The organism is Sphingomonas kyeonggiensis, from assembly GCF_014204495.1.
In the GTDB taxonomy this organism is placed as follows: domain Bacteria; phylum Pseudomonadota; class Alphaproteobacteria; order Sphingomonadales; family Sphingomonadaceae; genus Sphingomonas; species Sphingomonas kyeonggiensis_A.
The window spans coordinates 1,307,829-1,365,499 of the sequence record NZ_JACHLN010000002.1 but is presented as its reverse complement, the minus strand read 5'-3'; the positions used below and the strand labels follow the sequence as shown (position 1 = coordinate 1,365,499).

The following is a 57,671-nucleotide window of genomic DNA, read 5'->3' as shown; positions in this document are numbered from 1 at the left end:
CCCGCGGCGCAAGGTCCCGAGGCAAGCTGGGCGGGCCAGGTGGAAGTGATCGCCGCGCCGGACCTGATCGCGCTGCTCAACCACTTCAAGGGGCACCAGCTGCTGCCCGCGGCCGAGGCGGGTACCGTCGATCCGCCGGTGGTCGGGCCTGATCTTGCCCAGGTGAAGGGGCAGGAGACGGCGCGGCGCGCGCTCGAGATCGCCGCGGCGGGTGGACATAATCTGCTGATGTGTGGGCCGCCGGGGGCGGGCAAGTCGCTGCTGGCATCGTGCCTGCCGGGCATATTGCCGCCGCTGGACGCGAGCGAGGCGCTGGAAGTGTCGATGGTCGCCTCGGTCGCGGGGACGCTGCAGGGCGGCCGGCTGACCCGGACGCGCCCCTTCCGCTCGCCCCATCACTCCGCCTCGATGGCGGCGCTCACCGGCGGCGGGCTGCGGGTGAAGCCGGGCGAGGTGAGCCTGGCGCATCTCGGCGTGCTGTTCCTCGACGAGCTCCCCGAATTCCAGCGCGCGGTGCTGGATTCGCTCCGGCAGCCGATCGAGGCGGGGGTGGTGAGCGTGGCGCGCGCCAATGCGCACGTCACCTTCCCGGCGCGCGTCCAGCTGGTCGCGGCGATGAACCCGTGCCGGTGCGGGCATCTGGGCGATCCGGCGCTGGCCTGCGCCCGTGCACCGCGCTGCGCGGCGGATTACCAGGCCAAGGTCTCGGGTCCGCTGCTCGACCGGATCGACCTGCATGTCGAGGTCCAGCCGGTGACCGCGGCGGACCTGGTGCTCGATCGGCAGGCGGAAAGCTCGGCGGACGTGTCGGTGCGGGTCGCCGAGGCGCGGGCGGTACAGGCGGCGCGCTACCGGGACGTGCCCGCGCGCACCAATGCCGAGGCGGAAGGCGACTTGCTCACTGGCCATGCCACGCCCGACGAACCAGGCCGCAAGCTGCTGGCGCAGGCGGCCGAGGCCATGCGGCTATCGGCGCGCGGCTATACGCGGGTGCTGCGCGTGGCGCGGACGATCGCCGATCTTGCCGGGGCGGAAGGCGTCGGCCGGATCCATGTCGCCGAGGCGCTGAGCTACCGACGCCAGGCGCCGCGCAGCTAGGGTTTGCGCAGGTCGACGATCCTCACGATCGGGCCGCCATGCCGTCCCGGGCTGGGCGCGAAGGTCGCGACGATGCGTCCGCGCGCGATCAGCCGCTGATAGGCCGCATATTCGTTCGGGAAGGTCGTGCGCTCGGCGCGGTACCGGTCATATTGGGTGAGGATCGCAAAGTCGGGGATGCAGAGAGCGGCTTTCTCGGGCGGGAGCGTGCCATAGTCGAGGTTGGAGCGGCTGCCGCGGGCCCGGTCGATCACGGAATAGGGGATCGTCCCGCGGACCAGTCCGCGCGGGTCCACGCAACCGGCGTCGGCCAGCGGGAACAGGAAATGCTGCGGCGCGCTCACCAGGTCGTAGGCGAAGTGCTCGATGAGGATGGTAGCGTCCGGCGGGATATGCTGGCGCGCCCAGGCGGAGGCCTGCTGGCGGGTGTCGTGCATGCGCTCGACGCCATCGGTCCAGGCGCGCAGCCCGAGTGGCAGCACGGCAGCGAGCGCCACGGCGATCGTTATCGCGGTCCGGGCCGCCGGCACCGGGAGCGTTCGGCGCAGGATCGCCTGAAGAACGACCCATCCTCCGCCGGCGATGATCGCACCGATCAGCAGCAGCGGCAGAGCCCAGCGCTCCCAGACCAGCTGCTGCGCGCAGAACAGCAGCAGAAAGGCGAGGGCCAGCGGGGCCAGCAGAAAGAGCGGCAGGCGGTGCCGCGGCAATCGCGCGACGCCGAGCAGGAACAGGGCAAGCCCGACGATGCCCAGGCCGGTCGCGACCGGGCCGGAGAGATACCACCAGAGATTGTGGAGGAAGTCGCCGCCGGTAGCGCCCAGATGGTGCGGCTGGCTCTCGCCCTGGAGATTGCGCACCACTATGGAGTAGTTGATCAGCAGATAGGGCGAGACGAGCAGCAGGAAGCCGATCGCTGCCGCTCCGCTGGTGGCGAGCCGGACGATCGCCGTGCGCGCGGGCAGGACGTTGGCGCGGACCGCGACAAGGCTGGCGCCGGCAATCGCGATGCCGGTCAGCGCGAAGGGCCATTTGGTCGCGATGGCGACGCCGAGCCAGAAGGCCGCGCGCACATAGCTGCGCCAGCGCCCGTTCTCGGCGATGTCGCAACAGGCCTGCAGGCATAGCAGCATGAAGAAGCAGGCCATGATGTCCGACCGGATCACCTGCGACCAGGCGATGTGCACGGGATCGAACGCGATCAGCAGCGCAGCCACAAGGCCGGCGGCAGGGCCGAAGAAACGCGAAGCGAGCCGCCAGCTCATCCAGATCGTGCCCAGCGCGAAGAGCATCATGGCGACGCGGCCGGGAAGGATCATCCAGCTGGGATCCGCGTAGATCAGCTCGACGAACTTGCCGGCCGAACTCGCCACGCCGGTCAGCAAGGCAAAGGCCAGCACGCCGATATTGACGAGCGCCAGCACATACATGGTGGTGGTGGCCGGGTGACCGAACCAGCCCGGATCGAGCGTCGGTCCGCGCAGCATGCGGATTGCGCCGAGCTCGAACATCATCTCGTCGGGATCGTTCAGCCCGGGAAGGCCGAAGGCGATGCTGGAGGCGCGCAGATAGAAGGCGACGAGGAGGATCGCCAGCAGCATCCAGCGATGGCGCAGGTCTGTGGTGGCCATCAGATCGTCTCGCAGGCGGGGCCCGTCATCGCGGACCTTCTTCGCCCGCCTGCTGCGGCCGGCTGGGGCGCAGCACGCCGGGCAGGACCGGCCAGTCGAAGCGGTAGCGCCAGCGATTCTGCCAGCCCTGGTTGCGGATGTCGGCGACCACCTCGCGGACGGTCTGGACCGACAGCAAGCCGGCGATGATCATGCTGAGGCCCGGGCGCAGCAGCGACATCACGCCGACGCCATATTGGGCGATCACCTCGACATTGGCGAGATAGGAGTAGCGGACCAGCGGCGGCAGCAGGCCCAGCGTGAAGTCGAACGGGATCGACAGGAAATAGGCGATGTACAGCGCCGTCGTCCGCTCGAAGCCGCGGCGCTTCTCCATGAAGACGAACACCAGCGTCAGCATCTCGGTATAGCCGCCCGCTTCCGAAGCGCTGAGCGCGAAGGCGATCGCCAGGAAGACGACGCGCCGGGGCGGTACCGCTTCCGGCCGGAGCCAGGCCGCCGCCGCCGCGATCAGGATCGATGCCTGGATGACGCGGGTGAAGATCGTCACGCCGATCACCAGGCCGTCGGCCATGGTCGAGCTCACGACCGTGTAGATCGGGAAGGTCCCGGTCATCAGCGTCTTGAGCGGCAGATAGGTGGCGGGGAACCAGAGATCGAGCGCGGCCTGCGCGCCGAAGCCGGTCGAATAGCTCGTGATGTTCCGGTAGATCTGCGAGGGGCTGCCTTCGCCGAGGATGTACCAGCTCGCCAGATAGATCAGCACCGTGAACAGCAGCATGCCTTCGAACGCCACCCAGCGGCGGCGCAGAAGCGGGGCGACGATCGCGCCGACCAGATAGACTTTGAAGTTCACCGCCAGGCCCGCGAAGAACCAGCGCAGCCAGGCGGATTTCAGCAAGGGGCCGAAGCCGAGCAGGATGCAGGCGTAGCAGAAGATCAGCAGGTTCCCGCGCTCGAAGGCGTAGATCATCGGGAAGCCGAAGGTCATCGCGAAGGCGCGGGGCAGCGCGGTGCGCCGATCGACCTTGCGATAGCTCAGGAAGGTAAGCACGACCGTGCCCAGCCACATCGCGGTGAGCGCCACGCCGCCAAGCCAGTCGCAGGCGCGCGCTTCCTCGGAATAGGTCAGCGCATAGCAATGCGGGAAGGAGAACAACCGCATGAGCACGAAGGAGAGCGGCGGATAGATCGTCCGCTCGACTTCATAGGCGCCGGCATGCTGCGACCACTGCGTCAGCGAATACCAGTCCATCCACGTGCCGCTGGGCTCGTAGAAGAAGGGCTGGGGGAGATAGTGGTTCCGGAAGAAGAACCAGGTCGTGTAGCCGATCGCGGCGATGATCGGCACGATCAGGGCATATTCGATCCAGACGGACTGGCGTGCCGGGCGCGGCGCATCCGTCACGCAGGCTTCCTCACGAAGATGAAGTGCTTGAGGATGAAATAGTTGATGATCGACACCAGCACGGCCGAGATCAGGCCCGCGAGGTAAGGCGACTTGATGAACAGCGCCACGCAGGCGAGGGTCGCCAGGCCGATCAGGTAATTGACCACATAGGACATGGTGAAGCGCAGCTTCGCCGGCCCGGCATCGCGGAAGACGTGCCGGCTATAGGTGATGTAGTTGAACGCGACGCCGGCGACATGCGCGACCAGCTGGGCGACGAACATGTTGAGGCCGAGCCAGACGAGCAGCGCATAGGCGCCCAGGCCGAAGGCGGTGTTGACCACGCCGGCCTGGTAATAGCGCCACAGCTCGATCAGGCGCTCGCGGGAGAGAGAGATCGCCATGCGCTCATTCCGGCGGGAAGTTGATGCGTTCGCGCTCGAGAACGAGCGGGGTGCCGCGCGTGCGCTCCGAGATGATCCGGACATTGTCGCCCAGCAATCCCAGGAACCCGAACAGCATGGCCAGCTGTGCCTGCACGACGGCGGCGATGAACCAGCCCGCGATCGGACGATCGAGGAAGAAGGCGAGGGTGCCGCCGAGCAGCATCACCAGCGTCATCAGCGCGCCGAACGCGCCGATATAGATCGGAATGCGCAGCAGTCGCTTCGACGAACCGGCAAGCGCCGACATCGCGAAATCGAGCAGGGCGAAGAAGTTGTTCTTCGAGCGGCCCCCGGCGCGCGGCGGGCGCGGATAGGCGATGGTCTCGAGCCGGTAGCCGGTCTCGACCAGCATGCCGCGGAAGAAGGGCTCCGGCTCCGCCAGCTGGCGGATCGAGCGGACCACGCGGGCGTCGTACAGGCCGAAGCCGGTGGCGCCGGGCAGGATCGGATAGTCGCCGAAATTGCGCGCAAGCCAATAGGACAGGCCACGGGTAGCGCGCAGCATCGGGCTGTTGCGCTCCTCGCCCGCCCGGATGCCGAGGATGATGTCGACACCGGCACGCCAGCGCTCCACGAAGCGCGGGAGCAGCTCGGGCGGGTCCTGGAAGTCCGCGCACATGCCGACGACGGCACGGCCGCGCGCCTGGTAGATGCCATAGGTCGGCGAACGCATCTGGCCGAAGTTGCGCGTGTTGACGATCAGGCGGACCCGCGGATCGCGCGCGCAGATCGACTTGATGATCTCGACCGTGCGATCGGTCGAGTCATTGTCGATGAAGATCACCTCGAAGAGGAGCTCCAGCGGCTCCAGCTGGGCGATCACCGCCGCGCAGATCGCCTCGGCATTCTCCTCCTCGTTGTAGCAGGGAATGACGACCGATAGATCGGGCTGCCTCGTGTCGATCATGCCTCTTTCTCGGCGAGCCTGGTCTCGGAAAGCGGCGGGCGCAGCGGATAGAATTCTAGCGCGAGCGCAAGCAGCAGGATCAGCACGCCCAGCGCCAGCGGCCCGAAGTTGAGTTGGCGCTCGCTGTCGATATAGGCCGGCTCGAGGATGCGGATCGTGACGCCCGAGGTCAGGTCTTCGACCGAAGTACCCTGCAGGAAGCGCTTGTAGTTCTCGTACAGGCTCTGGGCGATATCGAGCTCGCGGGAGAGCCGCTCGGCCTCCGTCGTCTGGCGGACGACCTGGCCGACCGAGCTGTCCTGCTGCGGCGAGGTGGACTTCGCCACGGCCAGCTGCTGGCGCAGCGCGTCGATCGCCGCGATCATCTGGCGGACGCGGATATTGTCGTCCGTGGCGAACTGCCGCATCGCGTTGAGATCGACTTCCTTCGCGCGGATATCGGCCTCGAGCGCCGGAATCCGGTCGCCTGCCGCATAGAAGGCGGCCTGCGGGCTGCTGTAGCGGGTCGAAAGGCGGAAGGTGTCATAGGCGGTGCGCGCCTTGGACAGGCGGTCGCCTGCTCGCTCGAACAGCTGCTGCAGGATCGCGCGCTTCTGCTCGGTCTGGCGGCGGGCGATCAGCGCGAGCTGACTGCGGACCGCTTCGCCATAAGCCGAGACGACCCGGCGGGCGAACTCGGCATCGCGCTGCTTGAGCTCGATCTGCATGATGCCGCCGCGCAGGACGGTGATGTCGACATGACGCTCGAGCCAGCGATGCACTTCGATCGGCGAGAGCTGGAGGCGCTGTTCGAGGTTGGTCTGCTTGGCGACGATCGAGCGGACATATTCGCTGTGGGCGACCTTCTGGCTCACTTCGATCGCGGCCTGGTTGCCGAAGACGCTGTTCACGGCGCCGAGCTGGCCCAGCGTGCCGCTGAGGCCGAGGGTGCCCGGATCGGTCGGCGTCAGGCTGACGGCGGCGCGATATTTTTGCGGGAACAGGGTGAGCGCCGCGCAGATGGCGAGCAGCACCACGAACAGGCCGCGCCGCAGCCACGGATTGCGGAGTACCGGAAGCCGGGTGAGCGTGCCGGTGAGGGAGCGATAGGGCGTCATCAGTTGATCGCCGCGATCGCGAGGGCCGCAATGCCGAACTGCGCGACGACCTGCGAGATATCGCGGATCTTGGCGAGCAGCGAGTAGTTCTCGGTGCGGATCGGCACGAAGATCGTGTCGCCCGGCAGCACCTGCGCACTCATCGCGCCGCGCTTGCGGGTCAGCACCGAGCCATTGGCGCGCACCACGAAGATGTTGCCGCGATCGGCGCCGCGGATGACGCCGCCGGCCTGCTCGACATAGTCGCGGACGCGGATGGCCTTGCCGTTGCCGACGATGAACGAGGCCGGGCGATACACCGCGCCGAACACGCCCACCGTCTCCACGCGCGGCGGGATCACGATGCGATCATTGTTCTCGACGAGGAGATTGTTCGGAAGCGCGGCATCGACCGGCGTCACGTCGAGCACCAGGCGGCCGTCCGGCTCCTTCTTGCGCAGCTGGTCGAGGAAGGCCTTGGCCGAAGCGACCTGGGCCTGGCGCTGCGTCTGGTCGCCCAGGCCGTTGCCGGTCAGCGGCGCGGCGGCGAGGGCCATCTCCATCTGGTCGACGGCATCCAGGAAACCACGGCGCTGCTGGGCGCGCACGGTCTCGCGCGAGAAGCGCGTGCCATAGACATAGGCGCGCGGGGTCAGGCCACCGGCCATCGCGACGACCTCGGCCAGCGGCGTATTCGGCGCCACATAATAGTTGCCCGGCTTGTTCACTTCGCCTTCGATCCGGACGATCGCCTGCTGGCGCTCGAGCGGACGGGCAAGGCTGCCCTGCGGCAGGATCTGGATGATGTCGCCGGCTTCGGTGGCGAAGTTCGATGCTGCGGCGCGCTCGATCTGCCGGCTGCCGACCGAATCCTGATCGGACAGGCGATAGAGGATCAGGCGCGAGTCATCGGCCAGGTTGGTCGGCCCGCCGGCGATGCGCAGGGTGTCGGCAAGGCTTTCGCCCTGTCGCACTTCGTAGATCGCCTCTTCGTTGACGCTGCCGATCACCGCGACCTGACGGCCGACGGCGGGAATGAAGATCACATCCTCGTTCTGCAGCAGCGGATCATGCGAGCGGTCGCCGTCGCGCAGGAGCTGGTAGAGGTCGAAATCGGCCACTTCCTGGCCGTTGCGATAGAGCTTGGCCGAACGGAAGCTGCCGCCCGCTGCGGGGCCGCCGGCCTGGAGGATGGCGTTCACCAGCGTCGACAGGCTGTTGACCGAATAGGCGCCCGGATGGGCGGCGAAACCGGTGACGTAGACGCGGACGCCACGCAGCTTGGTGAGCGAGACCGAGACGTCATAGCCGCGATACTTGCGCCCGATCGCCGAAGCGATGCGGTCGCGCAGGTCGCGGTAGCGCACGCCGACCAGGCTGACGCTGCCGACATTGGGCAGGAAGATCTTGCCGTCGCGATCGATCTCGGCATCGACGCTGCCTTCCATCGAGCCGGTCAGCGCGATCGAGACGGTGTCGCCCACGTTGAGCGCATAATCGGGCGGGATGGTCGAAGTCGCCGGCGTCGCGAAGTCGCGCGAGCCGGGAAGCAGCAGGTCGCTGCCGAAGCGCTTGAGGTTGCGGCCGGTGACGTCGCGCGCCCAGCTTTCGAACTCGCCGGGCTTCACGGGCTGGCGAAGGCGCATCGCCTCGGTGTCCAGCAGCCCGTCATTCGTGCGGACGCCGCTGTTCTGGGAGTTGCCGACGGTGTCGCGGCCGCTGCCCGAGCGATCCACGGAGATCGGCTCGTACACCGTCGAGGGCGTCGGCGTCGAAGTGGTGTTCTGGTTCTGGCTCTGGCTCGACGAGCTCTGCCCCTGGGTCGTGTTCGACCCCGGGCTCAGCGGGGAACCCGAGGGCGTGTTCTGATCGATCGTCTGCGCCCAGGCCGGTGCCGAATAGGCAAACAGCGCCAGCGCCGCCGAAGTCGCGGTCAGGGCGGTGCGGATCCGTCGGGAGGGTGCGAACTGGCGCTGCGTGCCGGTCGGGAAATGGGTCATACTGGGATCCGATTGCCTTTGGGTTCGGCGGAGGGCGAGAATTGCGCCGCCGTATAGTTGTTGAGGGTCGTCAAGTCACCGCCGAACATGCTGTCCGGCAGCCTGCAGATAGTCGGCGGTTTCAAGCACCTGCTGCCCGAGCGGGATCGGCATGATGCCGTGCCGGGCGAGCAGCGCGGCATAGGCTTCGCCGTCGCCCGCATACCGGTCCGCCGCCGGGTCGGTGACCGGCGCGCGGTGGACGCCCGGGCCGCGAAGCACTTCGGCGACGACCGCGGCGACGGCACCCAGCTCGAGCGCCTCGCCGCCGGTATCGAAGCGCGTCACGCCCGAAGGGGCATCGCCCAGCAGAGCGAAGATCAGCGAGACCAGCTCGCGGATCGCCACATAGCCCCGGATCACCTCGCGCGGCGCCCGGACCTCGATCGGGCGTGTCGCCAGCGCATCGAGGATGAAGCTGGCCATCGCATAGGCCTGGTGCTTGTTGATGAAGGGTCCGGTGATGTTGAAGATCCGGCCGATCACCGCGCGCTTGCCCCGGGCGGTGGCCCAGTCGGCGAAGCGATCCTCGTCCTCGCGCTTCATCGCGCCGTAGAGGCGCATCTCGGGCGAGGCGGCGGGGTCCTCGGCCTTGTAGGCCGCGCCCGACGACGCGACGAACACCGCGGCGGCGTCGATCGCATCGAGCCCGGCGAGCACCGTATCGCTGATCTGCTGGTTGGCGGCGCGATAGGCGGCATCGTCCATCGCCTCGGCGCGGTCCTTGGTCAGGAACGCGAAATGGAGCACCCACGCGCCAGGCCGCGCCACCGCGGCGAGGTCGGCAAGGGCATGCTGGCGCACCACGCGCCCATCGCCCAGGTCGAGATCGCGCGGGGCCGAGCCGAAGCACTGCACCCGGTCGGCAAAGGCCTCTCCCAGCGCGCGCTCCAGCAGGTCGAGCGTCGCCAGCCCCAGCCATCCGCTCGCCCCCGTGATGACGATGGGGCGATCGGTATCGGCCAGCGCACGCGCTATGGCCGGCTCAAGCATGCGCTGCCGCTCGCGCCAGAAGCGCGTCGATCAGGGGCGCGAACGTGTCGTGGGTCGCGCAATCCTGCGCTTCCCAGCCGGGTTCGGCATAGCCGTGGGTCAGGAAATGGAAAGGGATCGCCGCGTCCGCCGCGATCCGGTGATCGAGTTCGCTGTCGCCGACAAAGGCGCAGGCCGTCGCATCGCCGCCGATGCGGGCGAGCAGCGCATCGAGCAGGTCGGGCGCAGGCTTGGGGCGCATGCCCGGCTGCCCGCCCACGACGAACGCGAAATGCTCGGCCAGCCCGGTATCGGCGAGGACCTTCTCGCACAGGCCCTGCGGCTTGTTCGAGCAGATCGACAGCGTCAGCCCGGCCGCGCGCAGCCGCGCCAGCCCCTCGGCCACGCCGGGGAACAGCGTTTCCACCGACGTCTGGTGCGCATGATAGCGCGCGCGGAAGTCGGCGAGATCGGCCTCGCCGTCGACACAGGCATCGCCCAGCAGCCCGCGGACCATGTCCAGCCCGCCGCGGCTCATATAGCTGCGCGCGGCGACCGGATCGATCGCCGCGGCATCGCCGCGCTCGGCCAGCATGCCCGACAGGATCTCGACACAGGTCGCGCAGCTATCGACCAGGGTTCCGTCGAGATCGAAGATGACGTGGCGGATCACGCCGCCACTTCGCTCGCCGCCATCGCCTCCGCCAGCTCCTCGCGCGGGAGGAAGGGCGAGAGGTCTTCCAGCGTCGGCGAGACCATCGTGCCGTCCTCGAGCCGGCGCGAGCTCAGCTTGGGCGCGAACTCCTGGCGCTTGTCGATCATCACTTCGCACAGCTGCGGGCCGTCGCCGGCCAGCGTCGCGCGGATCGTCCCGGGCAGCCCGCCATGGCTGTCCACCCGCGCCGCCGGGAAGCCGAATCCCTGGGCCAGCCGCGCGAAATCGGGGAAGCTCAGGCCGCTGTCCGGACCGCATCCGACGATGTTGTCGGGGAAGTGGTTCTGCTGCGACTGGCGGATCGAGTGATAGCCGTCATTGTTGAGCACGAAGATCTTCACCGGCAGCTTCTGGCCGACGATGGTCTGCAGCTCCTGCAGGTTCATCATGATGCTGCCGTCGCCCGCCAGGCAGATGATGCGGCGACCGCCCCCGGCATAATAGGCGCCGATCGCGGCGGGCAGGTCATAGCCCATCGAGGCGCAGCCGGAATTGGTGAACAGCCGCTGGCCGGGCTTGAGGTTCGCGGCCTGGAAGATGGTGACGCAGGCAGTGCCGTCGCCCGAGACGATGATGTCGCCTTCCTCGAGCTCGTCGAACAGCGCTTCGGCGAAGACATAGGGATTGATCGGCGATTCGGTGTCGCGATACTCGGGCAGCACCACCGGATAGCGGGCGGCGAGCGCGCGGCTGCGGTCGAGGAACGCCCTGCGCGCGGCGACCGCGTCGTCGGCCGGCGCCGCGACCGTCTCCGCCGCGGCGAAGAAATCGGCCAGGTCGGCATGGACCGGGCGGTGCAGCGACAAAGTGGGCTTGGAGAGCTCCGCCTTGTCGATATCGACCATGGCGACGCGGGCATTCCGCGCGAAGCTCTTCCAGTTGTAGCTGATCTGGCGGATGTTCAGGCGCGATCCGAGCACCAGCACATAATCCGCGGTCTGCACCGCGAAATTGCCGCCGCGATCGCCGACCGTGCCCGGGCGCCCGACATAGAGCGGATGGCTGTTCGGGATCGCGTCATGCGCGTTCCAGCCGGTGACGACGGGCACGCCGAGGCGCTCGACGAAACGGAGGAACTCGGCATGCTGGCCCGAGAGGCGCACGCCGGCGCCGGCCAGGACGACCGGTCGCTCGGCGGCATGCAGCTCCGCCATCAGCGCCGCGACTTCGCTGTCCAGCGCATCGCCGGTCAGCGCGCCGAGTTCGGCGCTGGTATTGGCGGCTTCGCCCTCATGATCGAGCTCGGCCGGATCGAAGCGCTCGAGCGCGTCGAAATCGACCGGCGCGGCCTGCACGTCGATCGGCACGTCGATCCACACCGGGCCGGGGCGGCCGCGGGTGCAGAGATAGAGCGCCTTCTCGACCACCTTGCGCGCCTGGAGCGGATCGTCGAGCACCACGGCATATTTGGTGATGCCGCGGACCATCTCGACGATGTCCACTTCCTGGTCGCCGAGCTGGCGCAGGGGCAGGGGGTAGTTGAACGCGCAGGTCTCGCGCTTCACCTGACCCGACACGACGACCATGGCGATCGAATCGACATAGGCGCCGTAGACGCCGTTGAGCGCGTTGACGCCACCGGGGCCGGTGGTCACGTTCACCGCCGCCGGACGGTTGGACAGGCGGCAATAGCTCTCCGCCGCGATCGAGGCGGCCTGTTCGTGGTGGACGAAGACCTTGTGCAGGCCTTCGGCACGTCCGAACGCATCGTTGAGGTGCATCGCACCACCACCGGTGAGCATGAACATGTCGGTTACGCCGTGCTCGACGAGCAGGCGGGCGATCAAATCGGCAACGCGCATCTTGGTCATGATGGTTAGGCAGCGGCCTTGATGGCGCCCTTCTGGCGCTTTTCCATCATCGCGATGCGGACTTCGTCCTCGGCGGCGATGGTCTTGTAATAGTCGCGCTTGTTCTTGAGCCAGAGCAGCTCGAACTGGATCGCCAGCTCCATGCCCGCGGTCGCGGAAGCCGGGTTGGCAAGCACGCCACCGTCGAAGATGACCTTGCGGGTCTCGAAGCGGTCCAGGCGCTGTTCGCGCACGGCGCTGAGCAGCGGGATCGAGTCGGGGCTGACGCCACCGCCGACGACGAGCTCAAGGCCGTTGTCGCGAGCGACCTGGCCGCTCTTCACGACGAAGGCGCGCATGTCGTCGCTGTTCACGAAATCGCGCGTGTGGCCCATCGAGCCGGCGAAATCGACGCGGCCGAAGACCATGCCGACGCGGCCCTTGCGGGCGATCTCGGCCATCTCGTCCAGCTTCTCGAACGTGCTGTGGGTTTCGAGATTGAACAGGAAGCTCACATCGTCCTGCTCGTCGCGCGGGTAGAACTTGTCCTTCGCCGCGATGAACTTGGAAAGCGCATAGGGGGTCTCGACCATCGGCGCGATGATGTAGTCCACACCGTAGAGCCGGCACTCGATCAGATCGCGGATCGCTTCGCAGCCGCCGATCTTGATCGCGACCTTGAGGCCCGCACGGCGGGTGATCTCCAGGAGGCGCAGCAGCTCGTCGACGCGCGTGCCTTCGGCCTCGAATTCGGCCTTGATGGCAACGATCTGATGCTTGGCCTTGCCCTCCTCCAAGAGCGCAAGCATCCGCTTTTCGTACTCATTCACGTGCAAATCTCCCCGCACCAAACTCAAATAATCGAAGCTGGCCATTCCTTCGGCTGCTTCAAAGGTGTGAAACTTTTAAGTCAGGATAGCGCCTGTCGTCCGAGACGGATCCAGGTTGCAAAGTCCGTAACTGCAACGCCAATGGCTCTGGGAAGCGGTTGGCGCAAGGCGCAGAAAGGACGGCAGGCGGATGACGCGCTCTGCAACAAGCGCCTCTATCTCAACGATTTCTCCCTCGATCGGCTAACATTTTTAACCCCGAAATGGCCGAATATTCCGAGTGCGTGCGAATTTTGCAGGCACAACCGAAGCGGTGTCAATGGTTTTTCCGTCAACATTCAGCCCGAATCCGTTGCAGCTAAGTTTTTGGATGTTGGACTAGAAACGAGAAACAACTATCAGCGCGCCGTCTATGCCTAACGTCACGCTCAACACCGGGCGCACCTTTTCCGCCGATCCCGCGGTCACGATCCTGGACGCAGCCCGCGCCCAGGGTGTGACGCTGGAATATAGTTGCCGGACCGGGCGCTGCGGCATCTGCAAGGCGCCCTTGCTCTCGGGCGAGACCGCGATTCTCAAGTCCGAAGCCGAGGGGCTGACGGCCGAGGAAGCGGCCGCCGGCCTGATCCTGACCTGCTGCCGCGCGGCAGCCGACGACGTCGCGCTCGACATCGAGCCGCTCGACCGGCTTCAGGGCCTGGAGATCAAGACGATGCCGAGCCGCATCGCCTCGATCGAGCGACTGGCACCGGATATCGTGAAGGTGATCCTGCGCACGCCGCCGGCCTCGCCGCTGCGCTTCCTGCCCGGCCAATATGTCGATGTGCTCGCCGAAGGCGTGCGGCGCAGCTATTCGCTGGCCAACGCGCCGCGCGCGGACGGCCTGCTCGAACTCATCATCAAGCGCTACCCCGGCGGGCGGCTGAGCGAATATTGGTTCGAGCGCGCCAAGCCCAATGACCTGATCCGGATCGAGGGGCCGTTCGGCACCTTCTTCCTGCGCGACGAAGGGCCGCGCGACATCGTCTTCCTCGCCACCGGCACCGGCATCGCGCCGGTGAAGGCGCTGCTCGAGGAGTTCGCCGCGGATGCGGAACGTGCCGCCCGGCACCGTCTCCGCGTGTTCTGGGGCAACCGGGAGGCGGAGAGCTTCTGCTGGGATCCGGTTGCCTTGGGACTGGACATCGCAGTGCATCATCTGCTTTCGGATAGAGAGGCCGCCTGGGGAGGGGCGCGCGGCTATGTTCAGGATGCAGCTGTCCGGGACGGGATCGATCCGGAAGATACTGTTGTCTATGCGTGCGGATCCAACGCGATGATCGCGTCGGCCCGCACCGCGCTGCTTGCGCTCGGCCTTCCGGCCAAGCGCTTCTTTTCAGATGCTTTCGTAAGCTCGAATTGAGGGTAAGAACCGATGAAGGCAGTCATTCTGGCTGGGGGGCTCGGCACGCGTTTCGCTGAAGAGACCAGTCTGCGTCCGAAGCCGATGATCGAGATCGGCGGTCGCCCGATCCTGTGGCACATCATGAAGATCTACGCCGCGCACGGCGTGACGGAATTCATCATCTGCTGTGGCTACAAGGGCTACATCATCAAGGAATATTTCGCGAACTACTTCCTCCACATGTCGGACGTGACGTTCGACATGGTCGAGAACAAGATGATCGTGCACGAGAAGCGCGCCGAGCCGTGGAAGGTCACGCTGGTCGACACCGGCGACGAGTCGCAGACCGGCGGCCGCCTGAAGCGCGTCGGCGACCTGGTGAAGGACGAGGAGTTCTTCTTCTTCACCTATGGCGACGGCGTGGGCGACATCGATATCGCGAAGACGCTCGAATTCCACCGCGCCCACGGCAAGGCCGCGACGCTCACCGCCACCTATCCGCCGGGTCGCTTCGGCGCGCTGCAGATCGAGAACGGCCAGGTCGAGCAGTTCCTCGAAAAGCCGCAGGGCGATGGCGGCATGATCAATGGCGGCTTCTTCGTGCTCTCGCCCAAGGTGCTCGACTATATCGAGGGCGACGCGACGCTGTGGGAGCAGGAGCCGCTGCGCAACCTTGCGTCGGACGGCGAGCTGATGGCCTATGAGCATCACGGCTTCTGGCAGCCGATGGACACGCTGCGCGAGAAGCAGATGCTCCAGAGCCTGTGGGAAAGCGGCAAGGCGCCCTGGTGCATCTGGTGAAAGCCGGCGTCGATCCTGGATTCTGGGCGGGCAAGCGTGTCTTCCTGACCGGGCATACCGGGTTCAAGGGCAGCTGGCTGTCGCTGTGGCTGCAGCAGATGGGCGCGGAGCTGACCGGCTTCGCGCTCGCGCCGCCCACCGATCCGGCGCTGTTCCAGGTCGCGGATGTCGCGACGGGCATGAACTCGATCATCGGTGACATCCGCGATGCGGAAGCGCTGACCTCGGCGCTGGTCGCGGCGGATCCCGAGATCGTGATCCACATGGCCGCGCAGCCGCTGGTCCGGGCGTCCTATGACGATCCGGTCGGCACCTATGCCACCAACGTGATGGGCACCGTCCATCTGCTCGAGGCGGTGCGCAAGGCGGCGGGGGTGCGCGCGGTCTGCGTGGTCACCACCGACAAATGCTATGAGAACCGCGAATGGGTGTGGGGCTATCGCGAGGATGAAGCGATGGGCGGCCATGATCCGTACAGCAATTCCAAGGGCTGCGCGGAGCTGGTCACCTCGGCCTATCGTCGTTCGTTCTTCACCGGCGAAGGCAAGGCCGCGATCGGATCGGGCCGCGCGGGCAATGTGATCGGCGGCGGCGACTGGGCTGCCGATCGCCTGGTGCCCGATATCCTGCGCGCGGTGAGCGCCGGCGAGCCGGTGCTGATCCGCAATCCGCTGGCGACCCGGCCGTGGCAGCATGTGCTCGAGCCGCTCTCGGGCTATCTCGTGCTCTGCCAGGCGCTGTGGAACGATCCCGCGGCCGCTGCCGAGGGCTGGAACTTCGGCCCGCGCGACGAGGATGCCCGGCCGGTCCAGTGGATCGTCGAGAAGATGTGCGCGCTGTGGGGCGAGGGGGCTTCCTGGGTTCGCGATCCGAGCGTCCAGCCGCACGAAGCCAATTTCCTCAAGCTCGACATTTCCAAGGCGCGCGCCGGTCTCCGCTGGGAGCCGCGCTGGAACCTCGCCCGGGCGCTTGAGAGCATCGTCGACTGGCAGCGCGCCTGGACCGCCGGTGACGACATGCACGCCTATTGCCTTTCCGAGCTGGCCCGCTTCGTCGCGGCCGGCACCGCACACGACCAAGGATAATCCGTTTCATGACTGCTGACGATCTTCGCAAGGAAATCCGCACCCTGGTGGGCCGCTATGCCGAGGCGCAGTTCGCGCCGAAGCCGTTCGTGCCGGGCGAGAGCGTGATCCCGCCCGCCGGCAAGGTGATCGGCGCCCCCGAAATCGAGCTGATGGTCGAGGCCGCGCTCGACGGCTGGCTGACCACCGGCCGCTTCAACACCGAGTTCGAGGCGGGCCTGGCCAAGCTGGTCGGCGCGCCGTTCGTGCTCACCACTACCTCGGGCTCCTCGGCCAACCTGCTCGCGCTGTCGTGCCTGACCAGCCACAAGCTGGGCGATCGCCGCCTGAAGCCGGGGGACGAAGTCATCACCGTCGCGGCGGGCTTCCCGACCACGGTGAACCCGTCGATCCAGCACGGGCTGGTGCCGGTGTTCGTCGATGTCGACGTGCCGACCTACAATATCGACGCCAGCCTGATCGAGGCGGCGATCACCGAGAAGACCGGCGCGATCATGATCGCCCACACGCTCGGCAACCCGTTCAACCTCGCCGAGGTCCGGCGGATCTGCGACAAGTACGACCTGTGGCTGGTCGAGGATTGCTGCGATGCGCTCGGCGCCACCTATGCGGACAAGCTGGTCGGCACCTGGGGCGATGTCGCCACGGTGAGCTTCTATCCGGCGCACCACATCACGATGGGCGAGGGCGGCGCGGTGTTCACCAGCTCGATGGAGCTGAAGCCGATCATCGAATCGATCCGCGACTGGGGCCGCGACTGCTATTGCGCGCCGGGCTGCGACAATACCTGTGGCTCGCGCTTCGGCCAGCAGCACGGCACCCTGCCGTTCGGCTACGACCACAAATATGTGTACTCGCACCTTGGCTATAACCTGAAGATCACCGACATGCAGGCGGCGTGCGGCCTGGCCCAGCTCGAAAGGGCGCAGGGTTTCGTCGAAGCGCGGCGGCGGAACTTCGAATTGCTCACCGAGCGGCTGAAAAGCCTCGAGGAAGTGTTCATCCTGCCGGAAGCCACCCCCAATTCGAATCCCTCCTGGTTCGGCTACCCCATCACTATCCGCGATGGCGTGGATGCCAAGCGCGTCGACGTGACCCGCTATCTCGACCAGAACAAGATCGGCACCCGCCTGCTCTTCGCCGGCAATCTGACCCGTCAGCCCTATTTCGAGCATGTGAACTATCGCGTGGTGGGCGACCTGACCCGCACCGACCAGGTGATGAACAACACCTTCTGGATCGGCCTGTTCCCGGCGCTGGGCGCCGAGCATTTCGACTATGTCGGCGAGAAGCTGGAAGAGTTTTTCGGCCTGAACTTCTAAGACAGACGTACACGCCGCGATCCGCGTTCGCGCGGATCGCGCAAGTGCTTGCCCCGGGGCTTTCCATCGTCTAGCCACCCGGGCTTCGCTGCCCCTGTGGCGAAATTGGTAGACGCGACCGACTCAAAATCGGTTGCCGCAAGGCATGCTGGTTCGAGTCCGGCCAGGGGCACCAATCGACAAAAAGACCGCGGCGCCATCGGCACCGCGGTCTTTTTGTTTTTGCCGGCACCGTAAAAGAAAGGGCCGCCGCGTCGAATGACGCGACGGCCCCATAGTGGATCGCGGAGGCGATCAGAGCTTCAGGCGTGCACCGACCAGGAAGGTGCGGCCGAAATGATTATACTCGTAGTTCCGGTTCGCAGCGGTGTCGGTGTAGCGGTCGCGATAGGCGTCGGTCAGGTTGGTGCCTTCCACCGACAGCTCGATCCAGTCGGTGAGCTTGTAGCGAACCGATGCGTCGACATTGGTGATCGCGTTATAGCCTTCGAACACGTTGCCCGTGCCCGAGCCGGCATCGACATAGGGCCCGCGATAGCTGACCGAGGCGCGCGCGCTGAACTTCTTGTCTTCATAGTAGAGCGTCGCGTTGAACGCCTTCTTCGACACGCCGTAGAGCGTCGAGTTGAAGGCGCGGTTCGGCAGCGTCAGCGAGCCGTTGGCGTTCACCGCGGTGGCGGGTGCCGACTGGCTGTAGGTCGCGCTCGAGTCGATGAAGGTCGCGTTCGCGATGCCGCCGAAGTTCTTCAGGAAGCCCGGCAGGAAGCGGAACGGCGCCTGCACCGCGATCTCGACGCCCTTGAGCGATGCGCCGGTGCCGTTGACCGTGGTCACCACCGTCCAGATCGGCTGGGCGAGCTGGGCCGGGTTCAGGAAGGCCGGCGACGAAGCGGCGAGCACCGAGGCGGGCAGGCCGGTCGACAGGAAGGTCTGGCCGGTGAGCGTGGCGCTGACCGGGAAGCTCTTCACATTCTTCTTGAACACCGCGACCGAGAAGATCGACTGCGGCGCGAAATACCACTCCGCCGCGAGATCATAGGCCGTGGCGCGATACGGATCGAGGTTCGGATTGCCGAACGACACACGGTAGTTGAAGCCGTCGGCCGAGCCGCCCGGCGTCAGGCTGCCCAGCGTCGGACGCGTCATCACCTCGGCGGCGGCAGCGCGCAGGATGACGTTCTCGGCCGGGAACAGCGCGACGTTCACCGAAGGCAGCCAGTCGTCATAGGTCCGCTTCACGGTGACGGGCAGGGTGCCGTTGATGCCGGTCGAACTCTGGTCGGTCGAGGCATAGCGGATGCCGGCGTTGAGCGCGTAGCGCAGGCCGAACAGGTCGCCCTTGGCGTCGAACTGGAGATAGCCGCCCTTCACCTCTTCGGTGACGTTGCGGTTGTTGCCCACGTCGAGCGCCAGCGGACGGTTGTAGAGGCCGGTATAGGCCGCGGCCGCGTCGATATTGGCGACCACCCAGCTGGTGGTGGTGCCCGCCGGCTGGCCGGCATTGCCGAGGTTGACCAGCTCGGTCAGCTGCGGGGTGGCCTGGAAGCCGTAGACAGCCGTCGGACCGAAGGTCGAGGTGGTCGAGCAGGTGATCGTCTTGAGCACCAGATCGAGGCCGCCATTGCCGCACACGGCGGTGTCACGCTGATAGGCCTTCACCTCATAGTCGAAGCGGCGATACATCGCGCCCGACTTGATCTGGAAGCCCTCGGCCACGTCCCATTCGGTGCGCAGCTGCGCGGTGCGGAACTTGTTGGTCACGTTCGACGGGCGATCGCGGATCTCGGCGAGCTGGAAGTTCGCCGGATCGGTCACGCTGGTGCCGAAGGTCAGCACCGGCTGGCGCATGTTGGAATAGTCGTACTTGTAGTTCTGCGCATCACGGTCATCGAGGATGATCGTCGTCTCGACCGGGATGTCGGCATTCGACTTGGAGATGCCGCCGAGCAGGGTAAAGCGGAAGCTGTCGCCCAGCTCCTGATCCCAGGTGCCGCCGATCTGGTAGAATTCGGTGTCCGACTTGCGGAGGTAATGCTCGGTGCGCACCCACGCATCGTTGAGGGTGGCAGAGATCATGTTGTTGTTGCTGTCGTAGACCGGGTTCACGACGTTGATCGAGCGCTCGTTCGAACGCAGCAGCACCTCGAGCCACTTCTCCTCGCGGGTTTCCTTGAAGCGCGAATAGAGGCCGTCGATCGAGATCTTGGTTGCGTCGCTCGGTGCCCACTGGACGCTGCCGGTGATGCCCAGGCGCTCGCGGTCATGTCCGACGATGCCGTAGCGCGGAATACGCGGGTGGAAGGAGAGGGCGGCCTGCGAGCAGACCGCGCTGGGGACATAGGTGCCGCCCGAATTGGCGGTGGTCCAGCAATTGGTGCCGCTGACCTGGTCGAAGGTCGCCTGGGCCCAGCGCACCGAGTTGTTGCCGAGCTCGACATTGTCGGTCTTCGAATAGGCTGCCGACAGCGACGCACCGAACGCGCCGCTCGGCGACTTCCATGAAAGCAGGCCGGCGAAGCGCGGGCCCCAGTTCTTGGAGAGGTCGTTATAGCTGGCCTGGGCCGAGCCGACGAAGGTGAAGCCTTCCTTGCCGCCAAGCGGGTTGCCGGTGTTCAGGTCGACGACTGCGCCCAGCGAGCCTTCGTCGAGCGACGCCTCGGCGGTCTTGTGGACGACGAGCGAGTTGAACAGTTCCGAAGCGAACACGTTGAAATCGAAGGCGCGGTCGCGGTTGGCCGAGGCGCCGTCGGTCGAGGTGGCGACGGTCTCCAGGCCGTTGAGGCGGACGCGGGTGAACTGCGCGCCGAGGCCGCGCACGGTGATCGCACGGCCTTCGCCGGCGTCACGCTGGATCGAGATGCCCGGGATACGCTGCAGCGATTCCGCGAGATTCTGGTCCGGGAACTTGGCGATGTCTTCCGCGACGATCGCGTCGACCGAGGAAACCGACTCCTTCTTGAGGTTCAGCGCCTTCTGGAGCGACTGGCGGAAACCGGTGACAACGATGGCGCCATCGGTGCCCTGGTCCTGCTCCTGCACGGTGGTTCCCTGGTTGCTGTCGGCAGGCGGCGTCTGTGCCGCGTCCTGCGCCAGCGCCGGGGTCGCAATGCTCGCGCCGGCAATCACAGCCAGCGAGGCGCCGGCCGACCAGATATTCCGCTTCAAAAACCCTTTACGCATCCCAATTCTCCCATGGTCAGTGTTTCCAGGCCGGCCGCAGGCGGCGCCTGGCTATCGGCCGGTTCGCACCGGCTCTCTGTTCGATCCTGGACGGGCTCTCGCCTGCCTCAGGCAATCATCGCGAAGCGCTTGCGCCCGTTGGCGAGCAGCCTGCGGTGAAATTTCCTGAGCGATTCTGTGCCTTTGCGGCGCTCGGTGGCGCCAATGCGAGCCAAGCCCAACCAGGTGAGCGCCTCAGCGGCGCGCATGGCGGGGTCTATGCAGATTCGCTCGATATCCTGCGCCATCGGCGCGAAATAGGCCGCCTCTCCCTGCAGTTTCGCGAGCTTGCTGCTCGTCTGTGCCAGTGTCTCTTGTCCGATATGGACACCGGTGTCAACCAATCCGCGGCCGATGCGGAAGAGCAGCCAGTGCAAATGCCCCAGAAGCGCATGGTCATCGCCCGCAAAGGCGCCGTCGGTTGCCATCAGTTGCTCGGTGTAGATCGCCCAGCCTTCGGCAAAGGCGGGCGCATACTCGAGTCGCAGCGGGTGCGGATCGGCGGCTGCCTCGATCGGCATCTGGATCATGTGCCCGGGCAGCAGTTCATGATGGACCACGGCGGGCAGGGTCCAAGACGGGCGGTCGCGGATGCGCTTGAGGTCCGGATAATAGGCGCCAGGTGAGGTCGGGGTGGGCACGGTTCGATAGCCCTGCTTGCCCTCGGCTTCTTCGGCGCGCGTCATCCGCACGGTGGCGACGTTCAGGCATTCGGGCGGCAGAGGGCCGAACAGGGCGGGCAGGCGGGCGGGAACGCGGGCGAGGGTGGCGTTCATGTCGGCAACTAGCCGATCGCGGCCGGCATCATCGTCGCTGTAGAGGAAGCGCGGATCCTTGAACGCCGCGCTGATCCGGGCGCTGACGCTGCCTTTTGTATAGCCCAGACGCTTCAGGACGGTGTCGGTGCGTGCGGTGAGCTCCTGCGCCTTGTCGAGCAGGATGCGGTGTGCCTCGGCAGGCGCGATGCGGGCGCCGTAGTGGCGCTCGAGCAGCAGCGCGAAATAGTCGGCGCCGCCGGGGAAGCGGCCGGTGCCCGGTTCGGCGAGCGCCTTGGGAGCGAGTTCGGCGAGCAGGGCAGCTTGTTGGCGGAGTGCCTGGCCGGCAGGGCCGTTCGCCTTTTCCGCCGCTGCCGCGACGCCAGCCTGCGTTCTTTCCAGCAACGGGGCAGGGAGGATGACCCCATGTGCAGCATCGGCGCGTATCTTCTCGCTCTCCGCCTCCACCTTGCCCACGACAGGCGCCGCATCGCGCCAGGCGCCCGCATTGGGCGCGATCGTATAGGGCGAGCGGCCGAGCCGGCCGATCGGGAAACGACGCAGGAGCTGCGCATCCACCGCGAGTCCAGCGCGAACCGTTTCCAGGTCGATCCGGGCGGAGGGAGACAGCGATGCCGGCGCGAAGCCTTTCAGCTGCGCCAGCTTCGCCTCGGGCGTGTCGAGCCTCGCAAGCCCGTCCAGTGCCGCGCGCAAAGCTTCGTCCTGTCCCGGTGCGGCCAGGGCAAGGCGAGGGAGCGCGGCGACACCGGCGGCGGCGAGGAACTGGCGGCGTTGCATCGCGGTCCTCCGGTTCAGTTGGTCAGCGGCACCATATTGTTCAGCTGCGTTACTTCCGCCGCGTTGCCCGGCAGCGCGACACGCACGCGCGCGGCGCCCCGGGGCAGGCTCAGGCGGATCGTCGCAGCCTTCGGCGTCAGGTCGAGTGGCGCGGCGAGGGCGGGAATGGCGGCGGTAGCCAGCGTCTTGCCCGATGCATCCTCTACCGTCAGCGTACCGCCGGCCGCGCCCTTCGCGCCCAGGCTATGGACCGTGACGGCGAGCTTGCCGCCCTTCACCACCACGTCATCGCTGCCGATGCCGAGATCCGGCCGCGTGGCGACATCCTCGCCCGGCGTCTTGAGCGTGAACTCGATCTCGGTGGTGGCGCGCGGCGCGAAGGTCACCCGCGTCGAGGCGCTGCGCTCGAGGTGGAGCGGGGTGGTGGTGCCGTTCGTCACCATTTCCCATTCGCCAGCCTGGACGTTCCAGGTCGACATGTCGGCGCTCTGCGGCGTGTCGCCGGTGTTATAGGCGATCACCTTGAAATGGGTCGGCGTCGCGCCGGGGACGAGGATCGCGGTCTTCAGCGCGCCTTCGGGATCATCGAAGCGCCAGCTGACCGCATTGCCCGGCCAGGTCTGGTTGCGGCGAAGCGCGATGCCGCCGAGCCGCTCGCGCTGGAGGATCTCGTTGGGCTGGTCGACCCGGTCGGACCACCAATGGCCCTCGGTGTACATGTACTGGCGCTGCGACTTGTCCTCGATCGCCGCGGCATGCAGCGATTCCAGGTATTTGGTGTCGCCGGTCGCGTCCCAGGCGGCCCATTGCTCGAAGGCGCCGCCCTTCTTCGCCTTGTCGGTGAGCGTCTTCGACCAGTCCTTGTCGCTGCCGAGCAGCTTGATGACATTCTCGTTGATGTCCTGGACGGAGGCGGGGCCGCTCTTGCCGACGCGCGCGAGGATCGGGCCCAGATATTTCGCGTCGCCGGTGAAGCGATAGGCCGACCAGGCGGCCTGGATCGGGGTGGAAGCGCCGCCGCCATCGCCGGCACGCTCGGCATCGGTCCGCCAGTTGATCTCGTTCGGCCAGGACCAGTTGCCCTTTGCGTCCTGCTTGCCATGCGCGAGCAGTCCGTCTGTGATGCCGGTGATCAGGCCCCGGGCATCGGGATTGCCGTTGTAGAGACCGACCAGCGTGGGGGCATGGAGGACGACCCAGCTATAGGGCTTCTGCCACTCGAACGGCCCCTCCCGGTACATCTTGCGGGCGCCATACCAGTTGCTGGCGAAGTGCAGGTGGCCGACGGCATTAGGCAGGATCACGCCCTTCAACGCCTTCACCGTCGCCATCAGCCGCTCGACCGCGCGCGGTTCACCCCAGTTGAGGTAAAGGCGCTCGGCATCCGAGTTCATCCCTTCCTCATAGGCATGGAGCTCGTCGGTGGTGATATAGCCGAGGCCATTCACCATCATGCCGTTCTTGTAGACCGCCTCGGACAGGGCGCGGAGCGAGCCGTTGATCTTGTCCGGATCGACCCCCATCAGCGCGAGGCCCGGCCATTGCTGGAGCAGATCGGTGTCGTCCGAGATGCCGCCGCCGAAATCGCCGTACGGCACCTGGCGGTTGTCGATCCACCAGTTCACGAACTGGCGGGTGATCTTGAGATCCTCAAGCTGGCGGAACGCCCAGAGCGGCACGCCGGCGGGCGCTTCGGGCTGCTTGAAATCGGGCAGGTTCTGCGGGCCGTAGCTGATGTCCGCCCAATAGCGGCGCCCCTCGACATTGTCGGGATCGACGCGCAGCAGGTCGCTCACGTCCGCAAAGACGCGGGCATACATGGCGGCGCGCTTCGAAGCGGTGTGCTCCTCGACCAGGAAGCCCCAATTGTCCTTCACCTGGTTGAAGCGGTCGGCGATGTGCTCGGGCAGCGCTTCCTTGCGGTCCTTGAACACCAGCCGGATGTTCATGCCATCGAGCGACGCCGGGCCGAAATCGGGCGCAGCGGAAGCGACCGAGAGATAGAGGCTGTCATTGGTGAGGATGCGATCGCGCAGGTCGAGCCAGAGCGTGCGTGCCTCGCCGGGACGGACCGAGACCGACAGGTCGATCATGTCGCGGCCTGGCCAGATCGGGTCCTTCACCTTGATGTTGAGCGGGATCAGCCCGTCCTTGGCGGGCGTCGCCTTGAGCGCGGGGATGTCGAGCGCGATGCCATCAAGGCCGTCGCGGATGTTCTCCCAGCCATAGTTCCAGGCGCGGGCCAGTGCGCGGCCGGCAAAGGCGTCGCCAAAGCCCGAGGGGATCAGCACATGGACGATCGGCATCGCGCCTTCGACATGCGCGGCGGCGCCGGTCGAAGCGGCGCTGCCTGCGCCAGCGGCTGCCGAGCCGGCACCGGGCGGAAGTGCGAGCACGGTGTTGCGCTCGTCGGCCGGATAGCGGCCGCGGATGAACTTGTTGAGCGGTGCGAGCGCGGCGAGATCGGCCGAGACCTTGGCGTCCACCGTATAGTTGAGCTTGAACGCGCCTTCGGGCTCCTTGCCGGCGGCGACGTTGTAGGCCCAGATCTCCTGGATCGGCTGCTCCTGCATCACATTGGTGAAGCGCAGCGTGCCACCCTGTGCCTCGCCGAGCGACGTGATGCTGCGGACCACGCCTTGCAGGCGCTTGGCCAGGCTGCGGAAGCTGCTGCCGGGCGCGGCGTAATCGAGCGTGCCATGGGCGGCGCCGCGAATCTCGAGCCGGTTGAACTTCTCGTCCTTGGGGACTGTCAGCGTGTAGGTCTTGCCGCCCTCGACATAGACGTTCCAGTCAGGCAGCTCGAAATAATCGTCGCGGCCGGGCAGCTTCGAGCGGTTATAGACGCCGGGCCAGGTAGTCTCGGCGATGCCGTCCACGCCCTTCCACATCCATTCCTTCAGGTCCTTCGCATCGGCGAACTCGACCTTGCGGACGCTGGTGACCTTGTCGTCGAGCACCGGCGGTGAGGCGGCGTCCCAGCCGAAGCGGTGGAGCCAAGCGGCGCGCTTGCCGGCATCGGCTATGGCGGGCGAGGGCGCAGGCTCGGCCTTGGCGGCAAGCGCCGCTATGCCGGCAGCGTCGAGCATGCGATCATAGACGCGGATCTCGTCGAGATCGCTGCCGCGCATGAAATTGTAGCGGCTCTGCACCTGATGCGGCGCCATCACCCGGCCGGCCATGCCGAACTGGTCGAGCCCGGTATCGAGATCGGCCTTCTGGTCCTTGCGGGCGACTTCCTTGCCATCGACGAAGAGCCTGACCCCGACGCTCTCGTCCCAGGCAAAGGCGATATGCTGCCAGGCTTCAGGCGCCGGGTTTGCGGGCAGCTGGAACGAGACGCGGACGCGCGAGAGATTGGCGTCGGTCACAAAGGCATCGAAGCCGTGGCCGTTCCAGTCGATGCGCAGGAACGCCATGTCCCAGCTGCTATGATCCGCATAGCCGACGCGGAAGATCACGAAGGGGGCTTCGCCCACCGGCTCGCGTGAGCGCCAGAAGAAGGAGAGTGTGCCGCGCTGCGCCTGGATGTTTCCCGGGGCATTCCAGGCGATATAGCCGTCATCCGCCCAGCGGAACGCACCCCCGATCGCGCCGTCCGGCACGTTGCTGACCTTGGTCTGGAAATTGGGGACCGCGTCGCCGCGCGCCTTTTCCGCGGTGCCGTTCTTGTCGCCCGAGGCGCGGAAGAGCAGGCCGTCGTCCGTCGTCTGCGCGAAGGCGGGGCCGGCGGAGAGCGCGAGAGCCCATGCCAGGGCGATGCTGGTGGACGTGCGGATCATGACATGCCTCTCTGAACCATAACAGGACGGTCTCGGCCGCCTTTGTTGTCAAGCATGGCGATGGCTGACACCGGTGGCAATCCCTTTCTCGTTTCCATGCTATTTCGACGATCCGGCTTTAGGTGCGTTGACGCGCCACCGTGACACCGGTAGCATTGGGCGACATTCCGCGGACCCGAGCAAAGCCGGGACGCGGCCACTCGGAGAGGAGATCGCGCGCAAGTTACTCGACATGGTCCGGCACCGGCTCCGGCCTGTCTTTCCCAGATCCTGAGAAACCGTTGGAGGCGAGCGGTGATCGGGGCAGGCGAAGCGGGTGGAGCGGCGATGTCGGGCGGCGGCTGCATTTGTGCCAGCCGCGCGTGGCGAGCGGCCCTCACGCGACCGGAACAATGGGGAATTTCAAGTTGATCGAAGGACGGGAACCGGCTGACGCCATCGCCCAGGCATTTGTTTCAGCTCGTCAGGCGGGCAATGCGCTGAACGACTATCCGGGCGACCTGCCCGGTACGCTCGACGAAGCCTATGGCATCCAGGAGCGCGCGATCGAGCTGTTCGGCGACAAGGTCGTCGGCTGGAAGGTCGGGAAGATCCCGGAACCGCTCGACGCCACCTATGGCGCGAACCGCCTGGCCGGTCCGATCTTCGCCGATTCGGTGGTGACGGCGGGCGAGGGGGATGTGCCCGACATGCCGGTGTTCGAGCAGGGTTTTGCTGCCGGCGAGGCGGAATATCTGCTGCGTCTGGGCCCGCTGCCCGAGAGTTTCGACCGCGCCTGGACCAATGAAGAGGTCGCGGAATATGTCGATGCGATCCATGTCGGCATCGAAGTGGCTAGCTCGCCCTTCCCGGGGATCAACGCGCACGGTCCGGCCGTGACCGTTTCGGATTTCGGCAACAACAACGGCCTGGTGATCGGCGCGGCGATCCCGCTCGACGCGGATTTCCTCGATTGGCCCGTGTCGCTGGTCATCGAAGACGAAGTGGCCGGCGAGGCGACCGCGAGCACGATGCTCGACGGCCCCTTCGGTGCCGTCCGTTTCCTGTTCGAGCTTGCCGCCAGCCGGCAGCTGCCGCTTGCCCAGGGCCAGTGGATCTCCACCGGCGCCGTCACCGGCGTGCATCCGGTTCGGGTCGGTGAGCTGGTCGATGCTCGGTTCGCGCAGGACTACAGCGTCAAGTGCCGTATTGTCGGCATCCACGACGCCTGATTCGGCGGTCGCGCGGCATAAAATAATAGGGAGAGAATGATGGCGAGTAAGGGAGAGGCGGCAGTCTCCGGCGCGGTTTCGCGCGTCGGTCGCTACCGCTGGGTGATCGTGGGGCTGCTCTTCGCCGCCACCGCCATCAACTATGTCGACCGGCAGATGATCGCGGTGCTCAAGCCCGATCTCTCCAAGGAACTCGGCTGGTCCGAGACCGACTACGCCAACATCGTCTTCTATTTCCAGGCCGCGTACGCGATCGGCTATCTCGCCTTCGGCAAGATCGTCGACGCGATCGGCGCGCGCTTCGGCTATGCGATCGCCGTCGTGATCTGGACGATCGCGCACGTCGCGCATGGCGGCGTGCACAGCGTGATGCAGTTCACCCTGGCCCGCTTCGGTCTGGGCATCGGTGAATCGGGCAACTTCCCGGCGGGCGTGAAAACCGTCGCGGACTGGTTCCCCGCCAAGGAGCGCGCCTTCGCGGTCGGCCTGTTCAACGCCGGCTCGAATGTCGGCGCGATCCTCACCCCGCTGCTGATCTGGGCGATGGTCCCGGCGGTCGGCTGGCGCATGACCTTCGTGATCACCGGCGTTTTCGGCGTGATCTGGCTGATCGCCTGGCTCGCCATCTTCCGCGACAAGCCGGCCGACCACCCCAAGGTGGGTGAGGCCGAACTCGCCTACATCACGCAGGATCCCGCCGACCCCGTGGTCGAGGTGAAGAACCTGTGGGGCAAGCTGCTGGTCAAGCGCGAGACCTGGGCCTTCGCGCTCGGCAAGTTCTTCATCGACCCGATCTGGTGGTTCTACCTGTTCTGGCTGCCCAGCTGGCTGGGCAAGGAATATGGCCTGAACCTGACGAGCTGGGACTCGCCGACCGCGGCGATCGCGCTAGGCGCGATCTACCTGATCTCGGACGTCGGCTCGGTCGCGGGCGGCTGGCTCTCGGGCAAGCTGATGAGCACCGGCATGAGCGTGAACAAGGCGCGCAAGCTGACCATGCTGATCTCGGCCTGCTTCGTGCTCCCGGTGGTCTTCACCACCTTCTACGGCAACCTCTGGATCAGCGTGTTCTTCGTCGGCGTGGCCGCCGCCGCGCACCAGAGCTTCTCGGCGACGCTCTACACTATCCCTTCGGACACCGTACCGCGCTTCGCGGTGGGTTCGGTCATTGGTATTGGTGGCACGGTCGGTGCCGTAGGCGGCATGGTCTTCTCGAAGTACGCGGGCTATGTGCTCGACGTGATCGGCAGCTACGCGCCGCTCTTCATCGTCGCGGGTGCGGCGTATTTCCTGGCGCTGCTTTCGATCCACCTGCTTTCGCCGCGCCTTGAGCGCGCGGACGTCGCGTAAACGAGAGGATTGAAGATGGCCCGGCCCCTGAAGCTAGACCCTGACCGGCTGTTCCCGGCGGAGGATCGTTCGCGGAGTATCGCGCGTGCGCTCTATGCCGAAGTGGCCGGGCTGCCGATCATCAGCCCGCATGGGCATACCGATCCGACCTGGTTCTCGACCAACGCCAACTGGTCGAACGCCACCGAGCTGCTGCTTTCGCCGGATCACTATATCTACCGCATGCTCTATTCGCAGGGCGTGTCGCTCGATGCGCTCTGTGTGCCGAGCAAGGCGGGCATGCCAGCCACCGACCCGCGCGAGGCATGGCGGACCTTTGCCCAGCACACCTATCTGTTCCGCGGCACCCCGTCGTCGATGTGGCTGAGCCATGTGTTCGGCGAGGTGTTCGGCTTCGACGTGGCGCTCGATGCCACCACCGCCGACCTCTATTACGACACGATCAACGCCAAGCTGGCGACCGACGCGTTCAAGCCGCGCGCGCTGTTCGATCGCTTCAACATCGGCTTCCTCGCCACCACCGAGGGGCCGCAGGACGATCTTTCGCCGCACCATGCGATCCACAATAGCGGCTGGAACGGCCGGGTAGTCACCACCTATCGCCCGGACGCGGTGATCGACGTCGAGCATGAGCAGTTCGCTGGCGCGATGAAGATATTCGCCGAGAAGACCGGCGAGGACGTGTACAGCTGGGACGGCTATCTCGCCGCGCATCGCAAGCGCCGCGCCGATTTCCGCGCCGCCGGCGCCACCGCGACCGATCATGGCCATCCGACGGCGGCCACCGCGAACCTGAGCAAGGACGAGGCCGAGCGGCTGTTCCGCACGATCCTGTCCGATCGCTGGACCCCGCAGGATGCCGAGCTGTTCCGCGCCCAGATGCTGACCGAGATGGCGGCGATGAGCGTCGAGGACGGGATGGTGATGCAGATCCATCCGGGCTCTTTCCGCAACCACAATGGCGGGCTGTTCGAGAGCCATGGCCGCGACAAGGGCGCGGACATCCCGATGCGCACCGACTATGTGCATGCGCTCAAGCCGCTGCTCGACCGGTTCGGCACCTCGACCGATCTCTCGATCATCCTCTTCACGCTCGACGAGACTGTCTATGCCCGCGAGCTGGCGCCGCTGGCCGGCCATTATCCGTGCCTGAAGCTCGGCCCCTCCTGGTGGTTCCATGACTCGCCCGAGGGCATGCGCCGCTTCCGCGAGCAGGTGACCGAGACGGCCGGCTTCTACAACACCGTCGGCTTCAACGACGATACTCGCGCCTTCCTGTCGATCCCGGCGCGGCACGATGTCGCCCGCCGCGTCGATTGCGCTTTCCTCGCCCGGCTGGTCGCCGAGGGGCGGCTGCTCGACTGGGAGGCTGCCGAGCTGGCGCACGAACTCACCAACGGGCTGGTGCGCAAGGCGTACAAGCTCGACGAGGCCCCGCGCCGTGCGGAAGCCGCCTGACCCATTCACAGGGGCAAACCCCAGGCCCGGTCGCCCCGCCGGACAGATATTGAAGGAACCATCATGAAGATCGCGCTGATCAACGAGAACAGCCAGGCCGCCAAGAACAGCATCATCCATGATGCGCTGACCAGCGTTGCCGAGCCGCTGGGCCATCAGGTGTTCAACTACGGCATGTATTCGGCCGAGGACGATGCCTCGCTCACCTATGTGATGAACGGCCTGCTGGCCGGCATCCTGCTCAACTCGGGCGCGGCGGACTTCGTCGTCACCGGCTGCGGCACCGGCATGGGCGCGATGCTCGCCTGCAACGCGATGCCGGGCGTGTTCTGCGGCCTGGTCATCGACCCGACCGACGCCTTCCTGTTCGGCCAGATCAACGACGGCAACGCGATCTCGATGCCCTATGCCAAGGGTTTCGGCTGGGCCGCCGAGCTGAACCTCAAGGACGTGTACGCCAAGCTGTTCGACGGCGAGCGCGGCCTCGGCTATCCGAAGGAGCGTGCGGAGATCATGCGCAAGAACCGCGGCATCCTGAAGGATCTCAAGGCGGTGACCTGCAACGACATGCTGACCGTCCTCAAAAACGTCGACCAGGACCTGCTGCGCGCCGCGATCGCCGGCGAGAAGTTCGCCGAATATTTCTACGCCAACTCGCAGGATGCCGAGATCAGCGCATATCTGAAGAGCGTGGCCGCGCGCGAAGCCGAACCCGCCTGAACCGCCTCAACGCTGCCTGACGCAACGGAGCCCCGCCATGTTCGAACGGACCTATTACGCCACGCACCCCGACATGATGGAGTGCGTCTCGAACGAGGAACTGCGTGACCGCTATCTGATCACGGACCTGTTCCGCGAGGGTGAAGTCGTGCTGAACTACACCCATGCCGATCGCATGGTGATCGGCGGGGCGACGCCGGGTGCGGGTAGCATCAAGCTGCCCGACCAGACCGAGCCGGCTTCGGCGGCGGGGCATCCGTTCCTGGAGCGCCGCGAGCTGGCGGTGGTCAATATTGGCGAATCCGGGACGGTCACCGTTGATGGGGAGGGATTCGAACTGGGCAACAAGGATTGCCTGTATGTGACCATGGGCGCGGCGGATGTGCGGTTCGCGGGCGCCGGCGCGCGCTATTATCTGGTATCCTGCCCCGCCCACAAGGCATTCACCACCCGCAAGCTGGGCATCGCCGACGCCAACCGGCTCGACCGCGGCAGCCTGGAGGAATCGAACGAGCGCTCGATCTACCAGCTCGTCATCCCCGGCGTGTGCGACAGCGCACAGCTGGTGATGGGCCTGACCACGCTCAAGCCGGGCTCGGTGTGGAACACCATGCCGTGCCACGTCCATGAGCGGCGCTCGGAAATCTACCTCTACACCGACCTGGGCGAGAACGACCGCGTCTTCCACTATATGGGGGAGCCGGACGCGCTTCGCCATATCGTGATCGCGAACCAGGAAGCGGTGATCTCGCCGCCCTGGTCGGTCCACATGGGCTCGGGCACGCGCGCCTATACCTTCATCTGGGCGATGGCCGGCGAGAACCAGGACTATACCGACATGAACGTCATGGACATCTGCCAGCTGGCTTGAGCCGAGACCCCGGAGCGGGCGGCGCCGATCGGCGCCCGCTACCCTTCCAAATATCCACCCGACACCTCCCGCACGGGAGGCGAGCGAGAGAAGCAATGACCAATCCCTTCGATCTTTCCGGCAAGGTTGCCGTAGTCACCGGCGCCAATACCGGCATCGGCCAGGGCATTGCGCTGGCGCTTGCCGCCGCCGGCGCGGACATCGCCGCCGTGGGCCGCACCCCGGCGCAGGAAACCGTCGAGAAGGTCCGCGCGCTCGGCCGCAGGGCGGAGATCATCTCGGCCGATCTCTCGACCATCGAGCCTGTGGGCAGGGTTGTGGACGAAGCTGTGGATAAGTTGGGCGGGCTCGACATCCTGGTCAACAATGCCGGCATCATCCGCCGCAACGACAGCCTCGATTTCACCGAGGAGGACTGGGACGCGGTGGTCGACACCAACCTCAAGTCGGTGTTCTTCCTCTGCCAGGCCGCCGGCCGGCACATGGTCGCCAATGGCGGCGGCAAGATCATCAACATCGCCTCGATGCTCACCTTCCAAGGCGGCATCCGCGTACCGAGCTACACCGCGTCCAAGTCGGGCATCGGCGGCCTCACCAAGCTGCTCGCCAATGAATGGGCGACCAAGGGCATCAACGTGAACGCGATCGCCCCGGGCTACATCGCCACCAACAACACGGCGGCGCTGCAGGCGGACGAGACGCGCAACCGCCAGATCATGGAGCGCATTCCCGCCGGACGCTGGGGCTCGCCGGAAGACATGGGCGGCGCGGCGGTGTTCCTCGCTTCCTCGGCGGCGGACTATATCCAGGGCCATATCCTCGCCGTGGACGGCGGGTGGCTGGCGCGATGAGCATCGTCTTTTTCGGTGAGCTGATGCTGCGGCTGTCGGCGCCCGGGCGCGAGCTGCTGCTGCAGACGCCGAAGCTCGACGTGAACGTCGCCGGGGCCGAGGCGAATGTCGCCACCGGCCTGGCCTGCCTTGGCCACAAGGTCCGGATGATCAGCGTGGTGGCGGACAATGCGCTGGGCGCGGCGGCGATCGGCGAGCTGCGCCGGCGCGGCGTCGATACCTCGACGATCGTCTCGGCGCCCGGCCGGCTCGGCCTGTATTTCCTGACCCAGGGCGCGGGCCTGCGCGCTTCCGATATCGTCTATGACCGCGCGCATTCGGTGTTCGCCGAGCGCCCGGCCGATGTGTGGGACTGGAATGTGCTGCTCGAGGGCGCCACCCGGCTCCATCTGTCGGGCATCACGCCCGCGCTCGGCCACAACACCGCCAGCGCCGCGATCGCCGCGGCGGAAGCGGCGGCTGCCCGGGGCATCCCGGTGTCGTTCGACGGCAATTACCGCGCGAAGCTGTGGGAAAGCTGGGACAGCGATCCCAAGGCGGTGCTGACCCAGCTGATCGGCCATGCCGACCTGCTGTTCGGCAACCACCGCGACATCTCGCTGCTGCTCGGGCGCGAATTCTCGGGCGACGGCGCCGATCGCCGGCGCGAGGCGGCGGAGGCTGCGTTCGCGGCGTTTCCGAAGCTCCAGACGATCGCCAACACCGCGCGCCATGTCGACGATGCCGACAGCCACCGCGTTTCGGCGCGGGTCGATACGCGCGCCGGCGGCTACCAGACCGACGAAGTTCTGATCGCCGGCATCGTGGATCGTATCGGCGCGGGCGATGCCTTTGCTGCTGGTGTGCTGCACGGCCTGATCGAGAGCGGCGGCGATGCGAAGGCAGCGGCCGAAGCGGGGCTGGGGCTGACGGCGCTCAAGCATTCGCTGCCGGGCGATGCGAGCTTGTTCACGCGTGCCGATCTGGCCGCGTTCAGCGAAGGCGGATTCGACGTCCGCCGATGATCTGCCGGAGGCGAAATATCGCCCCGGAGAGGGTGGGGATAGCCGATGGGAGAGCATTTCTTACTCGCCGCTGAGGCGGCGTCCGAAGAACGTGACGCCGCGCAGTTGCGCAAAGCCTATGCGATCGACGCACAGTTCGAGGCCGAACTGGCCGAGGCCTGGCGCTTCATCGAGCCGCATATCGCCGGCGTGGCGCGCGAGCTGCTGGAACGGCGCGCGGGCGCGGCCGTGCCCGATGCGCTGGTGCAGAGCCGGGTGGACTATGCCCGCGCCAAGCTGTCGCGGCCGATCGACCAGGCCTGGCTGGACCGGATCGTCGCCGAGGCCGATCGCATCGCCGAGGACGGGCTGGAATTCTCCACCGTCGCGGCATCGATGCTGGTCGCGCAGATGCATATCCATGCGCTGTTCTTCGAGCTGAGCCGCGATCCCGACCAGCTCGAGCGGCTGACCCGCGCCACCCAGAAGCTTGCGGTGATCGAGTTCGAGATCATCGCCAGCCGCCTTCGCCAGATCGCGCGGCTGCGCGCCCAGGCGATCCGGCGACAGGAACTCGCCGAAGTGCGGGCCGAGCTCACTGAATCGATTGCCAGCACCGCGCGGGCGAGCCGCGAGATCGCCCAGTTCACCGAACGCAGCGCGGCCGATCTGCTCAGCCTGCGGGCACCCGCTTCGGAAGTGGCCTCTGCCGCCGATCAGGCCGCGGTGGCGATGGGGGAATCCGCGCGCAGTGCCGCCGGGCTGATCACGGCCTATGAACGCGCCCGCGAGGATGCGTCGGCAGCCGCTGAAGTGGCGGGCAATGCCGATGCGATCGCGCTCAAGGGCAAGGAGAGCGCCGAGAGCCTTGCCGCGCACAATGCCCGGATCGAGGACGTGGTCACGCTGATCTCGCGCATCGCCCATCAGACCAAGCTGCTCGCGCTGAACGCCAGCATCGAGGCGGCGCGGGCAGGCGATAGCGGACGCGGTTTCGCGGTGGTGGCGCAGGAAGTGCGCAGCCTCGCCGACCAGGCGGCCAATGCGAGCGGCGACATCACCGCGACGGTCCGCGAGGCGCAGGCCGCAAGCGGCGCGATGGCGGAGACCAATCGCGCGATCCTGGGCGTGGTCACCGAGCTGCTGGCGCGGGTGCGGGCGGTATCCGGCGAGATGGAAGCGCAGATGGCGACCGTGGCGGGCATCCTCGCCTCGATCGACGAGACGGCGGTCTCCTCGCGCGAGATCGCGGCGCTGATCGCGACGATCAGCCTGGAGGTCGGGCGGCTTGCCGGCGAGGCGGAAGAAGCGGGGCGCCAGGCGGCGCTTACCCGCGAGGCACTCGGCCGGATCGAGGAAGCGACGGGACATATCATCACGGGAGCGGGTCAATGAGTGGCGTATCGAGGCGTGGCGTAGTGGCGGGTGGCATGGCGCTGGCGGCGATGCCGCTGGTGGCGCGGGCCGCGCCGGGAGAAGCAGTGGTCGAGACGCGGGCAGGGCGCTTCGAAGGCGACCGGCTCGACGGCGGCATGCTGCGCTTCCGGGGCATCCGCTATGGCAACGCGCCGCGCTTCCGCGCGCCGGTGGCGCATGCCACGCCCGGCGTGACGGTTCCGGCGCATGACTATGGTCCGATCTGTCCGCAGGGGAAGGGCGACCAGCGCGCGTCCGAGGATTGCCTGTTCCTCAACGTGTGGACGCCCGGGGCAAGCCCGGCGGCGAAGCGCCCGGTGATGCTCTACATCCATGGCGGCGCCTATTCGAACGGCACCGTCACCGTGCCGCTCAACGACGGCGCGAAGCTCGCCGCGACCGAGGATGTGGTGGTGGTGACGGTCAACCACCGGCTCAACGCGCTCGGCTATCTCTATCTCGCCCGCTTCGATCCGCGCTTCGCGGACAGCGGCAATCTCGGGCAGCTCGACCTGATCCTCGCGCTGCAATGGGTGCGGGACAATATCGCGGCGTTCGGCGGCGATCCGAAGCGGGTGTTCGTCTTCGGCCAGTCGGGCGGCGGCGCCAAGATCGCGACGCTGATGGGTATGCCGGCGGCGAAGGGCCTGTTCCACTCCGCCGCGACGATGAGCGGGCAGCAGGTGACCGCTTCGGGCCCGATGAACGCCACCAGGCGCGCCCAGGCCTATCTCGCGAAGCTGGGGGTGAAGCAGGACAATCTCCAGCCGCTGCTCGACATGCCGGTGGAGAGACTGGTCGACGCGCTCGATGCGACCGATCCGATCCTGGGCGGCGGCGTCTATTTCGGGCCGGTGCTCGACATGAAATGGCTCACCCGCCACCCGTTCTGGCCCGACGCCAATCCGCAGAGCCTGTCGATCCCGATGATCCTGGGCAATACGCATGACGAGACACGCGCCTTCATCGATCCCAATTCGGCCAAGGTGAAGGGGCTGACCTGGGACAATGTCGCCGAGCGGATGGCGCCGGAGCTGCGGATGGACCTGCTGCCCGAATGGGCGGTCGCCCAGTATCGCGCGCATTTCCCGCAGGATACGCCGGAACAGCTCTTCTACCGGGCCACCACCGCCGGGCGCAGCTGGCCGGGCCAGTGGCTCGAGGCGGATGCGCGGGCGGCGGCGGGGGCCAGGTCCACCTGGGTCTATCAGGTCGATTTCCAGTCACCGACAAAACCGGAGCGCGGCGCCCCGCACACGATGGACATCGCGCTGGCCTTCGGCACGCTCGACGCCCCGGGCTCGTTCACCGGCACGGGTGCCGCCGCGCAGAAGCTGAGCGCGCAGGTGATGGGCGCCTTTGCCGCGCTGGCGCGCACCGGCCGGCCGGTGGCGAAGGGGCTGCCCGCCTGGGCGCCCTATACGCTGCCCAATCGCGCGACGATGGTGTTCGATGCGCCCAGCCGGCTGGTCAATGATCCGCGCAAATGGGAACGCGAGCTGTGGGGCAGGGTGCCGTATATCCAGCCGGGGAGCTGACACTGCGATCGACATCCCCCGCGCTCTTTTCACCGTCATCCCTGCGCAGGCGGGGATCCAGCGTTTCTCTGCCGGCTCGCCCGTGACTCTGGATCCCCGCCTGCGCGGGGATGACGGGGAGAGTGTTTGACACCGGTTACCGGATTGCTGCGTCGATAATGAAGTATCGCTTTGTCCCGCGAGCCATTATGCTCGGCCGATGGAGAGAACCGGAAAGCCCACCATCAACGACGTCGCGCGTATTGCGGGCGTCTCGAAGAAGACCGTCAGCCGGGTGATCAACCGCTCGCCGTTGCTCAACGGCGACACCCGTGCCCGGGTCGAGCAGGTGATCAGCGAGCTGGGTTATGTCCCCAATGTCCAGGCGCGCGCGCTGGCCTTGCGGCGCAACTTCCTGATCGGGCTGATCCACGACAATCCCAACGCCCAGATGGTGATGAACGTGCAGGCCGGCATGCTCGAGGCGATGCGCGATACCGAGTTCGAACTGATCGTCCGTCCGATCGACCGCGGCAGCTCGACGATGCTCGAGGATGTGCGCAACTTCCTCGAGCGCCAGCGGCTCTACGGCGTGATGTTCCTGCCGCCGGTCTCGGAGAACGAGATGGTGGCCGAGCTCTGCCGCGAGCTGGGCATCCGCTATGTCCGCATGGGCTCGGCGACGCTGGATTCCTCCGAGCATATGGTCGCCTCGAACGACTGCGACGTGGTGACCGAGGCGGTGAACCACCTGATCGCGCTCGGCCATCGCCGCATCGGCCTGATCGCCGGGCCGCACGGCTTCCGCTCGGCGCGCGAGCGGCGCAAGGGCTTCGAGAACGCGCTCGAAGTGGCCGGGATCAAGCTGCCGCGCAGCCTGATCGCGGACGGCAACTACACCTTCGAGACCGGGCTGGCGGCCGCCGACCGGCTGCTCGACCTGTCGCCGCGGCCGACCGCGATCTTCGCCTCGAACGACGAGATGGCGGCCGCGACGCTGCATGCCGCGCGCCGGCGGGGGATGAGCGTGCCCGAGGACCTGTCGATCATCGGCTTCGACGATACCGCGATCGCCTCGCATATCTGGCCGCCGATGACGACGGTGCACTGGCCGATCATCTCGATGGCGCGCTCGGCAGCGCTCAAGCTGCTCGCGGACTTTTTCGGCGGGGACGACAATGCCGTCGAGGAGCCTTCGCTCTTCCCCTCGACGCTGATCCACCGTGCCTCGGTGGCGCCGCCGCGCGAGGGCTGAGCCTGCGCTGCATAGCAGCATTTCCCCGATGTTGCTGAAATACCGCAATCCCGGAATTGTGACATTTAGTTCAATGACACCGGTTGACATCGGTGGCCGGGCGCGAGATTGATAGCGTGAACAAGCGTGACTGATACGCTTGCGCCCAAGTGGACGTGAAGATCCGCATGCGGGGCGTGGGAGGGGGCAAGTCGCGACATGGCTGGAACTTGCGGGGCGACTCATGTCGTTTTCCGCGATGCTGCGTCGCACCCTGATTCCAGGCTTCCCAATGGGCGCATCGACCAGTGCTTGTCGATGAAAAGACCTTTGGGGGAGGAATTATGCTTTCTACCGCTGACACCCTGGTTGCACGCCGTTCGGCGCTGCGCGGCACGACGGCGCTCGGCGCGCTCGGCCTTGCGCTGCTGATGGCGGCGCCGGCCTGGGCACAGACCACCGAAGCCACCACGGCGGTGGCCGCGACCGCGCAGGACGACCCGCAGGCGCGGCCGCAGGACCAGACCGAGAGCGGCGATGCGATCGTTGTCACCGGTTTCCGCGCCTCGCTGGCCAATTCGGTCAACATCAAGCGCAACTCGAACCAGATCGTCGACGCGATCACCGCCGAGGACATCGCCGACTTCCCCGATGCGAACCTGGCGGAATCGATCCAGCGCCTGCCGGGCGTCTCGATCGACCGCGACAATGGCGAAGGCCGCACGATCACCGTGCGCGGCCTGGGCGGCGACTTCCAGGCGGTGCGCCTGAACGGCGCCGATGCCCAGAACATCGCGGGCGGCAACCAGTCCGACGCCGGCGCGAACCGCTCGCGCGGCTTCGACTTCAACACCTTCGCCTCGGAACTGTTCGGCGGCATCAAGGTGACCAAGTCAACCGCGGCGGAGAATGACGAAGGCTCGCTGGGCGCGATCATCGACCTGACCACCGGCCGCCCGCTCTCGTACAAGAAGAACCGCTTCGCCGTGGGCGCCGAGGCCGAGTATCGCGAGAACGGCAAGAGCTGGAACCCGCGCTTCACGGGCCTCGCCTCGGTGCGCGTGACCGACAATTTCGGCATCCTGGTCTCGGGCGCGTACCAGAAGCAGGACCAGCAGATCGACGCCTATCGCCGCAATATCGGCGTGTTCGAATACACCTATCGCAACTCGCAGATCGCCGGCATCACGCCGAACGTCTTCGGCTTCGCCCGCCCGAGCAACCAGGGCACCGGTGCGACCTTCGGCTCGGACCCGACCGCCTATGCCGCGGTCACCCCGACCACGATCATCCCGGGCCTGCCCTCGGTCGGCCGCCAGTATCTCGACTATGAGCGGATCGGCGCCACCGCGACGATGCAGTGGAAGCCGGGTCCGGGCACCGAGATCACGCTCGACGGCGTCTTCTCGCGCTACGACCAGAACAGCAACAACACCGGCATCACGCCGATCGGCCTGAACCGCAACGGCACCAATGCCCGCGTCGTCGGCACCGGCACCGCCGGCCTGCGCGCCGTCGGCACCGCCAATGGCTATGCCGACCGCGTCGCGCTCTATGCGAACTGCGTGCCGAGCGCGATCATCGACTGCAACGGCGACCAGGCGGGCAACGGCGTCGGCCAGACGCCGCTGACGGGCTATTTCAACAGCCTCAACCCGAACAACCTCAACCCGTTCGACTATTACAACAATCCGGCTTCGCCCGGCTATGTCGCGACCGCGAACCAGACCGGCTATTACAACGAGCTGCTCGGCCGCCCGAACACCAAGATCCGCGAAGCACATGTCAACGGCGCCGGCCAGGCCGACTATATGGTGCTCGACGATGTCGACTGGCGCAGCTTCGCCGACACCCAATATGGCCGCACCGACTTCAAGCAGGTGACGCTGAACGTCCACCAGGAGTTCGCGCCGGGCTTCTATGCCGATGCGACCGGCGGCTGGTCCAAGTCGGAATTCCGCGCATACGGCCTGCTCGCCGAGTTCAACGCGATCGACAAGGACGGCTACACCTTCGACGCGCGCGGCGACGGCAAGATGCCGGTGTTCAACCCGGGCTTCGACGTGGCCAATGCGAACAACTGGACGCTGGTGAAGGGTCTTTCGACGATCCGCTACTTCACCAACAGCGTGGACAACGAGTTCAAGGTGGCGCGGGTCAACTTCACCTATGAAGCGCTGCCCGAGATGTCGATCCGCTTCGGCGGCACGGCCAAGGAATTCGCCTATGTCGGCGACCAGGGCCGCCGCAACCAGTCTATCGAAGCGATCAACCCGACGCTGGCGGAATCCAAGCTCAGCATCACCGACCTTGGCCAGACCATCGGCTTCGGCAAGGGGCTGACCGTGTCGCAGGGCACGCCGACCAGCTATTATGCGCCGGATATCGACAAGTTCATCAATCAGTTCGGCATCAACTGCAACTGCGTGAACAAGTGGGGCGATTTCCGCGCGGTGGTCGACGGGCGCCAGCGCTCGGGCGTGACCGAGACCGACGTCTCGGGCTTCTTCCAGGTCGACTATAATGTGAACCTGCTCGGCCGTCCGCTGCGCGGCAATGTCGGCCTGCGTATCGCCAATACCCGGGTCTCGGGTTCGGGCAATGTCGGCGGTGCGGACGGTGTCGCCGGCCTCGGGGTGACCGCCAAGAACGAATATTGGGACTGGCTGCCCTCGATGAACGCGAACTGGGAAGTTGCCGACAACTTCCTCGTCCGCTTCGCCGCCTCCAAGGTTATGTCGCGCCCGCAGCTCGCGAGCCTGACGCCGGGCACCACGGCCTTCACCACCAGCCTGAACGCGAACGGCACGGCGCCGTCGCTGACGGTGGGCAACCCTTATCTCAACCCGTTCCGCGCGACGAACCTCGACCTGAGCTTCGAGAAGTATTTCGCGCATAACGGGCTGCTCGCGGTCAACCTGTTCAAGAAGAAGATCGACACCTTCCCGCAGCAGATCGCGCTCGAGGCCCCGCTCTCGGCGGTGTTCGAGCCCGAAGTCTACCAGCAGGTGCTGACCTTCATCACCAACCCGGCGCTGCTGAACTACACCACCAGCGGCGGTACCTGGGCGGTGCGCCAGTACCAGGATGCGCCGGGCGGCGACATCAAGGGCATCGAAGTCAATCTGCAGACCGACTTCTTCTTCCTGCCGGGCTTCCTGAAGCATTTCGGCGTCACCGCGAACTACACGCACATCGAATCCAGCCTCAGCTACCTGACCGGCACGGTGCTCAACACCAGCCAGACGGTGTCGGGCACCGCGGTGAACAGCTATGCCGAAGGGCCGTTCCTCAACACCTCGCCGGACTCGTTCAACGCGACGCTCTATTATGAGGACAGCAAGTTCTCGGCGCGCGTCTCGGGCGCCTATCGCACCCGCTATGTGAACCGTTTCCCGCTGGCGACCGGCACCTGCTCGGTGGGCACCACCACCGTCGGCGGCGGCCCCTGCAACTCGCCGGTGTTCGCGGACTTCGGCTATAACGAGGACCAGCTGAACATCGACTTCGCGGTCTCCTACGCGGTCACGAAGTTCGCCAAGCTGTCGCTCGAGGGCCGCAACATGACCAACGAGCCGCAGTATCGCACCATGTACGCCGCGAGCCCGGTGACCCAGACCTATGCCAGCACCGGCCGGATCATCACCGCGGGCCTGCGCATGATCTTCTGATCTTCGGGGGGAGGGAGTGGAGCGGCGCCCAGGCGTCGCTCCAGTCTTCCCCGGCATGTTTTCCTGACTTCCTGGCCGGCGCCACGCCTCCGTGCGCCGGCTGTTTTGTGTCCGCTCTTTTCAGAAAGGGAATGGCTTCAAACCCCCATCCACCCCACGCCGTCATCCCGACGAAAGTCGGGATCTCAGGCGAGGGCACAGGGCAGGAGCCGCACGAGATCCCGACTTTCGTCGGGATGACGATCGCGGCCCGAGGCCGTTTCAGATCTCGACCTGGCTGCCCAGCTCCACTACCCGGTTGGTCGGCAGCTTGAAGAACTCCATCGCACTTTCGGCGTTGCGGACCATCCAGGCGAACAGCTTCTCGCGCCAGATCGCCATGCCGGGCCGCGACGAGGCGATCAGCGTCTGGCGGGCGAGGAAATAGCTGGTCTCCATCGCCTTGAACTTCTCGCCGGCGGCATCGCCCAGTGCGTGCAGCGCCAGGGGAATGTCGATCTCGTCCATGAAGCCATAGTGGAGGATCGTGCGGTAGAAGCCCTGGCCCAGTGGCTTCACTTCCGCCCGCTGTTCGGGCGCGACATGTGGCACCTGCTCGATCGCGACGGTGAGGATGATCACGCGCTCGTGCAGCACCTTGTTGTGCTTGAGGTTGTGGAGCAGCGCCGGCGGGATGTCGTCGGTGCTGGCGAGGAACACCGCGGTGCCGCCCACGCGCTGGACCGAATGGCCGGCGGACTGGATGAAGATCTCGATCGGCATCGCACCTTCGTGCAGCCGCGCGCGGACCAGCTTGCGCCCGGTCGCCCAGGTGGTGAGCAGGACGAAGACGATCGCGGCGACGAGCAGCGGGAACCAGCCGCCATCGGGGATCTTGGTGACGTTCGAGGCGAAATACAGGCCGTCGATCAGCAGGAAGCCACCCGTGACCAGGCCGGCCAGTACCGGCGGCCATTTCCACACGGCGAAGGTAAGCACGCCGAGCATGCAGGCGGTGATGAACATCGTGCCCGTCACCGCGATGCCATAGGCGGCGGCGAGGTTGCTCGAGCTGCGGAAGCCGAGGACGAGCAGGATCACCATGACCAGCAGCAGCCAGTTGGCGAGCGGCACATAGATCTGCCCGGCCGCCTTCGCGCTGGTGTGGAGGATGCGCAGGCGCGGCAGGAAGCCGAGCTGGACCGCCTGTTGGGTGACCGAGAAGGCGCCCGAGATCACCGCCTGGCTGGCGATCACCGTTGCCGCGGTCGCGAGGATGACGAGGGGGAGGCGGGCCCATTCGGGCGCCAGCAGGAAGAACGGGTTCTCCACCGACGCCGGGCTGCTCAGCAGCAGCGCCGACTGGCCGAGATAGTTGAGCATCAGGCAGGGGAAGGCGATGTAGAGCCAGGAGACCATGATCGCCTTGCGGCCGAAATGGCCCATATCCGCATAGAGCGCTTCGGCGCCGGTCACCGCCAGCACCACCGATCCAAGCGCCAGGAAGGCGAGCAGCGGATCGAGCGTGAAGAAATGGAGCGCGTACCAGGGGTTGAGCGCCCAGAGGATGTCGGGGCTCTTGGCGATGCCGACCACGCCGAGCACCGCGATCACGATGAAGTAGAAGATCATCACCGGGCCGAACAGCTTCCCAACCCTGGCGGTGCCGTGCGACTGGATGGCGAACAGGCCGATCAGGATGACGATGCTGATCGGCAGCACGAGCTGGGACAGCGAGCCCTGGACGGTGGCGAGGCCTTCGACCGCTGACAGCACCGAGACCGCCGGGGTGATGATCGCATCGCCATAGAAGAGCGCGGTGGCGATCACGCCGAGCGCGACGATCCACGGCGTCCAGCGGGTTTCGCCCAGCTTGCGCTGGATCAGCGCGAGCAGCGCCAGGCTGCCGCCTTCGCCCTTGTTGTCTGCGCGCAGGATGATGAAGACGTACTTGATCGTCACCACTAGCATCATCGTCCAGAAGACCAGCGACAGCACGCCGAAGATATGCGCGCGATCCACCGCCAGCGGATGGTGGCCGATGAAGCTTTCCTTGAGCGAATAGAGCGGCGAGGTGCCGATATCGCCGAACACGACCCCGATCGCACCCACTGCGAGCGTGCCGAGCCGATCCTGATGGCCGTGCTGGTCGGCCGTTTGCGTCGCTTCCAAGGCGAATCTTTCGTTGGCCGGCACCGCCCTCGGCGCCGTCGAACCCGCCTAGTATCCAGAGGTTCCGGCATCAGCCAACGATTTTATGGAATCTTTATGGTGGGTTCCAACTTCCCCGTGGAACCTTAACTCCCCCCGAGACCACATCGCGAGCCGACCAAAGTGGGAGTCTCACCGTGTGGGTGTTGTTGCGTCGGATGGAACAAGGCGAGGGCGGCTGGCCTGCGCAGCTTTGGCTGCGTTTCGGCGGCGTATTGCTGCTCGGCGCCTGTGCGCTCGCGGTTTGGACGCTCGTCGTTTCGATGAACCGTCCGCCGCAGCACAACGCCACGCCGGCTGAATTTGGCGAGGCCCTTTCGGGCGTCGTCGCCTGGACGCTCGGTTGGGCGCTGTTGATCGAGGGGCCCGGCCTGTTCCGGCTGATACCGGTGCCGCCCCGCCACATTCGCTTCGACAAGACCCGCTTCGATCGCCGCCAATAGGGAAGAAAACCATGACCGACCTGATCTGGCTGGGGGTGTTGGCAGGGCTGTTCCTGCTCACCCTGGCCTGTGTCCGCCTCTGCGACCAGGCCTGAGGAGAACCACCATGCCTTTGCCGCTACTTCTCGCCGGGCTCACTGCGCTGGGCCTGCTCCTTTATCTCGTGGCCGTGCTCGTCCGGCCCGAGCGTTTCTGATCGGAGCCTTCCATGACCGTCCAGGGCTGGATGCTGATCCTCGTCTTCACGCTCATCCTCGTCGCGCTCGCAAAGCCGGTGGGGCTGTGGCTGTTCGCCATCTATGAAGGGCGGCGCACGCCGCTCCACACCGTGCTCGGCCCTGTCGAGCGCGGCTTCTACAAGCTTGCCGGCGTCGATCCCAACGCCGAGCAGAGCTGGCGCCGCTATGCGCTGCACATGCTGGCCTTCCAGCTGGTCACGCTGCTGTTCACCTACCTCGTGCTGCGTTTCCAGGACGTGCTGCCGATGAACCCGCGCGGGCTCGCCGGCCTCTCGCCCGACGGCGCGATGAACGTGGCGATCAGCTTCACCACCAACACCAACTGGCAATGGTATGCCGGCGAGGGCGCGCTCTCGAACCTCAGCCAGATGCTGGGGCTGACCATCCACAACTTCCTGTCGGCGGCCACCGGCATCGCCATCGCCTTCGCGCTGTTCCGCGGCTTCGCCCGCAAGCAGGCGAGCGGGATCGGCAATTTCTGGGCCGACATGACCCGGGTGACGCTCTACGTCCTGCTGCCGATCTGCGTGGTCTATGCGATCTACCTGATCGCCAGCGGCGTGCCGCAGACCTTCGGCACGATCGTCGATGCGACCACGCTCGAGGGCGCCAAGCAGTCGATCGTGCTCGGGCCGGTCGCTTCGCAGGAAGCGATCAAGATGCTCGGCACCAATGGCGGCGGCTTCTTCAACGCCAACTCGGCGCACCCGTTCGAGAACCCGAGCGCGCTGACCAACTTCATCCAGATGCTGTCGATCTTCGTCCTCGGCGTCGGCCTCACCTACACCTTCGGCAAGGCGGTCGGTAACACCCGCCAGGGCTGGGCGATCCTCGCCGCGATGCTCACCCTGTTCCTGATCGGCGCGGGCGTGACCTATTGGCAGGAAGCCGCCGGCAACCCGGTGCTGCACCACCTGGGCCTGCCGGGCGGCAACATGGAGGGCAAGGAAACCCGCTTCGGCATCGCCGCCAGCGCACTCTTTGCCACCGTCACCACCGCGGCCTCGTGCGGCGCGGTCAACGCGATGCACGACAGCTTCACCGCGATCGGCGGCCTGGTGCCGCTGTTCAACATGCAGCTGGGCGAAGTCGTGGTCGGCGGCGTCGGCGCGGGCATCTATGGCTTCCTGCTGTTCGCCATCCTCGCGGTGTTCGTCGCGGGCCTGATGGTCGGCCGCACGCCGGAATATGTCGGCAAGAAGATCGAGAGCCGCGAAGTGAAGTTCGCCGTGCTGGCCATCGCGGTGCTGCCGCTGATGATCCTGGGCGGCACTGCGCTCGCCTCGGTGCTGCCGGCAGGGCTGGCGGGTCCGCTCAACAAGGGGCCGCACGGCTTCAGCGAGATCCTCTACGCCTTCACCTCCGCCGCCGCCAATAACGGCTCGGCATTCGCCGGCATCACTTCGGGCACGCCCTTCTACAACGGGCTGCTCGGTGTCGCGATGTGGGTGGGCCGCTTCTTCATCATCGTGCCCGTGCTCGCCATCGCCGGCAGCCTGGCCGCGAAGAAGGTGCATCCGGAAAGCGCCGGTTCGTTCCCGACCACCGGCCTGCTCTGGATCGGCCTGCTCGTCGGCATCATCCTGGTGCTGGGCGGCCTGACGTTCCTCCCCAGCCTCGCGCTTGGTCCCATCGCCGATCATCTCGCGATGATCCATGGCCAGCTCTTCTGAGGTCCATTTCCATGACGACCGCAACCATGTTCACGCCGTCCCTGATCGGCCCCGCCATCGGCGACGCGTTCAAGAAGCTGAACCCCCGCGACCTGGTGAAGAATCCCGTGCTCTTCACCACCGCCGTGGTGGCGCTGCTGCTCACCGTGCTGCTGTTTATCGGCGGCACCAGCCTGACCCTGGGCTTCCAGATCCAGCTGATCGCCTGGCTCTGGCTCACCGTCCTGTTCGGCACCTTCGCCGAGGCGCTGGCGGAGGGCAGGGGCCGTGCCCAGGCCGCCTCGCTGCGCGCCACCAAGTCCGAGCTCACCGCGAAGCTCCCGAACGGCAAGACCGTCCCGGCCTCGCAGCTCAAGAAGGGCGACATCGTCCTCGTCCATACCGGTGACCTGATCCCGGCGGACGGCGAGGTGATCGAAGGCGTCGCGTCGGTCAATGAAAGCGCGATCACCGGCGAAAGCGCGCCGGTGATCCGCGAGGCGGGCGGCGACCGCTCGGCCGTGACCGCCGGCACCCGGGTGATCTCGGACCAGATCAAGGTCCGCGTCACCCAGGAGCCGGGCCAGGGCTTCCTCGACCGGATGATCGCGCTGGTCGAGGGTGCCGAGCGCCAGAAGACCCCGAACGAGATCGCGCTGACGATCCTGCTCGTCGGCCTGACGATCATCTTCCTGATCGCCGTCTCGACCATTCCGGGCTTCGCGTCCTACGCTGGTGGCCAGGTGCCGGTGGCGATCCTGGCGGCGCTGCTGATCACGCTGATCCCGACCACGATCGCGGCCCTGCTCTCGGCGATCGGCATCGCCGGCATGGACCGTCTCGTCCGCTTCAACGTGCTCGCCAAGTCGGGCCGCGCGGTGGAAGCAGCCGGCGATATCGACGTGCTGCTGCTCGACAAGACCGGCACGATCACCATCGGCGACCGCGCAGCCAGCGAGTTCCGTCCGCTGGGTGGCATCTCGACCGACGAGCTGGCGCGTGCTGCCTTGCTCGCCAGCCTGGCCGACGAAACGCCCGAGGGCCGCTCGGTCGTCACGCTTGCCCAGGGCAAGTACGCCGTCCAGACCAAGGCATTGCCCGAAGGCGCCGAGATCATCCCGTTCACCGCGCAGACCCGTATCTCGGGTGTCCGCATGGGCGAGAACCTGATCCAGAAGGGCGCGGTCGACGCGATCCTGCGGGCGCATCCGGGGCTGGGCGACACGGCGGTCGCCGGCGACATGCGCCGCGTCTCGGAAGAGATCGCCCGGCAGGGCCAGACCCCGCTCGCGGTGGCCGAGGATGGCCGTCTGCTCGGCGTGATCGCGCTCAAGGACGTGGTGAAGGCCGGCGTGCGCGAGCGGTTCGGCGAGTTGCGCCGGATGGGGATCCGCACGGTGATGATCACCGGCGACAACCCGCTCACCGCCGCCGCAATCGCAGCCGAGGCTGGCGTCGACGATTTCCTCGCGGAAGCGACGCCGGAGGACAAGCTCGCGCTGATCCGCAAGGAACAGCAGGGTGGCCGCCTGGTCGCGATGTGCGGCGACGGCACCAACGACGCCCCGGCGCTTGCGCAGTCCGACGTCGGCGTGGCGATGAACACCGGCACCCAGGCCGCGCGCGAGGCGGGCAACATGGTCGATCTCGACAGCGATCCGACCAAGCTCATCGAGATCGTCGGCCTCGGCAAGCAGCTGCTGATGACGCGCGGCGCACTGACCACCTTCTCGGTGGCCAACGATATCGCGAAGTATTTCGCGATCATCCCGGCGATGTTCATCGCGCTCTACCCGTCGCTCGGCGTGCTCAACGTGATGCAGCTCGCCAGCCCGCAAAGTGCGATCCTCTCGGCGATCATCTTCAACGCGCTGATCATCCCGTGCCTCGTCCCCCTGGCGCTGAAGGGCGTGAAGTATCGCCCGATCGGCGCGGGCCCGCTGCTCGCCCGCAACCTGGCGATCTACGGCCTGGGCGGCGTGCTGGCTCCGTTCGTGGGCATCAAGCTGATCGATCTGGTGATCACGGGTCTCCACCTCGCCTGATCAAACTCGCCCCTCCCCTTCAGGGGAGGGGATGGGGGTGGGGCAGGTGTCTCACCGAGACCGAAGCTCGCGGACAGGCCCCACCCCAACCCCTCCCCTGAAGGGGAGGGGCTTTGAAGGAAGAAACCAATGCTCAAGGATTTCACCACCGCGCTCCGTCCGGCACTTGTGCTGACGCTGCTCTTCGCCGCCCTGCTCGGCATCGCCTATCCGGCGGCGCTCACCGGGATCGGCCAAGTCGCCTTCCCGCATCAGGCCAATGGCAGCCTGATCGAGGAAAATGGCCAGGTCCGCGGCTCCGAGCTGCTCGGCCAGAACTTCGCCAGCCCCGGCTATTTCCACGGCCGCCTCTCGGCCGCCGGCGCCAATGGCAATGATCCGACCGCCTCGGCCGGCTCGAACCTCGGCCCGGCGTCGCAGACCCTTTCCGATCGCGTGGCGAAGGACATCGCCGCGACCCGCACCACACCAGGAAACTCGGTTCCCGCCGATCTGGTGACCACCTCCGCCTCGGGGCTCGACCCTGAAATCAGCCCCGAGGCGGCCTTTTACCAGGTCGATCGCGTCGCCAAGGCGCGCGGCCTGAGCGTGGAGAAGGTGCGTGCTATCGTGAATGGCCATGTCGAGCAGCCACTGCTCGGCTTTCTGGGCGAGCCGCGCGTCAATGTGCTGGCGCTCAATCGCGACCTCGACAAGCGGGTGGCCTCGGGCGCAAAAGCGGCCGAGTGAGCGCGGAAGACAATCGACCCGATCCTGATGCCCTTCTGCGCGCCGCCGCGCAGGAGGGCGTTGGCCGTCTGAAGGTGTTCCTCGGCGCGGCGCCGGGGGTCGGCAAGACCTATGAGATGCTCACCGAGGCCGCGGCGCGGCGCAAGGCGGGCGTGGACGTCGTCATCGGCGTGGTCGAGACGCATGGCCGCGCCGAGACCGAGGCGCTGGTCCATGGCCTCGAGATCGTGCCGCGCCGGCCGGTCGAATATCATGGCCGCAGCATTGCCGAGATGGATATCGACGCGATCCTCGCCCGCGCGCCGCAGCTGGTGCTGGTCGACGAGCTCGCCCACACCAATGCGGCCGGCAGCCGGCACGACAAGCGCTACCAGGATGTCGAGGAGCTGCTCGCCGCCGGGATCGACGTCTTCTCGACGGTCAACATCCAGCATCTGGAAAGCCTGAACGACGTCGTCGCCAGCTTCACCAAGGTGCGGGTGCGCGAAACCGTTCCGGATCGTGTGCTCGAAGCGGCGGATATCGAGATCGTCGATCTCCCGCCCGACGAGCTGATCGAGCGGCTTCGCGAGGGCAAGGTCTATGTGCCCGAGGAAGCGACCCGCGCGCTCGGCCACTTCTTTTCCAAGTCGAACCTCACCGCATTGCGCGAACTCGCGCTGCGCCGCGCCGCCCAGGCGGTCGATGCGCAGATGCTCGACTATCTGCGGACCCATGCGCTGGCAGGCACCTGGGCGGCGAGCGAGCGGCTGGTAGTGGCGGTAAGCGAGCTGCCCGGCTCGGCCGAGCTGGTCCGCGCCGCCAAGCGCATCGCCGATGGCCTGCGCGCGCCCTGGACCGCGGTGCATATCGAGACGCCGCGCACCGCCCGGCTGAGCGATGCCCAGAATGCCCAGGTTGCCGCCTCGCTTCATCTCGCCAGCCAGCTGGGCGGGCAGGTGGCGACGGTGCCGGCGGAATCGGTGATCGAGGGGCTCAAGCGCTTCACCACCGAAGCCCGCGCCACCCAGCTGATTGTCGGCAAGTCGGTGCGCTCGCGCTGGTTCGAGCTGCGCCACGGCTCGGTGGTCGATCGGCTGGTGCGCGAGACGCAGGGCGTCGCGGTCCATGTCCTGCCGATGGCGGCCGAGCCGCGCGCGGTGCCGGTGCGCCCGGCAATCGATCTCGGTACGCGGGAAGCCTATGTGGTGTCGCTGGGCCTCACGGCGTTGGTCACCTTTGGCGGCGCGCTGTTCCCGCAAGAGGCTATCACCAATATCGGGCTGCTCTACCTGCTGCCAGTGATGGTCGCCGCGACGCGCTATGGGGTCTGGCCCGGCGTGATCACCGGGCTGGTCTCCTCGCTCGCCTATAATTTCTTCTTCATCCCGCCGACCCACACTTTCACCATCCAGGATCCGCGCAACATCCTGACCGTGCTGGTGCTGCTCGGCGTGGCGGTGGTCTCCAGCCAGCTTGCCGCCCGCGTCCGTGTTCAGGCGGACCTTGCACGGCGCAGCGCCGCGCAGAACAGTTCGCTCGCTGGTTTCGCCCGGATGCTTACCGGCCTGAGTACCCGCGAGGAGCTGGGCGCGGTGCTCTGCTCCGAAGTCTCTCGCCTGTTCGGCGCCCATACAGTGCTGCTGCTGCCGGAGGGCGGCAGGCTGGAGCTGGCCGCCGCGCACCCTGCCGATCCGGGGCTGGAAACGCTCGAACTGGCTGCCGCGCAATGGGCCTATGACCAGAACCAGCCCGCCGGGCGCGGCTCGGACACGCTCACCGCGTCCGAATGGCTGTTCAATCCGCTGGCCACAGGCGACCGTGTCCTCGGCGTGTTCGGGCTCGCCAATCCCGATGCGACAGCACCGCTGCGTTCGGACCAGCTGCCGCTGTTGCTCAGCCTGATCGACCAGGCCGCGCTGGCGCTGGAACGCGTCTCGCTGGAAACCGAGATGGCGACGATCACCCAGCTCAAGGAGCGGGACCGGCTGCGCGCCGCCTTGCTCTCCTCGGTCAGCCATGACCTGCGCACCCCGCTCACCACGATCCTCGGCATGCTCGGCGAGATGCAGCCGGCGAGCGACCTGCAAGGCGAACAGCTCTCCGCAGCCCGGTCCGAGGCGGAGCGGCTCAACCGCTTCGTCGCCAATCTGCTCGACATGGTCCGGATCGAATCCGGCGCGCTTCGCCAGTCGATCGAGCCGGTCGACCTGGCCGAAGCGGCTGCGGCGGCGGTGCATGATCTGCGCCGCGTGCTGGAGGATCATCCGATCCGGCTCGACGTGCCCCCCGAGCTGCCGTTCGTCTCGGTCGATCCGCAGCTGTTCCACCATTGCCTGATCAACCTGATCGAGAATGCCGGCAAATATGGCGATCCCGGCTCGCCGATCCTGATCGCCGCGCGTCGCCAGCCGGGCAGCATGACCTTGAGCGTCACCGATGAGGGCCCCGGCCTGCCGCCCGGCGACGAGGCGCGGATCTTCGAGACCTTCACCCGGATCGAGGGTTCGGACCGCAAGGGCGGGACTGGTTTGGGTCTCGCCATCGTCAAGGGCTTTGCCGAGGCGATGGGTCTGTCCGTTTTCGCCGCCAATCGTCCCGATGGCGGCGGCGCGGTGTTCACGATCCGCTTTCCCGAAACCCTGTTGCGCAAAGGAAGCGCCGGCGAATGAGCCAGCAGCCCAAGATCCTCGTGGTGGACGACGAACCCGCCATTCGCCGGTTGCTCAGCGCCGGGCTGACCCGGGTCGGTTACCGCGTGGTCGAGGCGGCGAACGCGCGCGAGGCGCTGGCTGCGGTGCAGATCGACAAGCCCGAGGCGGTGCTGCTCGACCTGGGGCTCCCGGATCGCGACGGGCTGGAACTGGTACCGTTGCTCAAGGCGGCGGGTGCATCGGTGCTCGTCGTCTCGGCGCGGGATGCGACCGAGCAGAAGGTCACCGCGCTCGACCTGGGTGCCGACGATTACGTCACCAAGCCCTTCGATACCGAAGAAGTGCTGGCCCGCATCCGCACCGCGCTGCGCCACCGCCTCTCCGCCGAGGCCGAGATGCCGGTGGTCCGCTTCGGCACGGTCGAGGTCGATCTCGGTGCCCGGCTGGTCCGCAAGGGCGGGGAGGAGGTCCATCTGACCCCGAAGGAGTTCGGCTTCCTCGCCGAACTGGCCAAGCATCCCGGCCGGGTGGTGACGCATAGCCAGCTTCTCCGCACCGTCTGGGGGCCGGGGCATGAGAATGACGTGGAATATCTGCGGGTTGCAGCGCGGGGTGTGCGGCGCAAGCTGGAGGAGGATCCGGCGGTGCCTTCGGCGATCCGCAACGAGCCTGGGGTGGGCTATCGCCTGATGGCGTGAGCGGTGCTGCGGGCTGGGGCGGATCGACAAGGTGCCTGTGCAGCCGCCGCCAGCCGGTGGCCGGCGTACCGGTGAGCTGGTGGAAGCGGTGTGCTCGTCCTGGACCTAGAGATTAGCGCGCCGACTTCGCCCGCCGCCTGACCGTGCTGGTGACGGAAGCTGTCCTAATAGCGGGCAGTGAAGGCCACGCTCCATTTCTCCTCGCGCGCGAGCAGGTCCTCCCGCTTGCCTTTCACATAGCTGAGGTCGAGGCCGAAATAATTGTTCGTGTCGAAGCTCAGGGAGAGCACGGAACGGAATTGTGACAGGTCCCGGGGATAGCCCGACAACGCGTGCATATAGGTTTCGGTGACGGTCAGATCGATCGGGAAGCGGAAATTGTCGTGGCTGATCGCGAAACCGAACTGGGTGCCGATGCGGCTGAAATCCTGCGCCTGAAGATCGGGTCGATCACCCTGCTTCGTGAAGGTGCCGTTGTTGAAGCGGATGTCGAAGATCGGGCGATAGGAGAAGAAATATTCCCGGCTGGGGATGATACGCCGATAAGCATTGAGACCGACCGGGAGCCCGAAGATCTCGCTCGCAACCGGCATATAGCGAAGATTGACGCTGGCGATCTGGGCGTGATTGACATCGTCGAAGAGCAGCTCCGGGCGCATCTCCATGACGTGCATCAGGGACCAGCCGGCTTTGTCGCCGGAGCCGAAACTGGAACTCTGGCGTCCGATCAGAACGGCCCCAAGGCGCCAGTCCTTGGAAGTGACTTTCCGGGCCTGGCCCGTCACGCGCGACAAGTCGTGGTTGATCCCGGCATAGGGAATCAACTCGAGATTGGCATAGGCGGGCGGATGGGGGCGCGGATCGTCGGCGGGTGCCACCGGCGCGCCTTCGATCAAGGGAAAGGCCCATCCCAGCACGCCGACCAGCTTGACGGATTTCTTGCTGGCGATCCCGTCATCGGTGAAACTCACATTCACCTTCTCGGCAGCCTTGAAGTCGGGCTGCCCGCGCAGGAACATCAGGGAATCGGTGTTGCCGCGAAGCTTCAACGGAAGATTGAACTCCGGCGGCGGCGGCGCACTGCCGGCGATCTCGATCGGCCTGCCCGGCGAACGCTCGACACATTCCACGACGATTGAGGGGTCGCTGTAGAATTCTGCAATCTTGGCGTGTCGCGGATTGGAGAAGCTGCCGCTCTTATCGCCCAGGATATCCGAAATCTGGAATTGCGCCGCAATCAGCTTGTCGCTGCCGTCGAAGTTGCAGTCGGTGATCGCGTTGCACAGGAGTATGCGGACGGCGAGCGAGGGGCGGGCCGAAGGCGGGGCCGTGGTTCCGCGTGGGAGGGCTGCCGCGAGGACGGCTTCTTCCGCGGTGGCCTGGGCCTGCGCCCATTGCCCGAATTGCCAGCCGATGCCCTTGTCCTTGAGGACGAAGAGCGCGAGCTTTTCGCGGTCCAGCACCTGGCGCTGGGTGACCGGGTCCAGGATGCAGACATCCTTGTGCAGCGGATTCGCCGCATAGGCCTGGCTTGCGAGTGCCAGCGAAGCGGCGGCCGATGCCGAAAGCCGGGCGCGCCTCACGGCTTGGCCAGCTTGAAGATGCGAACCTGGAAGGCCGATAAGGTCTCTTTGATCGCCGCGGCGACCGGGATGGCATTGGGATCGAAGCTGTATTGGCTCGTGGCGCTCAGTGCCTGGGCCACCTCCACGAAATAGAGTGGAAGCGTGTTCACGTCCTTGCGATAGGTCGTGCCGAGCACGCCGGCAGGATTATGTGGCGAAGGGCCAAAGCCATTTTCGAGTGGCAGGTTTGTCGCTCTCCGCACGGCTTCCAGCTTCTCGAAATAGTCGAAGCCCACCTTGGCCAGCATGATATTGGCCTTGTGTGTTTCGCCGCCATGCGCGCGCTCGAGCTTCTTCAGCGCGCGCCGGTTCGATATGTGGATCCCGGCCATGATGGTCCCCCCTTTTCGGAGAACGAGGCGATGGGCTGACGTCTCCCCCACGTCACGCGATCCCCGTCCTCCCGCCATGGTAATCGAGTGTATAATTTCGGTCGAGACAGTCTCCGCGTAATAATTGATCCGATTCTGCGGTTATTCAATTTACACCGGATGATTTATTAGCGGATCGCTATATTTCATCATGTGAAGATTTGAGGGTATATTATTATTTTGTATAATTTTTAGGATGGCTGCTGTGGGTGCTCGAGTTACTGCTCGAGCACTCCATGCACACGTCATCCCGGTGTCACGGACAAGTGCATCGATTGGACGTCACCGTCGGCACGGCCGTGGCCAGGTCCGAGGACGACAGGTCGAAGGTGCAGTCGTTGAGGCGGGACATGATCCGGTAGGGGCCGACCTTGCCGTCGCTCACCGTCAATGGATCGCCCGTGCGCGCGCGCAGGCGCAGATCGTTATATTGGCCTTCGTTCGGGACCTCGATCACGACGAAGCTGAGCGGATAGGCCGAGCCATTATAGACCCCGAAGCGAACGTCACCCGCCTGACCGCGCACTCCGCCACCACTCTGCGCCCAGGCTGCTTCCCCGGCGTCGATCGCAACCACCCAATAGCCGTAGCTTCCCGAGGTGCCGCTGCCGGATACGCGGCCGGAAAAGATGAAGTTGCCGAAGCCCTGCACCTGGCCATAGGCCCTGGTCGAGAGGCAGACATGCTTTGGGTAATCCTGCTCCGCCGCCACCGGGGCGGGAGCGCAGAGTGCGAGCGCAAACGGGACCAGGGCCAACCTCATCACAATGTCTCCTGCTAGTCGATCTGAACCCATACGCCGCCATTGGCGGCGACCTTGAAATCGGTGGCCTGGTGCTTGCCCGGGAGCGGCGATCGAGGCGTGCACGCCTCAATGGATTGCTGTGGGACGCAGCTGCGGGCTGTCAGGCCTGTGGTCGAGAAAGTCTGGCGCCCTTCTTTCGCGCGCTGGACTTCGGCGAGGCTGTCGAATGCGGCCAGCGCGCGCATGTCGCTGTCATACTGGGACGCGCGCATCTTGTCGCCGACGAGGACCCAGATCGTGCCCGCTGCCGCCAGTTGGCTTGGCTCTGGGGGCGGCGACGCCGCGGCCGTAGGTTGCTCCGTGCCGAGTATCCGGCCGACACCAGGGAAGAATTTCTGCGTCAGGCTGAGCTCCCCGGCGGGCGGTTGCGAAGCGCGCGCGACGCTGGGGGTGCTCCTCTTTGACGCCGCGTCGGCGGGGCGGGGTTGCGCCTTGTCGTCGACCGCCATGCCCGACGCGCTTGGCGTGGGCGTGGGAGGCGGCGTTTCGGCGGGCGCGGGGGGCTGACCCGGCGGGGTTCCGGCTTTGGAGCCCATATATTTGGTGCCGTACAGATTGATCGTGATCGTGCAGCCCGACAGCAGGAGGCAGATGAGGAAGATCTGAACCGGATTGCGGGCCACCAGATGCCCGCTCGCATCGATGGAAGGCGTGCCTGCTGCCCGTCTTGCGCGGCTGTCCCAGCTAAGAAACCAGAGCGTGAAGAGGATGAAGAGCACGATGGCTGCTCCCAGGAGCGGTTGCTCCTCCTTCGGGTTGTTCATGTAGATGCCGGCCGCGCCCGCGAGCAACGCGATCGAGGCGTATGCGAACCCCGCTACCGGGCATTTGCGGGCCTGTTCGGCGGAGAAGAGCTCGCTCATCCTCAGAAGCTCTTGGAGAGGCCGGCGCTAATGCCGCGATAGTCCTTTCCGAAGCGGTACTGCACGTGAACCGCGAGCATATCGGGATTGTCGAAGGCGGGGTTCTTCTGCGGTCGCCATTGCACCCTGACCGCGCCGATATCGCGCACCGCATAGTTGCGGTTGAAGATATGCTCGTAGCCGACGAAGTAATTCAGCTTGCTGCCAAAGGGATCGTGGTCGAGGAACTGGTCGAGCGACACGCCGGCATTCGCGTCGAAGAAGCCTTCGTTGAGATAGGCCGGCACATTGGCCATGGGGGTGCGCTTGTCGATGTAGCTGCCGGTCACGTGGATCGTGGCCGCCCCGAGCGGGAAGAGCGGGAACTTGCTGTCGCCGGTCAGATCCTGGATCGTGTAGATCAGGCTCGTCTCCGCGATCTTGGCCGCGCGCTTGCCGCGACGATGTTGAACGGGGCCGCCCGAAGCCCCCGAGGGAATGTCGAAATCTTCCCATCCGGCATAGCCGGACAGTCGAATGCCAAATGTGGATACGCGGGACGTGGCATCCTCATCCGGCGCCTTGGCATAATAGAATATTCCGCCGCCGATCCTGCCGGCAGTCGTAATGGCGCCCTCGACATCGACTCTGTCGAATATCCCCGCAGCCTGGAGCTGGATAGGAGCCTTTTTCAGGCATTGCCGTATTTCGGTGATGAATGAAGTGCTTGAACTGTTCAGTTCACCGAGGCGCGCAAAGCTCTGCTCCGCGGCAGCTGTAAGCACGGGTTTTGCGCGCTTGTTGCAAAGTGGATTCACATAGCGGGCAAAGGTCGGGTGACCTTCGACTGCTCTCTGAATTGCTTCGGTATTTCCATTTTTCTGGGCCGCAGCCGTGATAGGTAAAGTACAAGAAATCAGTGAAACTGCAATTATTGCTCGCACGGCATCCCCCCGAATGCACTGGCTGTTGCATCAATTGTCTTCGAAGTTGCGCAGATTCGTCAAGGGTGGCGGGAGTATTTATTGGGTAGAATTCACAGTGGGTTATGATTTTACAATCAATCCAAAACGGATGATTTGCGGTTTGTCTCGGGGGCGTCGTTTCCAAGGCGCGCGGCACGGCCGGGGCCGGCCGTCAGCCGGTTGCAAGGCAAGTTGCGGCTCGATCGAAAGACAGCTCTGCCCCGAACGATCAAGGGGCGGTGGTGCCGAGTACAGGGATCGAACCCGTGACCTTCGGTTTACAAAACCGCTGCTCTACCAGCTGAGCTAACCCGGCGACGGGCCTGCCCTTGATCGGCTTCGGGCGGCCGGTCAAGGCCGAACTAGGCCGGGCCGACCGGTGCCGGGCGGCTGACGATCCACAGCGCGCAGGCCGCCATGCCCAGCGCCACGCCCAGCGCGAGGGGGAGATGGGGGCGGACGGTGAGCCAGAAGACGCCGTAGCCGAAGGCGATGCCGGCGCAGGCGGCGATCTTGCCCTTGCGCGGGATCGCGCCCTGTTCGCGCCACTGGCGGATCGGCGGGCCGACCCTGGGATGGTCGAGCAGCCAGGCCTCCAGCCGCTCGGATCCGCGGGCGAAGCAGCCGGCGGCGAGGATCAGGAAGATCGTGGTCGGCATCACCGGCAGCAGCGCGCCGATCACCCCGAGCGCGACGAAGAAACAGCCCAGCGCGACCCAGAACAGGCGCACCGCGCGGCTGGCGAGGCGCGGCTCAGGCGGGATGGCGATCGACCCGGGCGGGGGCGGCGGCGGTCATGATTTCTCCCTGGTACCGGCGGGGTTTGTGCCAGCGGCCCTGGCGGGGATCAATGGTGCGCGGCATGGCGCTCGGCCATGTAGCGGCCGGGCGAGGTGCCCAGCGCCTTGCGGAACATGGTGACGAAGCTCGGCACGCTCTCATAGCCAAGATCGCCCGCAACCTGTTGAATCGAGGCGCCGGCAGCGAGCCACTTCACCGCGAGCATGACGCCCAGCTGCTGGCGCCAGCGGCTGAAGCTCATGCCCGTCTCGCGCAGGATCAGCCGGGCGAGGGTGCGCTCGCTCAGGCCGGCACGGCGGGCCCAGGCGTCG

At 66.3% G+C, this 57,671-nt stretch carries 45 protein-coding genes and 2 tRNA genes (2 of these 47 cut by a window edge); 25 read left to right on the top strand and 22 right to left on the bottom strand.

Translation table 11 applies throughout. The features are described 5' to 3' along the window. A protein-coding gene (locus tag HNP52_RS14015) for a YifB family Mg chelatase-like AAA ATPase (RefSeq protein WP_184168073.1) crosses the window boundary here: on the top strand, window positions 1-1,098 show its 3' portion. Its footprint begins 411 nt before the window's first position; 1,098 of the gene's 1,509 nt are visible here — the last part of the coding sequence; its start codon lies off the left edge, out of view; the stop codon is at window positions 1,096-1,098. Here the strand turns inward: HNP52_RS14015 and HNP52_RS14010 are convergent. The 10 genes from HNP52_RS14010 to HNP52_RS13965 all read right to left on the bottom strand — a co-directional run bounded on the left by HNP52_RS14010 (window position 1,095) and on the right by HNP52_RS13965 (window position 12,873). Further along, a complete protein-coding gene (locus tag HNP52_RS14010) occupies window positions 1,095-2,729 on the bottom strand; it encodes a glycosyltransferase family 39 protein (RefSeq protein WP_184168071.1) in 1,635 nt (544 codons plus the stop codon). The two genes, HNP52_RS14015 and HNP52_RS14010, sit on opposite strands and share 4 nt — an antisense overlap. A gap of 25 nt (window positions 2,730-2,754) precedes the next feature. Further along, window positions 2,755-4,137 (bottom strand): glycosyltransferase family 87 protein, encoded by a 1,383-nt coding sequence (locus HNP52_RS14005; RefSeq protein ID WP_184168069.1) that lies wholly within the window; start codon window positions 4,135-4,137, stop codon window positions 2,755-2,757. After that, on the bottom strand, window positions 4,134-4,523 hold the full coding sequence (locus HNP52_RS14000) for a GtrA family protein (RefSeq protein ID WP_184168067.1): 390 nt from the start codon (window positions 4,521-4,523) through the stop codon (window positions 4,134-4,136). The genes HNP52_RS14005 and HNP52_RS14000 overlap by 4 nt, the downstream gene beginning before the upstream one ends. 4 nt (window positions 4,524-4,527) lie before the next feature. Beyond that, window positions 4,528-5,472, bottom strand: coding sequence for a glycosyltransferase family 2 protein (locus tag HNP52_RS13995; RefSeq protein ID WP_184168065.1), 945 nt, complete (start codon window positions 5,470-5,472; stop codon window positions 4,528-4,530). After that, the gene (locus HNP52_RS13990) at window positions 5,469-6,569 is read right to left on the bottom strand and encodes a hypothetical protein (protein WP_184168063.1); all 1,101 of its coding nucleotides are present in this window, start codon (window positions 6,567-6,569) and stop codon (window positions 5,469-5,471) included. Before HNP52_RS13990 ends, HNP52_RS13995 begins: the two co-directional genes overlap by 4 nt. Then, the gene (locus HNP52_RS13985; protein ID WP_184168061.1) at window positions 6,569-8,548 is read right to left on the bottom strand and encodes an SLBB domain-containing protein; all 1,980 of its coding nucleotides are present in this window, start codon (window positions 8,546-8,548) and stop codon (window positions 6,569-6,571) included. Before HNP52_RS13985 ends, HNP52_RS13990 begins: the two co-directional genes overlap by 1 nt. A 75-nt stretch (window positions 8,549-8,623) precedes the next feature. Next, entirely contained in the window at window positions 8,624-9,580 is a 957-nt protein-coding gene (locus tag HNP52_RS13980; RefSeq protein WP_184168059.1) for an NAD(P)-dependent oxidoreductase, read from the bottom strand. After that, window positions 9,573-10,232 (bottom strand): HAD family hydrolase, encoded by a 660-nt coding sequence (locus HNP52_RS13975; protein WP_184168057.1) that lies wholly within the window; start codon window positions 10,230-10,232, stop codon window positions 9,573-9,575. Before HNP52_RS13975 ends, HNP52_RS13980 begins: the two co-directional genes overlap by 8 nt. Continuing rightward, the gene (locus HNP52_RS13970) at window positions 10,229-12,085 is read right to left on the bottom strand and encodes a thiamine pyrophosphate-binding protein (RefSeq protein WP_221416284.1); all 1,857 of its coding nucleotides are present in this window, start codon (window positions 12,083-12,085) and stop codon (window positions 10,229-10,231) included. The genes HNP52_RS13975 and HNP52_RS13970 overlap by 4 nt, the downstream gene beginning before the upstream one ends. A 5-nt stretch (window positions 12,086-12,090) precedes the next feature. Further along, window positions 12,091-12,873: an aldolase/citrate lyase family protein gene (locus tag HNP52_RS13965; protein ID WP_221416282.1), complete on the bottom strand. Its 783-nt coding sequence runs from the start codon at window positions 12,871-12,873 to the stop codon at window positions 12,091-12,093. On the opposite strand from HNP52_RS13965, the gene HNP52_RS13960 reads away from it, so the two are divergent. The 6 genes from HNP52_RS13960 (at window position 12,838) to HNP52_RS13935 (ending at window position 17,661) form a co-directional block, all read left to right on the top strand. Continuing rightward, entirely contained in the window at window positions 12,838-13,314 is a 477-nt protein-coding gene (locus tag HNP52_RS13960; protein ID WP_184168368.1) for a hypothetical protein, read from the top strand. The genes HNP52_RS13965 and HNP52_RS13960 overlap by 36 nt on opposite strands. Further along, window positions 13,307-14,296, top strand: a complete 990-nt coding sequence (locus HNP52_RS13955; RefSeq protein ID WP_184168053.1) for an FAD-binding oxidoreductase — start codon at window positions 13,307-13,309, stop codon at window positions 14,294-14,296. The genes HNP52_RS13960 and HNP52_RS13955 overlap by 8 nt, the downstream gene beginning before the upstream one ends. Window positions 14,297-14,308: 12 nt before the next feature. Further along, a complete protein-coding gene (rfbF, locus tag HNP52_RS13950; protein WP_184168051.1) occupies window positions 14,309-15,079 on the top strand; it encodes a glucose-1-phosphate cytidylyltransferase in 771 nt (256 codons plus the stop codon). Further along, window positions 15,067-16,164 carry a CDP-glucose 4,6-dehydratase gene (rfbG, locus tag HNP52_RS13945; RefSeq protein ID WP_269574645.1) on the top strand — a complete coding sequence of 366 codons (1,098 nt, stop codon included), beginning with the start codon at window positions 15,067-15,069 and terminating at the stop codon, window positions 16,162-16,164. The genes rfbF and rfbG overlap by 13 nt, the downstream gene beginning before the upstream one ends. 8 nt (window positions 16,165-16,172) lie before the next feature. Then, on the top strand, window positions 16,173-17,486 hold the full coding sequence (gene rfbH, locus HNP52_RS13940) for a lipopolysaccharide biosynthesis protein RfbH (protein WP_184168049.1): 1,314 nt from the start codon (window positions 16,173-16,175) through the stop codon (window positions 17,484-17,486). Between the two features lie 90 nt (window positions 17,487-17,576). Further along, window positions 17,577-17,661: transfer RNA gene (locus HNP52_RS13935), tRNA-Leu, on the top strand. A 119-nt stretch (window positions 17,662-17,780) separates the two neighbouring features. Here HNP52_RS13935 and HNP52_RS13930 read toward each other — a convergent pair. The 3 genes from HNP52_RS13930 to HNP52_RS13920 form a co-directional block, all read right to left on the bottom strand. Next, window positions 17,781-20,666 carry a TonB-dependent receptor gene (locus tag HNP52_RS13930; protein WP_184168047.1) on the bottom strand — a complete coding sequence of 962 codons (2,886 nt, stop codon included), beginning with the start codon at window positions 20,664-20,666 and terminating at the stop codon, window positions 17,781-17,783. Between the two features lie 107 nt (window positions 20,667-20,773). Continuing rightward, window positions 20,774-22,174, bottom strand: coding sequence for a DUF885 family protein (locus HNP52_RS13925; RefSeq protein WP_184168045.1), 1,401 nt, complete (start codon window positions 22,172-22,174; stop codon window positions 20,774-20,776). Window positions 22,175-22,272: 98 nt separating this feature from the next. Next, complete coding sequence (locus HNP52_RS13920; protein WP_184168043.1) at window positions 22,273-26,040, bottom strand: LamG-like jellyroll fold domain-containing protein; 3,768 nt, start codon at window positions 26,038-26,040, stop codon at window positions 22,273-22,275. Between the two features lie 410 nt (window positions 26,041-26,450). Here HNP52_RS13920 and HNP52_RS13915 point away from each other — a divergent pair, with 410 nt between their 5' ends. The 11 genes from HNP52_RS13915 (at window position 26,451) to HNP52_RS13865 (ending at window position 41,322) form a co-directional block, all read left to right on the top strand. After that, the gene (locus HNP52_RS13915) at window positions 26,451-27,251 is read left to right on the top strand and encodes a 2-keto-4-pentenoate hydratase (protein WP_409372634.1); all 801 of its coding nucleotides are present in this window, start codon (window positions 26,451-26,453) and stop codon (window positions 27,249-27,251) included. A gap of 39 nt (window positions 27,252-27,290) precedes the next feature. Next, window positions 27,291-28,601: an MFS transporter gene (locus HNP52_RS13910; protein WP_184168039.1), complete on the top strand. Its 1,311-nt coding sequence runs from the start codon at window positions 27,291-27,293 to the stop codon at window positions 28,599-28,601. A gap of 15 nt (window positions 28,602-28,616) precedes the next feature. Beyond that, window positions 28,617-30,059 (top strand): glucuronate isomerase, encoded by a 1,443-nt coding sequence (gene uxaC, locus HNP52_RS13905; protein ID WP_184168037.1) that lies wholly within the window; start codon window positions 28,617-28,619, stop codon window positions 30,057-30,059. A 63-nt stretch (window positions 30,060-30,122) separates the two neighbouring features. After that, complete coding sequence (locus tag HNP52_RS13900; protein WP_184168035.1) at window positions 30,123-30,779, top strand: RpiB/LacA/LacB family sugar-phosphate isomerase; 657 nt, start codon at window positions 30,123-30,125, stop codon at window positions 30,777-30,779. A 37-nt stretch (window positions 30,780-30,816) separates the two neighbouring features. Then, window positions 30,817-31,650, top strand: a complete 834-nt coding sequence (gene kduI, locus HNP52_RS13895; RefSeq protein ID WP_184168033.1) for a 5-dehydro-4-deoxy-D-glucuronate isomerase — start codon at window positions 30,817-30,819, stop codon at window positions 31,648-31,650. Between the two features lie 95 nt (window positions 31,651-31,745). Continuing rightward, the gene (gene kduD, locus HNP52_RS13890; RefSeq protein WP_184168031.1) at window positions 31,746-32,501 is read left to right on the top strand and encodes a 2-dehydro-3-deoxy-D-gluconate 5-dehydrogenase KduD; all 756 of its coding nucleotides are present in this window, start codon (window positions 31,746-31,748) and stop codon (window positions 32,499-32,501) included. Then, window positions 32,498-33,505, top strand: a complete 1,008-nt coding sequence (locus HNP52_RS13885) for a sugar kinase (RefSeq protein WP_184168029.1) — start codon at window positions 32,498-32,500, stop codon at window positions 33,503-33,505. Before kduD ends, HNP52_RS13885 begins: the two co-directional genes overlap by 4 nt. A gap of 45 nt (window positions 33,506-33,550) precedes the next feature. Further along, the gene (locus tag HNP52_RS13880) at window positions 33,551-34,879 is read left to right on the top strand and encodes a methyl-accepting chemotaxis protein (protein WP_184168027.1); all 1,329 of its coding nucleotides are present in this window, start codon (window positions 33,551-33,553) and stop codon (window positions 34,877-34,879) included. After that, window positions 34,876-36,438, top strand: coding sequence for a carboxylesterase/lipase family protein (locus HNP52_RS13875; protein ID WP_184168025.1), 1,563 nt, complete (start codon window positions 34,876-34,878; stop codon window positions 36,436-36,438). The genes HNP52_RS13880 and HNP52_RS13875 overlap by 4 nt, the downstream gene beginning before the upstream one ends. Before the next feature lie 199 nt (window positions 36,439-36,637). Then, window positions 36,638-37,672, top strand: coding sequence for a LacI family DNA-binding transcriptional regulator (locus HNP52_RS13870; protein WP_184168023.1), 1,035 nt, complete (start codon window positions 36,638-36,640; stop codon window positions 37,670-37,672). A 323-nt stretch (window positions 37,673-37,995) separates the two neighbouring features. Continuing rightward, the gene (locus HNP52_RS13865; RefSeq protein WP_184168021.1) at window positions 37,996-41,322 is read left to right on the top strand and encodes a TonB-dependent receptor domain-containing protein; all 3,327 of its coding nucleotides are present in this window, start codon (window positions 37,996-37,998) and stop codon (window positions 41,320-41,322) included. 261 nt (window positions 41,323-41,583) lie between these two features. Here HNP52_RS13865 and HNP52_RS13860 read toward each other — a convergent pair whose 3' ends face one another. Beyond that, window positions 41,584-43,473 (bottom strand): potassium transporter Kup, encoded by a 1,890-nt coding sequence (locus HNP52_RS13860; protein WP_221416280.1) that lies wholly within the window; start codon window positions 43,471-43,473, stop codon window positions 41,584-41,586. Window positions 43,474-43,649: 176 nt separating this feature from the next. Between HNP52_RS13860 and HNP52_RS13855 the strand changes: the two genes are divergently transcribed. The 7 genes from HNP52_RS13855 to HNP52_RS13825 all read left to right on the top strand — a co-directional run bounded on the left by HNP52_RS13855 (window position 43,650) and on the right by HNP52_RS13825 (window position 51,951). Further along, window positions 43,650-43,955 carry a hypothetical protein gene (locus HNP52_RS13855; RefSeq protein ID WP_184168019.1) on the top strand — a complete coding sequence of 102 codons (306 nt, stop codon included), beginning with the start codon at window positions 43,650-43,652 and terminating at the stop codon, window positions 43,953-43,955. Window positions 43,956-44,061: 106 nt separating this feature from the next. Next, entirely contained in the window at window positions 44,062-44,151 is a 90-nt protein-coding gene (locus HNP52_RS13850; RefSeq protein WP_116840353.1) for a potassium-transporting ATPase subunit F, read from the top strand. 12 nt (window positions 44,152-44,163) lie between these two features. Next, the gene (kdpA, locus tag HNP52_RS13845; protein ID WP_184168017.1) at window positions 44,164-45,867 is read left to right on the top strand and encodes a potassium-transporting ATPase subunit KdpA; all 1,704 of its coding nucleotides are present in this window, start codon (window positions 44,164-44,166) and stop codon (window positions 45,865-45,867) included. An 11-nt stretch (window positions 45,868-45,878) separates the two neighbouring features. Next, a complete protein-coding gene (gene kdpB / locus HNP52_RS13840) occupies window positions 45,879-47,891 on the top strand; it encodes a potassium-transporting ATPase subunit KdpB (RefSeq protein WP_184168015.1) in 2,013 nt (670 codons plus the stop codon). Window positions 47,892-48,020: 129 nt separating this feature from the next. Further along, window positions 48,021-48,620 (top strand): potassium-transporting ATPase subunit KdpC, encoded by a 600-nt coding sequence (kdpC, locus tag HNP52_RS13835; protein WP_184168013.1) that lies wholly within the window; start codon window positions 48,021-48,023, stop codon window positions 48,618-48,620. Further along, window positions 48,617-51,271, top strand: coding sequence for a sensor histidine kinase KdpD (locus tag HNP52_RS13830; protein WP_184168011.1), 2,655 nt, complete (start codon window positions 48,617-48,619; stop codon window positions 51,269-51,271). Before kdpC ends, HNP52_RS13830 begins: the two co-directional genes overlap by 4 nt. After that, complete coding sequence (locus HNP52_RS13825; protein WP_184168009.1) at window positions 51,268-51,951, top strand: response regulator; 684 nt, start codon at window positions 51,268-51,270, stop codon at window positions 51,949-51,951. The genes HNP52_RS13830 and HNP52_RS13825 overlap by 4 nt, the downstream gene beginning before the upstream one ends. A 164-nt stretch (window positions 51,952-52,115) precedes the next feature. Here the strand turns inward: HNP52_RS13825 and HNP52_RS13820 are convergent, their stop codons facing one another. From HNP52_RS13820 to HNP52_RS13785, 8 genes are all read right to left on the bottom strand, one after another. Next, window positions 52,116-53,534, bottom strand: a complete 1,419-nt coding sequence (locus HNP52_RS13820) for a hypothetical protein (RefSeq protein ID WP_184168007.1) — start codon at window positions 53,532-53,534, stop codon at window positions 52,116-52,118. Next, window positions 53,531-53,908, bottom strand: a complete 378-nt coding sequence (locus HNP52_RS13815) for a hypothetical protein (RefSeq protein ID WP_184168005.1) — start codon at window positions 53,906-53,908, stop codon at window positions 53,531-53,533. Before HNP52_RS13815 ends, HNP52_RS13820 begins: the two co-directional genes overlap by 4 nt. A 295-nt stretch (window positions 53,909-54,203) precedes the next feature. After that, the gene (locus HNP52_RS13810) at window positions 54,204-54,710 is read right to left on the bottom strand and encodes a hypothetical protein (RefSeq protein ID WP_184168003.1); all 507 of its coding nucleotides are present in this window, start codon (window positions 54,708-54,710) and stop codon (window positions 54,204-54,206) included. Window positions 54,711-54,724: 14 nt separating this feature from the next. After that, window positions 54,725-55,615 (bottom strand): hypothetical protein, encoded by an 891-nt coding sequence (locus HNP52_RS13805; RefSeq protein ID WP_184168001.1) that lies wholly within the window; start codon window positions 55,613-55,615, stop codon window positions 54,725-54,727. Between the two features lie 2 nt (window positions 55,616-55,617). Beyond that, window positions 55,618-56,538 carry a hypothetical protein gene (locus HNP52_RS13800; protein WP_184167999.1) on the bottom strand — a complete coding sequence of 307 codons (921 nt, stop codon included), beginning with the start codon at window positions 56,536-56,538 and terminating at the stop codon, window positions 55,618-55,620. Between the two features lie 261 nt (window positions 56,539-56,799). Then, window positions 56,800-56,875: transfer RNA gene (locus tag HNP52_RS13795), tRNA-Thr, on the bottom strand. A gap of 46 nt (window positions 56,876-56,921) precedes the next feature. Then, the gene (locus tag HNP52_RS13790; protein WP_311768469.1) at window positions 56,922-57,290 is read right to left on the bottom strand and encodes a YbaN family protein; all 369 of its coding nucleotides are present in this window, start codon (window positions 57,288-57,290) and stop codon (window positions 56,922-56,924) included. A gap of 116 nt (window positions 57,291-57,406) precedes the next feature. Continuing rightward, on the bottom strand, window positions 57,407-57,671 hold the end of the coding sequence (locus HNP52_RS13785; RefSeq protein WP_221416278.1) for a helix-turn-helix domain-containing protein. The gene runs 512 nt beyond the window's last position; only the last 265 of its 777 coding nucleotides appear in the window; the start codon falls outside the window, past its right edge — the gene reads right to left on this strand; it ends in the stop codon at window positions 57,407-57,409.

Bases quoted from the DNA above. Each gene is read 5' to 3' on its own strand.
- HNP52_RS14010 (WP_184168071.1), bottom strand. From the start codon at position 2,729: ATGGCCACCACAGACCTGCGCCATCGCTGGATGCTGCTGGCGATCCTC.
- HNP52_RS14000 (WP_184168067.1), bottom strand. From the start codon at position 4,523: ATGGCGATCTCTCTCTCCCGCGAGCGCCTGATCGAGCTGTGGCGCTAT.
- HNP52_RS13995 (WP_184168065.1), bottom strand. From the start codon at position 5,472: ATGATCGACACGAGGCAGCCCGATCTATCGGTCGTCATTCCCTGCTAC.
- HNP52_RS13990 (WP_184168063.1), bottom strand. From the start codon at position 6,569: ATGACGCCCTATCGCTCCCTCACCGGCACGCTCACCCGGCTTCCGGTA.
- HNP52_RS13985 (WP_184168061.1), bottom strand. From the start codon at position 8,548: ATGACCCATTTCCCGACCGGCACGCAGCGCCAGTTCGCACCCTCCCGA.
- HNP52_RS13980 (WP_184168059.1), bottom strand. From the start codon at position 9,580: ATGCTTGAGCCGGCCATAGCGCGTGCGCTGGCCGATACCGATCGCCCC.
- HNP52_RS13970 (WP_221416284.1), bottom strand. From the start codon at position 12,085: ATGACCAAGATGCGCGTTGCCGATTTGATCGCCCGCCTGCTCGTCGAG.
- HNP52_RS13960 (WP_184168368.1), top strand. From the start codon at position 12,838: ATGCTTGGCCTTGCCCTCCTCCAAGAGCGCAAGCATCCGCTTTTCGTA.
- HNP52_RS13965 (WP_221416282.1), bottom strand. From the start codon at position 12,873: ATGCTTGCGCTCTTGGAGGAGGGCAAGGCCAAGCATCAGATCGTTGCC.
- HNP52_RS13955 (WP_184168053.1), top strand. From the start codon at position 13,307: ATGCCTAACGTCACGCTCAACACCGGGCGCACCTTTTCCGCCGATCCC.
- rfbF (WP_184168051.1), top strand. From the start codon at position 14,309: ATGAAGGCAGTCATTCTGGCTGGGGGGCTCGGCACGCGTTTCGCTGAA.
- rfbH (WP_184168049.1), top strand. From the start codon at position 16,173: ATGACTGCTGACGATCTTCGCAAGGAAATCCGCACCCTGGTGGGCCGC.
- HNP52_RS13930 (WP_184168047.1), bottom strand. From the start codon at position 20,666: ATGCGTAAAGGGTTTTTGAAGCGGAATATCTGGTCGGCCGGCGCCTCG.
- HNP52_RS13920 (WP_184168043.1), bottom strand. From the start codon at position 26,040: ATGATCCGCACGTCCACCAGCATCGCCCTGGCATGGGCTCTCGCGCTC.
- HNP52_RS13910 (WP_184168039.1), top strand. From the start codon at position 27,291: ATGGCGAGTAAGGGAGAGGCGGCAGTCTCCGGCGCGGTTTCGCGCGTC.
- uxaC (WP_184168037.1), top strand. From the start codon at position 28,617: ATGGCCCGGCCCCTGAAGCTAGACCCTGACCGGCTGTTCCCGGCGGAG.
- HNP52_RS13900 (WP_184168035.1), top strand. From the start codon at position 30,123: ATGAAGATCGCGCTGATCAACGAGAACAGCCAGGCCGCCAAGAACAGC.
- kduI (WP_184168033.1), top strand. From the start codon at position 30,817: ATGTTCGAACGGACCTATTACGCCACGCACCCCGACATGATGGAGTGC.
- kduD (WP_184168031.1), top strand. From the start codon at position 31,746: ATGACCAATCCCTTCGATCTTTCCGGCAAGGTTGCCGTAGTCACCGGC.
- HNP52_RS13885 (WP_184168029.1), top strand. From the start codon at position 32,498: ATGAGCATCGTCTTTTTCGGTGAGCTGATGCTGCGGCTGTCGGCGCCC.
- HNP52_RS13880 (WP_184168027.1), top strand. From the start codon at position 33,551: ATGGGAGAGCATTTCTTACTCGCCGCTGAGGCGGCGTCCGAAGAACGT.
- HNP52_RS13875 (WP_184168025.1), top strand. From the start codon at position 34,876: ATGAGTGGCGTATCGAGGCGTGGCGTAGTGGCGGGTGGCATGGCGCTG.
- HNP52_RS13870 (WP_184168023.1), top strand. From the start codon at position 36,638: ATGGAGAGAACCGGAAAGCCCACCATCAACGACGTCGCGCGTATTGCG.
- HNP52_RS13865 (WP_184168021.1), top strand. From the start codon at position 37,996: ATGCTTTCTACCGCTGACACCCTGGTTGCACGCCGTTCGGCGCTGCGC.
- HNP52_RS13850 (WP_116840353.1), top strand. From the start codon at position 44,062: ATGCCTTTGCCGCTACTTCTCGCCGGGCTCACTGCGCTGGGCCTGCTC.
- kdpA (WP_184168017.1), top strand. From the start codon at position 44,164: ATGACCGTCCAGGGCTGGATGCTGATCCTCGTCTTCACGCTCATCCTC.
- kdpB (WP_184168015.1), top strand. From the start codon at position 45,879: ATGACGACCGCAACCATGTTCACGCCGTCCCTGATCGGCCCCGCCATC.
- kdpC (WP_184168013.1), top strand. From the start codon at position 48,021: ATGCTCAAGGATTTCACCACCGCGCTCCGTCCGGCACTTGTGCTGACG.
- HNP52_RS13825 (WP_184168009.1), top strand. From the start codon at position 51,268: ATGAGCCAGCAGCCCAAGATCCTCGTGGTGGACGACGAACCCGCCATT.
- HNP52_RS13815 (WP_184168005.1), bottom strand. From the start codon at position 53,908: ATGGCCGGGATCCACATATCGAACCGGCGCGCGCTGAAGAAGCTCGAG.
- HNP52_RS13810 (WP_184168003.1), bottom strand. From the start codon at position 54,710: ATGAGGTTGGCCCTGGTCCCGTTTGCGCTCGCACTCTGCGCTCCCGCC.
- HNP52_RS13805 (WP_184168001.1), bottom strand. From the start codon at position 55,615: ATGAGCGAGCTCTTCTCCGCCGAACAGGCCCGCAAATGCCCGGTAGCG.